The following is a 56,194-nucleotide window of genomic DNA, read 5'->3' on the forward strand; positions in this document are numbered from 1 at the left end:
TACCCGGTGGTCGCCGCCGCCGCACCCCCCGCCGCACCCCCCGCCGCGCTCCCGCCCCCGCGACCGCCGGTCGACCGGACCCCGGCCCGCGCCTGGCCGGCGCCACATCCGGAACCGAGCCCAGCGGCATACAGCCATCCTGACGACGAGGAGGGCTGGGAGGACGACTACGACGACGACTCCTACCTCCCTCCGCGCGAAGGGGATCCGCGCATCGGCCTGGCCAAGCGGACTGGCACGCTGGCTGCTGCCGCGCTGGCGTGGCTCGGCTGCCTCGCGCTGTGGCCGGGCGCCGCACTCGTGGCGCTCATCGTGTGGTCCGTGGTGGCGCGGGCAGTCGACCGGGCCATGACGGGACTGGTGCTACGGCGGTTCGAGTACGGCCGGCGGCCGAGCGACGTGCCGTGGGCCGTCGTGACGGGTCCGTGGCATCTCGTCGTGGGCCTCGTGGCGAGCTTCGTGACGCTGCTGCTGCCGATGGCGGTGGCGGTGGCCGGCGTCTTCTCCGCCGCGCTGCTCCTCGGCGGTCTCACGGGCAGCGACCTCGACCCGGGTGCACCGGCGACGCTGGTCGTCGGAGGGGCGCTCGGCCTGGTGATCCTGTGGTGGGGACCGGGGCGCGCCTCGCTCCGACGCGGGACGCGGTCGGTGGCCCGGCGGTTCGTGCCCGCGGGTCCACCCACGCAGGTGGTCACCCTCGCTCTCGCGGGTGTGGGACTGGTCACGGTCATTGTGGGACTCAGCCAGGGGATCGGGTCATGGGCGCCGTTCGGCGGAGGTCCATTCGGTCCCTGACGCGCCGTGTGGGATCAGAGATCGAGTAAAGAGATGGTCAAGTCGACATCACGAAAAGATCTCGGATTGTCTTGTCTTGGCCCGGTCGGTCACGTAGCGTCAAACCTCGATGGCCTCCGCACCACTCCCTTCAGCGGGCGCTCGTCACCACATTGGCTCCACACGGTGTGGCACGAAAACTTCACAATGCCACCCATCAGCGGTCCCTGAAGCGCCGAGCCTCGCCAGCCAGGGACGTCACCCGCCAGTCGGGATCGCGCGAGGACGGGGGACCCATGTGCGCCGGCGCTCTGCCGGCTTGGGGTGAAGTCGCGAACGCGACAGGGCCAACCTGACGGCCCCAACCCGACAGCTAACCCCGCAGGCGCCCGTCAGGAAGGGATCCCCCATGCACTACCAGTCGAAGCATGCTGCCCCGAAGCGCCCGAAGGTCAAGCAGCGCCTGGCCGGCGTCGGCCTGGCCAGCGCCGCGACCGTCCTCGGCGGCATCGCCACCGCCGGCTCCGCGAAGGCCGACGGCTCCGTGTGGGACCGCGTCGCCCAGTGTGAGTCCGGCGGCAACTGGAGCATCAACACCGGCAACGGCTACTACGGCGGGCTGCAGTTCTACCAGCCGACGTGGCGCGGCTACGGCGGTCTCGCCTACGCCCCGCGCGCCGACCTTGCGACGCGCGCCGAGCAGATCGCCGTCGCCCAGCGCGTCCTCGCCTCGCAGGGGCCCGGCGCCTGGCCGGTCTGCTCCGTGCGGGCCGGGCTGACGCGGGCCAACGGCGGCGCCACCAGCGCGCCGGTGCGGGCCAGCCGCAGCGACACGAAGACCTCGCCGACGAAGAAGACGTCGACCAAGAAGACCTACGCGCCCGCGCGCACCAAGAAGGTCAACCGGGCGCCTGCCGTGTCGACCGGGACCGGAGCGAAGGTCACGGTGCGCTCCGGCGACACCCTGTCCGAGCTGGCGGCCAAGCACGACGTGCGCGGTGGCTGGCAGGCCCTCTTCCAGGCCAACCGCGGCACCATCCGCGACGCCGACCTGATCTACGTCGGTCAGGTCATCCGCCTGCCCTGACGGGCACCCAAGGCCGGGCGGCCTCGTGACCACTTCCCCCTGGGTGGTCGCGGGGCCGCCCTTCATTCGGGTGCGACGCGGCCCAAGCGCTTTTCCGTATGCCGCTGGGCTCGGTTACGCTTTCGCCGTTCCCCCGGCTGCCCGGCTGGGGTCCGCTGGCGTGGCGCAATCGGTAGCGCACCTGTCTTGTAAACAGGTGGTTAGGGGTTCGAGTCCCCTCGCCAGCTCCATGCTCAGAGGGTCGCGTAGTGCCCTGACCTGCGGTTTTGCCATCGTGAGGGACCACGGTCAGCCCGAGGAGCTATACCGTCTGCCGCGTTGCGCGCCACTCGGCGAAGCTCAGAGACATTCCACGACAGGAGCAGGCTGTACCTGACAGCTCGGAAACCGAGTTGCTTCCCTACTGATCCGGTAGAGGACGCCGTAGGTTCCGCGGCGCGTCGGATGGATGCCTGACAGTTCCTTGCGGAACTCGGTGGCCACCCTTCGGCACGTTCCCGGCCGTGGCAGCGATCGAGGGCCTGTGGATAGCGCCGGCCATGAGTGGACCGCTTGGCTCTAGGCTCGCGCATTGTGTTTGTGGTGGATCCTGGGGGGACGCGCCTCGTGGCGTCGTCGGTGGTACGCAGCGCCGAGACGGTCAGGGGCTGCGCGGAACGGCTTGGCGGGCAGCGGGCCTCGGCCACGGAGGCGTTGGGGGATGACAGCGCAGGGCTACCGCAGGAGCTGGAGCGTTGCCTGAGCAACTTCCTTGGCGGGGTGAGGGCGTTGGCGGTGGGGCTGGACGCGTTGGCGTTGAACCTGGACGCGGTGTCGAGCGACGCGCGGCTCCTCGAGCAGTCTGTGTCCGCGTCGTACTCGGACGTCAGGTGCGTGTGGTCGGTCGCTGGCGGTGGCCGTGGCGGCTCCTGAGGGCTCCTGGCGGCCGTCTGGTGATCCGGCCAGGCTGCGCGGTGCGGCTGCGCAGCTGGGTCAGTTGGCTGGGTCGGTGATGGGCACCCCTGCGTTGCAGGGGAGCTCGGGTGCCGAGCTCGGGACCGTCTGGTCGGGGGCAGCTGCCGAACGGGCCCAGTCGGATCTGGGGAGGCTGGCGCGTCGGGGCATGGAGATGGCGCGTGGGTTGGAGGCGGCGGCAGCGGTCTTGGGGCGATACGCCGACGCGCTGGACCGAGCGGAGGACGTCGCGGCGAGACTGGGAGGGGAACGCACCGAGGCGCTGGCCGCCCACGGGGTGGCCGTCGCACGGGTCAAAGTGGCACACGTCGCGAGTCCGGCGACCTTGGCGGCGGCGCTGGGCCGCCTGGAGGACATCAGGCGCGAGCGCCTCGCGAGTGTGGACCGGCGGCTGGCTGGTGCCCGGGAGGAGCTGGAGCAGGCCGGTCGTCGATGCGCGGCAGGCTTGGGCGCGGCCCAGGCGCAGGCGGGGATGGTCCAGGGTCCGCTGGTCGCGGCCGGTGACCTGAGGTCGTGGGTGCTGGCCGACCTGCAGACGGTCGCGCACGTCGAGCACCTACAGCGCCTGGCTGCCCACGCGGCGACGGCGCTGACGGCCCCGACCCTGACCGACGTGGGGCGGGTGCAGGTGCTCCGCCGCTATGCGCAGTGGGCCGGCGACCCGGTGTTCGCCACGATGCTGCTCCAGCAGCTGGGCCCCGAGCGCACCCTCGAGATGGCGTTCCCCGTGGCGCTGAGCGGCGCGTCCGACTCGCTCGAGACGCCCGGCGTCGACACCCTCGCGAAGCCGGGTGGCCCGGTCCGCGCGCGACTGCTCTGGGCGCGGCTGCTGCAGGCCGGCCTGTCCGACGCGGCCGTGTCGGTGCCGCCGGAGTGGGCCACCGCGCTCTTGGACAGGTTGAGGTCCAGCCCGGACACCCTCTTCCGGTTCGCGGCGCTCACCCGCGACCACGGGCCGTCCACCAAGGCTTTCGTGCTGCCGTATGCCGAGCTGGTCCTGGCTGCGGACCGGTCCGGCGCGTTCTACGCCACGCCGAAGCAGGTGCGCACCAGTGTGCTGGACGCGATCGACCCGATGGTGTCGGTGATGCGGGCCCTGCAGCGCAGCCCGGACGCCGCGCGGGACTTCTTCCACGCCGATGGTCACGCCGTCACGGCCGGGACCAGCGAGCGCTTGGCCTACCTGTTCCGCGACCGGGTCTGGGGCAGGGGCGCGGTTCAGCACGGGATGCGTGAGACGTTCGCTGCGGTCGCCTCGCTCGTCGAGGTGGCGCCGAGAGAGCCGCGGGCGGTGGCCCTGGCCCCGCTCGTGGTGCGCCTCCTCGGGACCAAGCACCCGCAGACAGGACAGCTGCCGCCGATCCGCGACGAGGTGAAGGAACCCATCGCCAGGATCCTGGCCCCCTACGTCTTCGACCTGGCTTTCTCGGTGCCACCGAAGGTCGGCAGCGAGCTGACCACCCCGGCACCGGGCGCCACCCCGGACGCGCCGGACACCGTGACAGCCCGGTTCGACGCGGTGGCCCGCACGGTGCTGCTCAACTCGCTCGGCCGGTCCCCGCAGGCCTATGAGGTGCTCTTCACGTCGGCGCGGGCGCTGCAGAACGAGCTCTACCTGAACATGATCACCGAGACGGGGACGGTGGCCGGGACCTCGCACGAGCCGATCCGGCTGCTGCAGGCGCTGCGGGTCGGCGCCGACGCCGAGATCGCGGAACGCAGCGACGAGGCCGACGCCGAGTACAACGACGCCATCGATGCCGCCACCGGCGCCGTCGCGTCCCTGCTCGGGACCGGCACCGCGCTCATCCCCGGCGGCAAGACCGCCGCCGACGCGGTCGCCGCCAGCCTGCTGCAGACCGCGCTCGGCGCCGGGATCGACGGCGCCACGGGCGCCGTGGCCGACATCCTGCACCGCGACACCAGCGCCATCGCCGGCCACGAGGCGATGACCAGCCGACAGGCCGAGTTCGAGGCCCTCAAGATGGACGCGCTCAGCATCGAGTGGGCGCTGGCGCAGCACGACCCCCAGGAGATCGAGGACGCCCGTTTCGGGGCGCTCTTCGTCGACGGCGACCCGACCCGACCGCGGCCTCTGGGCTGGATCCTCGACAACGAGCCCAGCGCCTGGGGTCAGTTCCAGTCCTCCAGGTTCGTGCCGCGGTACTCGACCATCCAGCGCGAGCTGGACCAGACCTACAACCGCGACCAGCCCACCCCGGTAGCCCACTGAACACCCCGTCACCCGGTCAGACGAAGGAGCCGCACCCGCCATGCCGGCGCGAACACCTATGAGAACCTCCCGTCTCGTCTCCGCGACCGCCGCGGTCATCGCTGCCGCGGCCACCGTCTCCTGCTCGACCCCAACAGAGCCCGCGCCGCCGCCGAAGCCGGTCGACGGGCGCATCCTGTGCCATGTCGTCCCCGCCGAGGCCGCCGCCAGGAACCTCGGCGCCGACAGCGGGGCCCTGCAGGTCGAGCGCCTCGTCGAGGAGCCCAATGATGTCGCCTGCAACATCTGGGGCCCTGGGAAGTTCCGCGGGCTCTCCATCGTCGTGTCCCTGCGTGGCGAGCTCGAGGGAGACATCGCAGCCACCTGGGGCGACCCCGAGCAGCGCAGTCCCAAACGGCTGCCGGCCCAGATTGGCGACGGCTCCTACGGGCCGCAGGTGTCGAACTACGTCATCACCTGTCCCGGTCACGAGGTCTACGTCACGCTGGCTCTCAAGTCGCCGGACGAGGCCCTGCTCCTCGACCTCGCCGTGAACACCACCGCCTGGGCCAAGCGGTCCATGCAGGCCTGCGTCGATCAGAAGCGCTAGCAGCCCGGTCGGTGGGCCTCAGGCATGCCCGCTCAGCTGCGCCATGCGAGCGGCGAGCGCGTCGAGCATGGCGTTGGCCCGCTTGGGCGGCATCGCAGACTTGCGGTCCCCGCTCTGGCTCGACACGGGCAGCACGTCGATGGAGAGCTTGGCACCGCCGGCCAGTGCACGCAGTGCGTCCACCTTGTCGCCGAACGGCGTGCCGCTGCCCGGCGAGTAGTAGTGCACCGCCTCCTCGACGTCGTCCGGGAAGAGGTCGGCCTTCGTCACGGCGATGACGAGCCAGATCGGCTTCTGCCGGCGCACGGCCATCGACGCGATCCGGTGCGACGTGATCGTCCAGTCCTCGAGCTCGGCGGCGAGCTGCTCCTCGCGCGTCGCGGTGGCGGCACCGGTCGTGCCCGCGGTGCGCCGTGGTGTGGCGTAGCCGTTGGCCACGACGTGGATCACGCCGTCGACCGGCTCGTCGTGGAACACCTCGTCGAGCGCGCCGAGCCGGGTGGCGGCGTTGTCGCCGGGGACGACGAGGAAGCGGAAGCCGTGCAGCCGGGCAGACCGGCGGGTGCGCCGCTCCATCACTGCGGAGCCGACCTCCATGACCCCGTCGGCGGAGGTCCGACGGGTCAGCCGGTCGACGAGCTGGCTCTTGCCGACGCCGGTCATGCCCGTCACGGCCACCATCGGGAAGCGCCGCCGCAGCAGCCGGTGCAGCCGCTCGGGCGCTGACGCGATCCCGGTCAGGAGCCCGCCGGCGACGGTCGCACCAAGGGCAGTGCGTCCGGAGGTCGGCAGGATCGTACGGATGCGCGAAGGTGGGTGGGACACGCAGTCTCCTCGGCGGGGGCAGGGGTCGGTGCTACTCCGAGCCTACGGTCCGCGGGCCGGGGATCGTGCACCCGGGCGCTACGGGCGGAGCCTCTCGTGATCCGGTCCCAGCCGGCGGTGGGCATCGACGACCCCATGTCTGACCGCGAGCCGGATCACCCAGTAGGCGATGAGGATCGGAAGGATCCACAGCAGAAGAAAGAAGAACTCGGCCCCCGTCACGTTCATCATGGGAGCCACCGTAGTCCCCATGCCGTATGCCGCTGAGCTCGCTCCCACAGGACCGCGCGGCCCCGCGGGAGCGAGCTGGGCGGCATACGGCTCAAGCGTTCTGGACGGGCGCGGGCGCGCGCGCGGGCGACGGGGCAGGCTGCGCGCCTTCGAGCTTGCGCGGCCACGCGCTGTGGCGACCGAGGAGCGCGAGCACGGCCGGGACGAGGATCGACCGGACGAGGATCGCGTCGATGAGGACGCCGAGGGCCATCACGAACGCCAGCTCGCGGAACTGGCGCAGCGGCACGAGGGCGAGCATCCCGAACGTCGCCGCGAGGGTGATCCCGGCGGCGGTGATCGCACCGGAGGTCTCCGGCATCCGCTCCTTGATCGCCTGACGCAGCGTCGTGTGCTTGGCCCGGGTCCAGATGTGGCCGACGCCGTAGATGTTGTAGTCCGAGCCGAGCGAGAGCAGCAGGACGGACGCTGCGAACGGCACGTAGAAGGTGATTCCGTCATGGCCCAGCCAGCCCTGGAAGACCATCGTCAGCGCGCCGAGCGAGGCAGTCAGGGCCAGGACGCTGCACGCCAGCAGGAGCACCGGCGCGGCGATGGCGCGGAGGAACACCATGAGCAGGACGAGGTTGACGACGAGCACGGCGATTGCGATGCGGCGCAGGTCGCCGGTCGTCGCCGCGACGAGCTCGCTCGCCACCGCGGTGTCACCCGCGACCCCCGCGGTGACGCCGTCCAGCCCCACCTTCTGCAGCAGGCCCGGCAGCGCCGCCGACAGCTGGTCGAGGTCACGGATGGCGACCGCGCCCAAGGGGTCGTGGTCGAGGATCACGACGAGCCGGGCAGCCTGGCCGCTCTCGCTGACCAGGGCCCCGCTGACGGCCTCCTGGGGCAGGCCACCGGGGCCCACGACACCGGCGACGCCGGGCTGCTGCTCGAGCTCGCGGGCCAGCTGGGTCAGCTTGTCCTGCTCCGTCGTGAAGTTGCCGCCCTGGAGCAGCACCTCCGTGGGGGAGATGATGCCGGCCGCAAAGCCCTGAGCCGCAGCGTCGGCGGCCCGTTGGGCCTCGGTGTCATCGGGAAGCGCCTCGACGAACGACACGCCGAGCCGCAGCTGCCCCATGCCGGCGCTCAGATACGCGAGGCCGGCGATGCTGGCCGCGCCGAGGAGCAGGGCCACGGCCTTGACCGTCACCACGCGGGCCGTGACCCGCGCGAGCCTGCGCGGGCGGGTGCGCGGCCGCCGGCTCGGCCAGAAGAGGCCGCGACCGAAGATCGCGAGCAGCGCGGGCAGCAGCGTGAGCGAGACGACCATCGCCGTGAGGACGGAGATCGAGAGGACGGGGCCGAACGCTCGGAAGAAGGGCGACTCGGCGACGAGCATGGCGGCGCTGCCCGCAGCGACCGCAATCCCGGCGACGAGCACGATCCGGTTGGTCTGCGCCGCCGCGGTCTGCGCGGCAGTGAGGCGGTCCATGCCGCCGCCGAGGGCGGTCCGCATGCTCGACAGGTAGAAGATCGCGTAGTCCGTCACGATGCCGAGGACGAGCGCGAGGACAAGGGGCTTGAGCTCCTCGGGCACGCCGCCCTGGATGTACTCGCCGATGTAGTTGGTGACCCGGACGGCGAGGAAGTACGAGGCGCCGGCCGTCACCAGGGCCACGAGCGGGGCGATGACGGAGCGGAACTTCAGGGCGACGATGACGATGACGACGACCAGCGTGGCGATCTCGAGCAGCGGCAGCCGGTCGTAGAGGATGTCGGTCTGCGTGAGCTGGGCCGGAATGGTCCCGGTCACCCCGACGAGATGGTCGTCCGGCTGGTTGATGTGCTTCTGTCCGAACGCTTCTGCAGCAGCGAGCTCCTCGCCAAAGCTGGTGCCCGGCTTGGTCATCACGTAGTTGAGCGCGGTGGTGTCCGGCTCGGTCGACGCCGGGAAGACGCCGCGGGCGTTGGCGATCGGCACGACGGCAGCGATCGGCCCGACATCACCGAGGGTGCCCTTGGCCACGCCGACCGCCCGCTGCACCATGCGCTCCTGCGCAGCCTGGGACAGCCCGGCCTCGTTGCGTTGCACGATCACGGTGCGGGAGAGCATCGGGTAGCCGAAGGCCTTGGCCGACGCCGTCTCGGTCGCGATCGCGCGGCTGTTGGGCGGCGCGAACCCGGTGAGGTCGCTGTTCGGCCTCGTGTCGGGCAGCGTCAGGGCCGCAGCAACAGTGGCTGCCGCCCATCCCACGACGATGACCCACCGCAGCTTGACAACCAACCAGGCATACGACCTGGCGAGGGAGCCCACCTCGGACTTGCGCCACGACCTCATTGACCGGCCTTCCTGAGTGAGGACGCAAGGTCCTGCTTCGCTGACACCCGTGACATACCCCGACAGCCGGGGCGCCACTCTCCGGGTGAGCTAGCCGGCCGCAGCAGCCACGGCCAAGCGGTCCACGAGGTCGTTCATCTGGTCGCCGGAGTGGCCCTTGACCCAGTGGAACGCCACATCGCCGCGCTCGTTCACCGCGTGGACCAGCGGCTCCCACAGGTCGCGGTTCGCGACGGGCTTCCGCTGGGAGTTGGTCCAGCCGCGCTGGAGCCAGCCCGCCCACCACCGGTCCCGGAAGCAGTTGACGACGTAGGTCGAGTCGCTCACCACGACGAGGGGGCCCTGCAGCGCCGTGACCGCCTCGAGGGCGGCGCGGATCTCCATCCGCTGGTTGGTGCTCGGCGCCTCTGCGCCGGAGGCGAAGGTGCGCTCGTCGATGGCCCAGGCCCACCCGCCCGGTCCCGGGTTGCCGGAGCAGGCACCGTCCGTGTAGACGCGGACCGCGCCGTCCGGGGCGGCCATGGGGGCCTTCGTGATCCGCGGCCTGGTGGTCGGCCTCCGTCGCGGTGCTGCACCTGGCACGGCACTCCTGTCGTCGATGTGTCTGGTGGTCCCGGCGTCACGCCTGAGGCGCGGGTGGACGTCTGGCGTCGTGGCCCCGCGCGCCGCCGGCGAAGGACGATATCTCACCGAGGAGCGGCAGGATGGCCGCTTGGTAGGCGTGGTAGACGTCGGGCTTGCCCTGCCACACGGTGGCCGAGGGTCGGTTCGACGGATCGAGCTCGTGCCGCCACGACCCCCGCTCGTGGTCGATGAAGAACCGGTCTGCGTGGTCCCACCAGGTGGCGGCCCACGCGGAGTACTGCGGGTCGTCGGTGGCCTGGGCGAGCGCCGTCGCGCCGTTCAGGGCTTCGGCGAGGACCCAGTGCATCCGGTGCCGGACGACGGGACGACCGGTGAAGTCGGTCGTGTAGACGAAGCCGGGAGCGCCGTCGACGGACCAGCCGTCTTCCACCGCGCGGTGGAAGAGCGCGGCTGCGTCCTCGAGCAGCCAGCGCGGGGCGGCCTGGCCGAGGGCGGTGCGGAGGTTGAGGGCGAGCCGGGACCACTCGAGCAGGTGCCCGATCGTCACGCCGTAGGGCCGGAACGGGTGCCCGGGGTCGTCGCGGTTGTAGTCGGGGCGGACCGACCAGTCGGCCGAGAAGTGCTCCGGCAGCCGCCAGTCGTGGTCGCGGGCGAAGCCGTGCACGACGCGCGTCGCGATCTGCAGGGCGCGTTCGAGCCAGCGGCCGTCACCGGTGATGTCGTGCACCGCGAGAAACGCCTCGAGCGTGTGCATGTTGGCGTTGACGCCTCGGTAGTCCTCGAGGTCGTGCCACGAGCGGTCCCAGACGTCCACGGCCAAGCCGTCCCCGGTCCGCCAGAAGCGCTCCTCGAAGACGGTGGCGGCATCGGCGAGCAGCCCGGGACCGTCCGGGTGTCCCGCCATCGTGGCCGTTGCGGCCGCGAGGAGGACGAAGGCGTGGGCGTAGGCGTGCTTGGAGTCGTCGACCGGACCATCGGGGCCGACCGACGCGAACCAGCCACCGTGGACGTCGTCGTGCAGCCAGCCCCCCAGCGCGCGGACGCCATGGTCGAGCAGGTCCGCCGCGTCTCGCCGGCCCAGGGTCGCGGACAGTCCGAAGACATGGGTCATCCGGCAGGTGATCCAGAGCTCGACGGGCCGGTCCAGCAGCGGCTTCCCGGCGTCGTCGAGCCAGGCGAAGCCGCCCTGCGGGTGCCGGGATCCGGTGGCGAAGTCGACGAGGGCGTCAGCGTGACGGGCGAACCAGTCGGAAGCCTTGGGCTGCATGGCTCCCATCATGGCGCCGACCGGCTCATTCAGCGGCCTGCGAGCAGCCGCTGGAGCCGGGCGGCCTCAGCGGCGACGGCGTCACGAGCAGCGCCGAGGTACTTCCGTGTGTCGACCGTGGGCGACTCCTGCAGCCGCCTCGTCAGGGCCTCGGTGAAGACGTGGTTGAGGTGGGTCGCGATGTTGACCTTGACCATGCCGGCGCGGACCGCGGCGACGATCCCGTCGTCGGGGACCCCCGAGGAGCCGTGCAGGACGAGCGGCACGGGCACCGCCGCACGGAGCCGCGCGATGAGGTCGGTGTCAAGGGACGCGGTCCGCTCGGTCATCGCGTGCGAGCTGCCGACCGCGACGGCGAGGGCGTCGACGCCGGTGTCGGCGACGAAGCGAGCGGCATCAGCCGGATCGGTCCGCACCCCCGGGGCGTGCACACCGTCCTTGCCGCCGACCTCGCCGAGCTCGGCCTCGACGCTGATGCCGGCGGCGTGGCACAGGGCCACGACCTGCTGCGTCGTCGAGCGGTTGGCGTCATCGGGCAGATGGGACCCGTCGTACATGACCGACGTCAGGCCGAGGCGCACCGCCTCGGCCACGAGGTCCGTGTCCTCGGCGTGGTCGAGGTGCACGACGACCGGCTGGGTGCAGGACTCCGCGATGGCCAGCGTGGCTGTGGCGATCGGTCGCAGGCTCCCGTGGTAGCGGACGCAGTTCTCGGAGATCTGCATGACGACGGGCAGCCCGGTCTCCTCGGCGGCCGCGGCGTAGGCCTCGGCGTGCTCGATCTGGATGACGTTGAAGGCCGCGACGGCGTGGCCTGCGGCGCGGGCCGCGGCAAGGACGGGGGCCAGGGCGGCGAGGGTCATGCTGTGGTCTCCTGGATCTGGACAGCGGGGAGCAGGCGGTCGACGTCGGTCGGGTCGATGGAACCGGCAACGGGCTGGAGCACGGCGGCTGCCGACCAAGCGACGGCCCGCGCGAGGGCCTCTCGCCAGGCGGTGGCGTCGGGCGCCGTCGTGCTCAAGGCGCCGCCTGAGTCCAGGTCGGCAGCGAGCGCAGCCGTCGCCGCGTCGCCAGCGCCCGTCGCGTTGCCCTGCAATGGACGTTCCAGCCACGCTCGGAGCGCGAGCGGGCCGGTGGCGAGTGCCAGCCCCGCGGCGCCGTCCGACACGATCGCGGCGCGGGCCCCGGAAGAGGCCAGGGCCCGGGCCAGGGCTGCGGCCGGCAGGTCGTCACCCTCGCCTCGGCCCAGGGTCGCCGCTGCCTCGGAGCGATTGGGCTTGACGATCTCGGGCCCGGCCTCGAGCGCCGAGAGCAGCTGGGGACCCGAGACGTCGAGCACGACCGCGAGCCCTGCACGGTGGGCCTCGGCGACGACGGTCCGCACGATGTCCGGCGGGGCCTGTGGGGGAAGGCTTCCCGAGACGGTGAGAACCCGAGCGAACGGTGCGGCCGCCGCGCCGCGGACGGCGGTGAGCAGGTCCGTCCAGACGTCGTCGGGCAGGGGTGAGCCGACCTCGTTGAGGAGCGTGGCCGCCCCGGAGTCGTCCACGACAGCGACGGACCGGCGAGTCGGTGTGCGAGTCGGCACGAGGACGTGCTCGATTCCCCGGGCTGAGAGGTCGGCCCCGAAGGCCTCGAGCGCCGGCGATCCCACCGGGGCGACTGCCAGCGCGGCGTGTCCCATGGTGGTGAGGACGCCAGCCGTGTTGAGACCCTTGCCACCGGCCCGCTCCACCACCTCGGTGATCCGGTGTGATTCGCCACGAACGAGGCCCGCCACCCGGTAGGTGATGTCGAGGGCCGGGTTGGGGGTGACCGTGACGATCATCGCGTCGGGTTGGTGTGGTGGAGGAGGTCCAGCGCCAGCGCAGCCGCGCCGAGTGCCCCTGCACGGTCGCCGAGCGCGGCCGCAGCGACGGACACCCCGTCACAGACCCCGAGCCGATCCGCCAGCTGAGCTCGCAGTGGAGCGAGGAGCAGGTCACCCGAACGCACCAGCCCGCCCCCGATGAGGACCAGCTCGGTGCCCGTGGCCGCCACGACGGGGGCGAGGGCGCCGGCCAGGGCGCTGACTGCTTCCTGCCACACGCCGGCTGCGACGAGATCACCAGCGGCGGTGAGGCGGGCGACCTCGGCTGCATCTCCCGACTCGCCGGACCGGGCCCGCCAGCGACGACCGATGCTGCCCGCACTGGCCACCGTCTCGAGACAGCCGCGCGCACCGCACCCGCAGACTTCCCCGTCAGGCTCGACGACGACATGGCCGATCTCCCCGGCCCAGTGTGTGCCGGCCACGGGTCGGCCGCCGATGATCAGGGCGCTCGCCAGACCGGTGCCGAGCGGGACGAAGAGGACGTTGTCCACGCCTCGCGCCGAGCCGAAGCGGTATTCACCCTGGAGGCCGGCGCGAACGTCCTGGCCCACGGCGACCGGACAGTCGAGGTGGCGGCGGACGTCGTTGCGCAGATCGAGGTCGCGCCACCCGAGGTTCGCGGACCAGCGACCCCGGCCGCTCGCCTCGTCGACCCAACCGGGGACGGCGATGCCGACGGCGCTCACCGTGGGGACACCGGCCTTCGCACCGGCCTCGCGGACCATGGTGGTCAGCTCGCTCACGATCTCGGCCACGACCGCCCCGATCTGGGAAGCGATGTCACGCGGGGTCGCTCGTGTCGTCTCGGCGAGCACCTCGGCCTCGGCCGACATGAGGGCCGCCTTGATGCGGGTGCCCCCGACATCGATCCCGACCACGGCCGTGTGCCCCACGGCCGCAAGTCTATTCACTGGGTCGCTGACAGCGGTCCGTCGAGGACGATGCTGCGCGTCAGGTGGCGCGGCTCGTCTGGGTCGAGGCCGGCGCGGCGGGCCTTCGCGAGGCAGAGGCGGTGCACCCGCACCAGCTCCGCGAGCGCGTCGCCTTCCCGATGCTCGAAGTGCGCCCCGGTCGCGCGGACCTGGTCGGCCAGGCCGTCCGGGACGTCACCGAGCGCCCAGACGGCGCGGCCGGGCGCGGCGATGCTGATCGGGCCGTGCCGGTACTCCATCGCGGGATAGCTCTCCGACCAGAACTGGGCGGACTCGCGGAGCTTCAGCGCGGCCTCGGTCGCGATGCCGTTGCTCCAGTCGCGTCCCAGGAAGGTGACCTGCTCGGCATCGGCGAGGCCGGCGAGAGCGGCCGTCTCGTCCTCGGCGAGGACGGCTCGGGCCTGTGCGATCGCGGGTGCGAGGTCCTCCCCGAGAGAGGCCCGCAGGAGCGCGAGGGTCGTCGTCGCGAAGCGGGTCTGCACGACGGACTGCTCGTCGACGTCCTCCATGAGCACCGTCGCGTGCGAGCGCTCGGCGATCGAGGTGCCGGCGGTCGCCACGAAGGAGACGTGGGGCGTGCCGGCGGCGAGGAGTCCCTCGAGGACCTCGACCACCTCGGTCGTCGTCCCGGAGCGGCTGATGAGCACAACGCGGTCGTAGCCGCGGGCCAGGCGATGCTCGGACGCGGCGAAGGCGTCGGTGGCTCCGAGACCGAGCGACTCGCGCCGCGCCGCGTAGGCCTGTCCCATGAACCACGAGGTGCCACACCCGATGGTGGCGACGCGCTCGCCCGGCTGGGGGAGCAGGTGGGCGACCTCGCCGGCGCGCTCGACGGCGCGCTGCCAGTCATCCGGTTGGGTGGCGATCTCGCGCTCGAGATGGCTGGCGGCCATGCACAACTCCTTGTGATTGTCTTTGCTCGAACCAAAGACTAAATGAGCAGAGTCATGCATGTCTAGCGGCGCCCGATGGCGGTAGGGTCAGGTCGTGAGCGCAGACAGCAAAGACCCCGTGCGCAATCGCGCAAGCCGTTGGTCCGTCATGCTGGACCGGCTGGCCACCACGGAGCGACTGGGCGTGACCGAGGCGGCCGAGCTGCTCGGGGTCAGCGAGGCGACGGTCCGCCGGGACTTCGCCGAGCTCGCCAAGCGCCAGCTCGTTGCGCGTAACCACGGCGGGGTCGTGGCGACCTCGGTCGCCTACGAGCTGCCCTACCGCTACCGCAGCAGCAAGGGGGACGACGGGCGCAGTCGGGTCGCGGCCGCGGCCGCCCAGCTCGTCCGGCCGGGCCAGGTCGTCGGGCTCAACGGGGGCACGACCACCACCGCGACCTCTCGCGCCATCACCGCCCGGGAGGACCTCGTCGACGGGGGTGGCATCACCATCGTCACGAATGCCCTCAACATCGCGGCCGAGGCGGTGCTGCGCCCGCACGTGCAGTGTGTGTCGCTCGGCGGGGTCGCCCGCCCCGAGTCCTACGAGGTCAGTGGACCCCTTGCAGCGCTCGTCCTCAACCAGCTCTGGCTCGACGTGGCGATCGTCGGGGTCAACGGGCTCACGGCCAAGGAGGGAGCAACCTGCCGCCATGAGGACGAGGCGGCGATCATCCGCACGATGATCGAGCGTTCGCGGGAGGTCCTCTGTGTGACGACCGGGGAGAAGCTCGGCCGCCGCGCCTTCGCCGCGATCTGCCCCCCTGAACGTCTCACCCACCTGGTGACGACGACGGACGCCGACCCTGACGAGGTCGACGCGCTGCGTGAGCTCGGGGTGGACGTCCACCTGGTCTGATCATGTTGCGCGATTGTGATCAGGTGAGTTGGTCGTCGCGCAAAACCGCTCTTGAACTCGGTCACCATGCGGCCTAGGTTGGGCGATGTCAGCGGCCGGCAGGGGCGGTGCGCCCGCAGGGAGCCGGCACCGAAGCAAGGAGTGACATGAGGTCGATGAAGACGTCAGGCATGATCGCCGGGATGGCGGTGGCCGCCATCGTGCTCGCCGCATGCGGTGGAGGGACCGGCGCCGGCAACGCAGGGGACGGCGGCACCCAAGGCGGCGCCGGGGGCGAGGCGAAGACGATCAAGCTCGTGGCCGCCGAGTACTCCAAGGACAACACCAAGGCGTTCTGGGACGCCTTCGCCAAGACCTACAAGGACAAGACGGGCTACACGCTCGAGGTCCAGATCATCAGCTGGGACAACCTGGACCAGCAGAGCTCGACGATGATCCAGAACAACCAGGCGCCGGACATCCTCAACCTCAACGCCTACGCGAGCTACGCCAAGGACGGGCTGCTCTACAACTCCGACGAGGTGCTCCCCGCGAGCGTCAAGAGCGACATCCTGCCCACCTTCGTCAAGTACGGCACCTACGACGGCAAGTTCTACGGCTTCCCCGACCTCAGCTCGGCGCGCGCCTTCTTCTACAACACGGACCTGTTCAAGGAGGCCGGCGTCGCGAGCCCGCCGAAGACGTGGGCCGAGCTGGAGGATGCGGCACGCAAGATCAGCGCGCTCGGCGACGGCAACGTCGGCTACGCCCTCCCGCTGGGCCCGGAGGAGGCCCAGGGCGAGTTCTCCATGTGGCTGTTCAACAACGGCGGCACCTGGAAGGACCAGGGCAAGTGGACGATCAACTCGGCGCAGAACGTCGAGACCCTGACCTTCCTCAAGAAGCTCACCGACGAGAAGCTGACCCAGAACAACCCGGCGCGGACCAACCGCGCTGACGCGTTCGACCTGTTCAAGTCGGGCAAGGCCGGCATGATCATCGGCTTCAGCCCGCTCGCCGCCGCCCTCGACGAGGACGGCAAGGTCAAGTACGCCGTCGCGCCGTTCCCGACGAACGACGGCTCCGAGAGCAAGACCTTCGGCGTCACCGACTACCTCATGGCGTTCAAGAAGCCGGGCAACAGCAACCAGGCCGCGGTCAAGGCCTTCTACGAGCTGTACTACCAGAAGGACCAGATCAACACCTGGATCAAGTCCGAGGGCTTCCTGCCGGTGACCCAGAGTGGCATCGAGGAGTTCCGCGGCGACGAGAAGCTCAAGGTCTACCTCGACACCCTGCCCAACGCCCAGCTGACGCCGACCGACGACCCGACGTGGGACCGCGTCAAGCTGGCGGTCCAGCAGAACCTCGGCCGGGCGCTGACCGGTGACCCCAAGGCGGTCCTCGACGAGCTGCAGCAGACCGCCGAGTCGGCGAGCTGAGCGACGGGCCGTTGGCACCCGCACGGAAGCTGCGCGGCGGGCGGGTGGGCTCGGTCCACCCGCTCGTCGCGCTGCTCTGGCTCGCACCGGCGCTCCTGCTCATCCTCGGCGTCGTGCTCTATCCGGCCATCAAGCTGTTCGACGCCTCCCGGAGCGAGTTCTCCATCACCGGGCTGCGCCGCGGCGACGCCGGCTGGGAGAACTACGCCAAGGTCCTCGATCACCCTTCGCTCGGCACCGTCCTCGTCAACACGCTGATCTGGGTCGTCGCGGTCGTCGCGGTCACGATCGTGCTCGGGCTCGCCCTCGCCCAGTTCCTCGTCAAGCAGTTCCCGGGCCGCCGCTACGTCCGCTGGGCGGTCATCGTCCCGTGGGCCGCGAGCCTCATCATCACGAGCCAGCTCTTCGTGCTCCTCTACGACTACAACTACGGGATCGTCAACCACCTGCTGCTCGGCGCAGGGGTCATCGACGCGCCGATCGACTTCCTCGGCGACGACAGCTGGACGATGTTCTCGATGGTCGTCGTCGGCGTCTTCGTCTCGTTGCCCTTCACGATCTTCGTCTTCATCGCCGGGCTCAACGCGATCCCCGACGACGTCCTCGAGGCCGCGACGGTCGACGGCGCGAGACCGCGGCAGCGCTACCGGAGCATCGTCCTGCCGCTGCTGCGGCCCGCCCTGATGATCGCCACGGTGCTCAACGTCATCTACGTCTTCAACAGCTTCCCGATCATCTACACCCTCAACGACCGGAACCCCGGCTACCTCCACGACACGACGATCACCTTCATGTACAAGCTGGCCTTCAAGAGCCAGGAGAAGGACGTCGGCATGTCCGCGGCAGCGGGGATCTTCAACGTCCTGCTCATCCTCGCGGTGGTCCTCATCTACCTCAAGATCATCAACTGGCGAGAGGAGACGAGTCGATGACGACAGGTGCAGCGCAAGCCGGCCCAGCGGCATACGGCCCCTCCTCCCGGCGGCGCAAGCGCGCCCTGATGGGTCTGGGTGGTGCCCTCGTCGCGTTCGCCTTCCTCGCGCCCTACCTGGTCATGGTGCTCGACTCCCTGCGGACGAGCAGCGACGTCAAGTCCACGCCGCCGTCGATCCTGCCGCGCGTCTGGCAGTGGGACACCTATGCCCAGGTGCTCGGCGACGAGCGGTTCCTCAACTGGTTGAAGACCTCCCTCATCGTGGCGAGCGGCTCCACCGTCATCGTCGTGCTCGTCGCCATCCCGGCGGCCTTCATGACGGCCCGGCACCGCTTCCCCGGCCGCGGCCTCTTCCTGCTTCTCGTCCTGGTGACGCAGATGTTCGCGCCGACCGCCCTGGTCGTCGGGCTCTACCGCCAGTTCTTCGAGCTCAACATGGTCAACACCTACGGGGCGCTCATCATCACCAACGCGGCGTTCAACCTCGCCTTCGCGATCTGGATCCTGCACGGCTTCTTCGCGTCGATCCCGCTCGAGGTCGAGGAGGCGGCCGCCCTCGATGGGGCGACGCGCTTCCAGGTGCTGCGGCGGGTGATGTTGCCGCTGACGCTCCCGGGCCTCGTGACGGCCACGATCTTCACCTTCATCGCGGCGTGGAACGAGTACGTCGTCGCCCTGACGCTGATGATCGACGACGACCGCAAGCCGCTCACCGTCGGGATGCGGGCCTACGTCACCGGCTACGAGCAGCACTGGGACCAGCTCTTCGCGGCCTCCGTCATCGCGGTCGTGCCGGTTGTCATCCTCTTCGCCGTCATCGAGAAGCATCTCGTCGGCGGCCTCACCGCCGGCAGCGTCAAGTAGTCCGCAGGGCGGGCGTCAGGCGGCGTCCGGGACGGCCTGCTCGGGCTCCCGGGGCGGGGCCGGCTGGGCAGCCACGGCGGTAGGCGCGGAGGACGCTCCGACGGGGGGTGCGGCGGCCGGCTCGGGGCGCGCTGCGGTCGCAGGAACGGCGGGGCGTGGCACGGGGACGGGGTCCCGGCTCGGCCGGGCCGCGATGCGCACGCTGAGCGCGACGGCGGTCGCGAAACCGAGCCCGAGCGGCACGACGACGGCCGTCACGGCCGTGACCGTGGCGACGGCGGTCGCCACTGCGGTGCCGACGAGCACCGCGCGGGCCACCATGGCGATGGCGCGCAGGCTGACGACGGTGCCGAAGACGGCCGTGGCCACGGTGACGACGAGGGCCGAGACGGTGAGCACGAGGACGAAGGCCGTGACCGCCACGGCCGTGATCAGCGTCAGGGCGATGAGGAAGGCGACGAGGGGCGGCGGTGTCGCCATGGCGTCGGCGAACGGGTCCGCGGAGGACGCGGGCAGCCCGAGGAGGTGGAGGGGGGAGGTGCTGGCTCCGAGTCGGGTCACTGCCTCATTCAAACGTGAACGACCTGCCGGTGGGGCCTTGGGGTGTCTCAAAAGTGGCTGAGGCATCCCACCTCTGTCGCTGTAGGCGGAGAACGCAGCTCCCCCAACAGGGGACGTTCGGGGACAAAGGTGCCCTCGAAGATCGGATGTTGTTGCCGCAGGCGGCCACTGGTTCGACCTCCACGAGCAGTCCCGATCACACCCCCATTCCTCCATCCATCGGAGGTCTGCTCCGCCGCGGGGCTCGCTCCCGGGGACCGCGCCCTCAGACCCCGACTTATCCTGAGGCGAGCACCCACCGAAAGGGAACCCACGATGGCCGTCACCGACGAGGCGATCATGAAGATCAAGGACATGATCGTCTCGGGGGACCTGGGCCCGGGTGACCGGCTGCCGCGCGAGGCGGATCTCGCGGAGCGGCTCGGCTTGTCTCGCAACAGCCTCAGGGAGGCGGTCAAGGCCCTCTCGCTCATCCACGTGCTCGACGTGCGGCAGGGCGACGGCACCTACGTGACGAGCCTCGAGCCGTCCCTGCTCATGGGGGCCATGGAGTTCGTCGTCGACCTGCACCGCGACGACACGGTGCTGCAGTTCGTCGAGGTGCGGCGCATCCTGGAGCCGGCGGCGACGGCCATGGCGGCGACCCGGATGAGTGAGGCCGACATCGCCGACCTGCGCGAGCACCTGCGGACGCTGGACGCGGCGCCGAGCGTCGACGATCTCGTCGCGACGGACCTGGAGTTCCACCGCAAGATCGCCCACGGCTCCGGCAACCCGGTGATCGGGTCGCTCCTCGACAGCCTGAGCGCCCCGACGCAGTGGGCGCGGGTCTGGCGCGGCCTGACGCAGACCAACGCGGTCGAGCGCACCATGGCCGAGCACCGTGCCATCGTCGACGCGATCGAGGCACGCCAGCCCGACGTCGCCCAGTCCTGGTCGACGATCCACATCGCGGGGATCGAGCTCTGGCTGCGCGAAGCCCTGTCCTGACGTCAGGCCGTGGGGCGCCCGAGGTCCGGGGCGTCCCGCAGCTCGACGAGCGACCCGGCGTGCTCCAGCTCGAGCACGACGACCTCGTTCGCCCCCGACCGCCACAGCGGCGCCGGGGCGTAGAGGGTCACCTGCGGCCCGACCTCCCAGTAGCGGCCCAGGAGCACGCCGTTGAGCCAGACGAACCCCTTGCCCCAGCCGGGCAGGGCCAGGAACCCGTCAGCTGCCGCCTCGACCTCGAGCACCGCCCGCCCGAAGACCGGCCCGGCCGACGCCGCGGCGACCCCGAAGGAGAGCCGGTCGGTCACCCCGTCATCGTCGAGCCGGATCGCGACCGACTCCCAGCCGTGCACGAACCGGTGTGCGATGCGGACCCCTGAGACCCCCTTGCGCTCGCCGATCGCCGGCCCGAAGTTGATCCGGCCCTGGTTCTCGACGAGCACGTCGATCCGGCTGGCACGACCGTCCGCCCGCGGCACCAACGGCAGCGCGTGCGGTGCCGAGTCATTGCGGTCGAGCACCCCGAGCACCGACCCGTCGACGAGCACGGTCGCTCGGTCGGCCAGCCCCTCGAGCACCAGCTCCCGTCCGTCCGGTGGCACGAGGGCGGCGCCCCGGTAGAGGACGAGGCCGTGGTCCTGGTCGAGCGCCTCCATCGGCAGCGGCAGCGGTGCCCGCCGCGGTGCATCGAACGTGTCGAGCGAGTCGAGCAGCGCGACCCAGCCCTCCATGGAAGCCGTCTGTGGAGCCAGCCGGGCCGGGAGGTCAGGGACGTCTGGAGCGGGCTCAGCGGCATACCTCCTGATGACCTCTCGGTAGGCGTGGAACTTCGCCCTCAGCTCGCCCGCCTCCCCGATGGGGGCGTCGTAGTCATAGCTGGTCACGGTCGGCTGGAGCGTGCCGTCGGCGAAGTTCGCGCCGTTCCACAGGCCGAAGTTCGTGCCGCCGTGGGCCATGTAGAAGTTGACGCTGGCCCCGGCGCGGAGCATCTCCTCGAGCACCCCGGCGGCGTCGTCGGCGTCGCGGACGTGGTGGCCCTCGCCCCAGTGGTCGAACCAGCCGTTCCAGAACTCCATGCACATGTCCGGGCCCTCCGGCTGGACCTTGCGCAGCTCGCCGAAGCCCTCGGCCACCCGCGACCCGAAGTTCACCGTCGCCAGCACCCCGGGGATGGTCCCCGAGGCGAGCCAGTCCGGTCCGGGCCCGTCGGACGTCAGCAGGAGGACGTCGATCCCCCTGTCCACCAGTGCAGCCCGGCAGTGCGAGAGGTAGGCTGCGTCGTCGCCGAAGGAGCCGTACTCGTTCTCCACCTGGACGGCCACGACCGGCCCGCCGTGAGTGGACAGCAGGGGCACGAGCACCGGGCACACCGCGTCGAACCACGCATCGAGCGCCTCGAGGAAGCGAGGGGCGCTCGTGCGCAGCGCCATCGCCTCGCCCTTCATGAGCCACGCGGGCAGCCCGCCGAAGTCCCACTCGGCGCAGATGTACGGGCCCGGCCGGACGATGACGTCGAGCCCGACGTCACCGGCCAGCCGGACGAACCGCGCCAGGTCGCGCGGCCCCGTGAAGTCCACCTCACCGCGACGACGCTCGTGGAAGTTCCACGCGACATACGTCTCGACCGTGTTGAGCCCCATGGCGGCCAACCGCCGCAACCGGTCCTCCCAGAGGTCCGGGTGGACTCGGAAGTAGTGGATCGCCCCGCTGATGATCTGGTGGGGGCGGCCGTCCCGGAGGAAGGTTCCGTCCGCCACGGTGAGGCGGGGAGCGGTGCTGGTCGTCACGAGGTTCCTGTCGGCGATGGGGTGCGGTGAGGGGGAGAGGCGCTACGTCACGGGGTCGGGACGAAGAACTGGAGCTCGGCGATCGCGGCGAAGGGTTGGCCGTTGATCGCGTTGAGCCCGACGACCTTGACGTAGCGGGCCGTCGTCGGCTGGGCGAAGCGCACGAGCTGCGGCGCCGTCGTCTCGGTGAAGACTCCGGTCGCCGCCGGCTGGCCCCACGCGGTGCCGTCGGTCGAGACGTAGACCTCGTAGTCCTTGATCCGGCCGTTGCTGCCGGTCGGGCGGCCCTGGACGGAGACGGCAGTGAGCTCGTGGCTCGCGCCGAGGTCGACCGCGATGTGGTGCGGGTAGTCGGTGACCTGCGCCAGCCACTCGGTGTGCCAGATCGTCGACGGGTCGTCGTCGATGGCGTTGCTGGCGCGCCCGTCCTCACCCTCGAGCTCCTGCGAGTCGAAGGAGTGGATGGTCATGCCGGCCTTGGGCAGCGCGGTCGGGGCCTCGTTGACTCGCGCGCCCCAGACGTTGAGCTCGCTCGCCCCGCCGAAGACGGCGCCGTTGATGGAGCTCAGCCCGACGAGCTTGACGTAACGTCCCCGCTTGGCGGCGAACTCGAGGTGCTGGACGTCGGCCGTGCTCGTGAACGCGCCCTTGGCGACCGGGTCGCCCCAGGTGCTGTTGTCGGCGCTGACGTAGACCTCGTAGTCCTTCATCGCGCCGTTGCCGACGCGCACTTGGTAGTCGAACCCGTCGACGTCGTAGTCCTCACCGAGGTCGAGCGTGATCCAGTGCGGGTAGGGCGTTGCGGGGCTGACCTGCGACCATGCGGAGTGCCACATCGTCGCCGCGTTGCCGTCGATGGCTGCCTGGGGCGAGCCGTCGCCCGAGCCGGGCTCGGTGTCGCTGACGCCGGCGATGGCGAGGCGCGACTGGGGGATCTTGCCGGCCGGGAGGGTGGCGAAGCTGCCCACGGCCTGTGCCGTCCGCGTGCCGCCGTCGATGCCGTATGCCGCTGAGCTCGTCAGCGTGTAGCTGCCGGGGGCCGTCGTGGCCGGGACCACGACCCGCCACGTCGTCTTGACCGTCGCGCCGGCGGCGACACTGGCGAACGTGGCAGCGGTCGTGGGGGAGACCGTCCAGCCGTCCGGTGCGGTCAGCGTGACGGTGACGTCGGACGCGGCGCCCCGCTCGTGGTTGGTGAAGGCGGTGGTGAAGGTGTTGGCCTCGCCCGGGACGAGACCGCTGGAGGGACCGGTGAGCTCGAGCCGGGCGCAGGCGCCGGGCTCGGCCGCTGCGCCGAGGTCGGTGACTCGCAGGTTGTCGAGGATGAAGTCGGCCTGGGAGCCGCCGACGGGGTGGCGGCGCAGTCCGATGAACGGGTCGCCGCAGGCCCCGGTGGTGATCTCCTGGGCGAAGTGCTGCGTCGTGCGCTGCTGGCCGAACGTCGTCGTACGCAGCTCGACGGCCTTGGACGTGCCTCCCGCGACCTGGTCGACGCCGGTGACGAAGGAGTAGGCGCCGGCCTGCGCATTCTGGTGGTCGAACTCCACCCGGTAGCGGCGGCCGGGCTCGAACGGGACGGTGCCGGCCCAGGTCCGGTAGACGAGGCCGCTCGCCTCCTCGTGCGCCTTGAGCGACCACTCGCCGTCGAGGACGTCGTCGACGAGCTTGCCGTTCCAGCCGCCCTGCGTGTACGGCGCGTTGATCCGGGCGAGGTGGGTGCGGGCGTCACCGCCGGCCTGGGCCGGACCGGAGACGAAGGGCAGCCACGCCTGGTCGACGCCCTCGAAGTCCTGCTGGGCGATGACGGTGCCGGTCGGCGGCGCCTCGGTGGTGGGGACGACGCGGACGTCGTCGACGCGCACGGGAGCGGTCCCGTCGGCCGCGGCCACCCGGAGCGTCGCACGTCCGTCGGCCGGGGCGGTGAAGATGACGCGGACCCGCTGGAAGCTCGTCGTCCGCAGCTCGTTGGAGGCCTCACTGTTGACCACGGTCGAGCGCTCGACGGTGTTGGCGGCCGTGACACCCGTGCCGGTGACCGACAGGGTCGTGGGGCGCGACTGGCCGGGCGCGACCTCGACCCAGGCCGACGCGGCATACCGCTGCCCCGGAGTTAGGCCGGTGAGCTGCTGGGAGATCGCTGCCGTGCCCGAGCCGAGGCCCAAGCCGAGCTGGGCGACGCGCTGCCCGCCGGTCGTGAGGCGCTGCTGGGTCACGGGGCCGGTGGGGTTCCACGGGGCGAGGGTCGGCGCGTTGAAGCCGGGGTCGTCGACGAGGGTGCCCTGGCCGTAGGCGGGGTCGACGGCGGCGGGCGCGGCGTCCGGGTAGAGGACGTAGGCCGTGCCGGCCTTGGCGGTGAGGGTGACCGAGCCCTTGCGCGGGGTCACGGTGCCGACCCTGGTCCGGCCGCTCTCGCCGAGCTCGTAGAGGGTGAAGGACGGGACGCCACGGAGTGCGGGCGTGAGGCGCCACGTGGTGCGGCCGCCGGCCTTGTTGTAGTGGTAGGCCTTGCTCGGGGTGAGCGGGGACTTCTCGCCCCAGGGCAGGAGATAGGCGTCGCCGTCGAGCACCGTGGAGTCGGCGATGAAGAGCTTGCGCGTGCCGCTCGTCGTCGTGCCGCGCACGGCCCCCTCGAAGGTGAGGTCGAAGGTGATGTCGGAGCCGGACTTCGTATCCGTCCACTTGGTGATCTCGAAGTGCTGGAGGAACTTCGTCGGCAGCTGGCCCTCCCAGACGTTCCTCATCAGGGCGTCCCAGTCGCGGTGACCGGTCCAGCCCTCGGCCTCGACGATCGTGGAGCCGCCGAGGACGGGGTGTGGGTTCCACACGTCCTTCTGGGTGTTGCGGATGAAGCGGACGATGGTGCTGTTGACGCCCTTGTTCGTCACGCCCCCGTAGTTGCGGTCGGTCGCCCAGTGCGACCAGATGTTGTCACGCTCGAGGGAGTAGGCCCACTCGGACCCCATCTGCCAACCCTGTTCGCGCAGTGCCCGGTTCATCGAGTCGGGGATCCAGCCGAAGCCGTAGTAGACGTCCCAGTAGAGGACATCGAGGTTGCCCTTGGTCTCGTCGCGCAGCTGCTGGGTGCGCCGGAGCAGGTCGCCGGAGTTCAGGTCCCGGCGCTGGTTGATGTAGTAGCTCTGGTTGAGCCAGTTCCAGCCGCGGGCGTTCTTGTCGACGAGGGTCTCGCTGAAGGCGCGCGCCTCCGGATAGGACTCGGTCGCGTTGACGTGGACGCCGAAGTCGGCGCCCCACTTCTCCCCCTCGACGAGGAGGGTGTTGAGGTCCTTCAGGCCGCCGGCCCGCTCGTTGTAGTTGCCGCCGTAGTCGGGGTGGGCGCTGTCATGGCCCTCGGCGCCGTAGCCCTTGAGCAGGGCGAACTGACCGAGTCCGTCGGTGGCGACAGAGATGCGCTTCGTGTCGTCGAGGGTGCGCAGGAAGGGGTGGGTGGCCAGGCTGCTGAAGTTGAACGGGATGCGCTGGACGACGCGGTCGCGGACCTGGTCGGCGCCCGCGGGCACGTAGGCGATGTCGCGGAAGGCGATCGCGCCGTCCTGCCAGTCGACCCTGGCGTCCTCGTTGCGGTCCACGGTGACGACGACCTTGGCCCAGGGCAGCTCGCTCTGCGCGGGGGCGCCCTCGCCGCGGACGGTCCACTGGCCGGGGGCGATCCCGACGCGCTTGGTGCCGCCGGTGCCGGCGCGGACCTGGTGCCACAGGCGACCGTTGTCCATCCGGGTGCCGCCGACCGGTTTGTCGTAGGTGCCGTTCGTCTCGACGCTCGCGGCGAGCTGCGCGGTGTTGACGATGCCGTAGGCCGCGCCCACGGGCGCCGACTCGACGACGTCCGCGGCGGTGACAGCGGCGAAGACGTCCGCGTTGCGCGTGGAGTTGGTGTCGATCGTCGTGAACGCGGTGCTCGCTCCGGACTGGTCGCTCGCGACGGAGACGAGGTCGAGACCGGGGACGTCGAAGGTCCCGACCGTGACGGTGGGGGAGTCGGTGACCTTGGTGACGCGCCAGGTGAGGACGTTGCCCTCGACCGAGACGGTGAGCTCGACGGCGACGCCCGGCAGGTCGGAGAAGGTGAGTCCGTATGCTGCTGAGCTCGCTCCCGGGGTCACCGTGACCGTCGCGGTGTGCGGGGTGCCGTTGATCGTGACGGACCGGACGGGATCCGGCTGGCCGCCGAGCGTCGCCCCGGAGGGCAGGGCACGGTAGCCGAGGACCTGGGGGAACTGGGGGTCGAGGGTGGCCTCGAGGGAGCCGGAGGCGATGACGAGCGGGGTGTTCGCCGCGGCGTGGAGGGCCGCGGGAACCGGGATGGGACTGGCGTGTGCAGCGGGTGCGAGCGCGGTGCCGGCGAGTCCGACGACGCCCGCCCCGAGAGCTGCAACGACCCGCCACGACAGTGTGGTGCTGGATCCGTGCATGAGGAGATGCCTTCCAGTCAAATATATTCGTACAGTGAACGAAGTATTTGAGTGGAGGGAGGCGAGTGTCAACCCCTAGTGGGTGTCGATGAGCGTGGGGTTGTCGAAGACGTCCTCGAGAGCGACGATCGCCCCGCCTCGCGCCGTGGAGCTGATGCCCAGGCGGGAGACGACGAGCCGCGCGCCGCTGCCCTCGTCCATGCGGCGCTCGGCGAGGGCTGCGCCGAGGGGCTCGAGGAGGTAGTCGCCGAAGAAGGCGAAGTAGCCCCCCAGGACGATGACCTCCGGGTTGAGGACGTCCACCAGGACCGACAGGCCGCGGGCGAGGTCGTCGGTGATCTGCCGCAGGGCTGCCAGGGTGCGCTCGTCGCCGGCGTCGGCGCGCGTGTGCAGGGTGTGCAGGCGGTCCTCGAGCGGGCGCGTCGGGTCCTGCACCTCGTCGTCCTCGGGTGCTGCCAGCCGCAGCAGGGCCGACAGGCCGACGATGGTCTCCCAGCACCCGGTGCGACCACAGCCGCACTGGCGGCCCTCGGGGTCGAGCGGCAGGTGGCCCACCTCGCCCGAGAAGCCGGACCATCCGCGGATGAGCCGGCCTTCGGCGATGATGCCGGCCCCGACGCCGACGTCGCCCGAGAGATAGAGCAGGTCGCTGACGCCCTCAGGGGCCCAGGCTGCGTACTCGGCGACGGCGCCCAGCTTTGCGTCGTTCTCGAGGTGGATCGGTGGCACGTCCGGGCCGATCCGATCGGCCAGCTCGGCGACGATCGGCACGTTGCGCCAGCCGAGGTTCGGGGCGAAGCGCACCGACCCCGCTGCGTAGTCGATGACTCCGGGTGGGGAGACCGTCAGCCCGGCGACGATCAGGCCGGCTTCGCGGATCGAGTCGAGCATCCGGTTGACGAGAGTTGCGACGCGGTCGAGGACGGCGTCGACAGGCAGCCGTGGGACGTCCACCGGCGTGGACGACTCCCGGATCACGGTCCCCGAGAGGTCGACCGCTGCGAGGGCGACGTAGTCGACGTTGATCTCGATGCCGAGCCCGCAGACGCGTCGGCCGTCGAGCTCGACGGTCAGCCCGGGGCGGCCGACCGTGCCGGCGCGGTGGAGCTGGCCCTCCCGGACCAGCCCCCGCTCGGCCAGATCGCTGATCAGGCTCGACATCGTCGCCTTGGAGAGGCCGGTCTCCGCGGCCAGACGCGCTCGCGACCGGCCGCCGTGGGCGCGCAGGTGCCGGAGGATGAGGGCCATGTTGGCGGCACGCATCTGGGCCTGGTCGACCCGGCCGGCCGCTGCGGACGGGCGGCGCGGGGTGTGGCTCGTCGATGTCATCGTTCTCCCTCCTGGCCGGATCCTCCCACGGGGCTCGGAATCCCGGTCCGATGACGATGACATTGGGGCATTGACTTTGGCAAACTTAGTTAGGACACTGGCCGAACGAATCGGGATCAGTGCCGTCCCGCCAGGGCCGGCGTCGCAGAAAGCAGAGTCGCTCATGTCCTCACGCACGGCTCGGACCACGGGTTCCCTCGCCGCCGCCGTCTCGCTCTCCCTCGTCGCAGCGTGCTCGTCCGGGACCCCGGCCGGCCCCAGCTCGGCACCGGCGAGCTCGGCGGCCCCGGCCACCCCGGTCTCCATCGAGTACCTCCACCGGCTGCCCGACGGGGAGGGGATGACCAAGGTCGCCGACATCGTCGCGAAGTGGAACGCCGAACACCCCGACGTCCAGGTCACCGCGACGAAGTTCGACGGCAAGGCGGCCGAGATGGTCACCAAGCTCGAGGCCGACATCAAGGCGGGGACCGCTCCCTGCCTGGCCCAGGCCGGCTACGCCGAGGTGCCGTCCCTGTTCACCAGGGGCCTGCTCGAAGATGTCACGACCGACGCCGAGAAGTACCGGTCGAACTTCTCCGAGGGTGCCTTCACGCTCATGACCGTGGGTGGCACGGCCGTCGGCCTGCCGCAGGACGGTGGGCCCCTCGTCTACTACTACAACAAGGCAGAGTTCGATCAGCTCGGCCTGCAGGTGCCCACCACGGCGGAGGAGTTCACTGCTGCGGCGGCCAAGGCAGCCGAGAAGGGCAAGTACATCGCCGCCTTCCAGCCCGACGAGGCGCAGTACTCCTTGTCCGCCCAGGCCGCGGCGGCCGGGGCGACCTGGTACTCGGCAGACAACGACCAGTGGAAGGTCGATGCCTCCGGAGCCGCGACCCAGAAGGTCGCTGCGTTCTGGCAGACGCTGCTCGACTCGAAGTCGGCCATCGTCGAGAACCGGTGGGGCGACGGGTTCAAGAAGGCACTGACCGACCAGAAGCTCATCGGCACGATCGGTGCGGCCTGGGAGGCCCCGCTCCTTGCCGGAGACATGGCAGGCAGCCCCAACGAGGGCCAGTGGGCCGTCGCCCAGCTCCCGCAGCTCGGTGACGCACCGATGTCCGGCCCCGACGGTGGCTCCGGCGTCGTCGTCCTCAAGGGCTGCCCGGCGCCGGCCCAGGCGATGGAGTTCAACAACTGGTTCAACACCCAGATCGACGGGCTCGTCTCACAGGGCCTCGTCGTCGCGGCGAAGGGCGCGATGACGACACCGGAGCCGGTCAAGGCCTTCTACGGCGGGCAGGATGTCTTCGCCGAGCTGGCCAAGGCCAACGAGGCGCTCAATCCGAACTTCCCCTACATCCCGACCTTCCCGGCGATCGGCGCCGACATGGCGCAGGCCGCGGACCGGGCCGGCAAGGGCGAGGGCAAGGTCGCCGACATCTTCACGGCCGCGCAGCAGGCCTCGGTGGCGTCGCTCAAGGACGCCGGCCTGCCCGTGGCGGGATGACGATCACTCACGAGGGGCACAACCGTGCCCGGCGGCGGCGCGAGGCCAGGACCGGCCTCGCGTTCGTCGCGCCCTTCGCCCTGCTCTTCCTCGTCACCTTCGTCATCCCCATCGCCGTCAGCATCCGCTCCTCCTTCTACCGGGCCAAGCCCTCGGGGGGCGGCCTCTACGGCGGTGGGGAGCTCGTCGACACCTTCGTCGGCGCGGAGAACTACGCCCAGGTCCTCGGCAACCGGCTCTTCTGGGACGGGATGGGCCGCGTGCTGCTCTTCGGGGCGGTCCAGATCCCCGTCATGATCGGCGCGGCGCTCGCCCTCGCGCTGCTCCTCGACTCGCTCCTCGTGCGGCGGGTCACGATCTTCCGGCTCGGCTACTTCCTGCCCTATGCGATCCCCGGGGTCGTTGCGGCGCTGGTGTGGACCTACATCTACAGCCCGCGGATGTCACCCATCAACCAGGCGCTCGAGGCCGTCGGCGGGGGGATCGACTTCTTCGCCCCCGGCACGATCCTCGGCTCGATGGCCAACATGACGACGTGGACCTTCACCGGCTACAACATGCTCATCTTCCTGGCGGCGCTGCAGGCCATCCCGGGAGACCTCTACGAGGCCGCCCGCATCGACGGAGCCAGCGAGTGGGCGGTCGTGCGGCGCATCAAGGTGCCGCTCGTCGGCCGCGCCGCGATGCTCGCCGTCCTGCTGTCGATCATCGGCACCATCCAGCTCTTCAACGAGCCGACCGTGCTCGCGGCCGTCAACCCGTGGATGGGCAAGGCGTACACGCCGATGATGATGGCCTACAACTCGATGACCGGCGGGGTCTCGCCGTCAGGCGCCGGCCCGGCCTCGGCCATCTCGATCGTCATGGCGATCGGCGCTGGTCTCCTCGCCGCCGGCTACGCCTTCCTCCAGCGAAAGACCGTCTGACATGTCGAACCGCGCGGACGTCCCGCCGTCGTTGCAGCCCTCCCGGGCGGCTCGCGTCCTGACCTGGCTCGTGCTCGCCCTCGCGCTGGCCTACTTCCTCGGCCCGGTCTACTGGCTCGTCGTCTCGTCGACGAAGAGCAATGCCGACCTCTTCTCGACGAGCGGCCTGCTGCCGGCGGCCAACAATGCCGCGGCGAACTACTCCGCGCTGATGTCGTGGACGCAGGGCAACTTCTGGCGGTGGGTGGCCAACTCGATCCTCTACTCCACCATCGCCGGCGCGCTGGGCACGCTCCTGTCCGTCAGCGCCGGCTACGGGCTCGCCAAGTTCCGCATCCCCGGCAAGGGGGCCATGCAGGTCGCCCTGCTCGCCGGCCTGCTCCTGCCGATCTCCCTGCTCACCGTGCCGCTCTATCTCGTCTTCCACGGGGTGGGTCTCGTCAACACCCCGTGGGCCGTCATCATCCCGTCGTGCGTCAGCCCGTTCGGGGTGTTCCTCGGCCGGATCTACGTCGAGTCGTCGGTGCCGGACGAGATCATCGAGGCGGCCCGGCTCGATGGCGCGAGCGAGGCCCGGACCTTCTTCACGGTCGTGCTCCGGCTCCTCGCGCCGGCCATGGTGACGATCTTCCTCTTCATCTTCGTCGCGACGTGGAACAACTTCCTCCTCCCGCTGATGATGATCACCTCGCCTGAGCTGAAGCCGGTCACCCTCGGCCTCTACGGGATGATGAGCTACTTCAACCCGCAGTACGGCGCGGTCCTGCAAGGCGCCCTGCTCGGCGTCCTGCCGCTCGTCGCGCTCTTCCTCGGCCTCCAGCGCTACTGGCGAGCCGGCCTCGCCAGCGGCTCCGTCAAGTAGCGCCTCCCGGACCGCACGTCAGATCTCGCCGCCCTTGAGGTAGGCCGGGAGCGGGACGAAACCGCTGGCGCAGCCGGACTCGTCGAGCAGGCGTCCCATCAGCTTGACCGTCCGCAGCACCAGCGAGCGGTCCGCGATGTGCACACCGGGCATGCGCTCCTCGATGGTCGCCTCGAGCCGCTGCACGTCGTCGAGCGTGCGGGTCCACACGTCGACGGCGAGGTCGTACTGGCCGACCATCGCGACCACGGCGCGGGCCTGCTGCAGCGCTGCGATCCGGGAGGCCACGTTGGCGCGCTGGGAGGCGGGCGTCTTGAGGAAGTACCACGTACAGAGCGGGTAGCCCGAGTAGCGCCGGGCCAGCTCCGTGCGAAACCGTAGACGACGCGTGCCGACGACATCGGCGATGAGGTCCCGGGCCCGGCGCGGGCGCAGGTCCAGACGCTCGGCGAGCTCGGCGGCGGAGATCCGCCCGTCCCGGGCCAGCTCGCGGGCCACCGCCTCGAAGAGCGGCGAGATGCGGGCCCGGTTCGGTGGTGCGAGGTGCGGAGTGAGGCGGTTGCGCTCGCCCTCGGCGAGCCCGGGCAGACGCCAGCTGCTCCCGTCGACGTAGGTGCGCGTCACGGGGTGGGAGTGGACCGAGAGCACGAGGCCGAGCGGATGGAGCCGCTCCAGGAGGAGCTGCGCGAGGGCGTCCTCGTCGCCGGCGATGATCGTCAGGACGAGCTCCCGACCACCCGCCGTGAGGTCGATGGTGGCCACCTCCGGCACCGTCGCCAGCTCGTCCGCGATGGCCAGGACCTGGCCCGGTGGGACCCGGAGCTCGACGAGGGCCACGCCGAGTCCGAGGGTGCCCGTGCCCGGCCCGAGGTTGGGGGCGACGGTGATCCATGCGGCGCCCGCCTCGGAGAGCCGGGCCCACCGCCGCGCGAGCGTCACGGCGCTCGGCCCGAGGATGGCCGCGAGCTCGGTCCACGACGCACGCGGCCGCACCTGCAGGGCGGCGATCAGGCGCCGATCGTCGGTGTCGAGGTCCAGATCCGTCATGACAGGCCTGACTTTCAGCCATCTTCTTCGTCGGTCGCCGCGATCGTAGCGCCGTTTCTAGCCTTCAAGAGCCGGGATCACCCAGATCCGTCGCGGCGCAGCCCGGTGAGATCCGCCGCCCTTCGAAAGGAAACCGCATGTCAGTGGTCGAACAGGTGCTGGGACACCTGCCCGCGACCCGGGACTGGCAGGAGGAGCTGTACCGCGACCTGCACGCCCATCCCGAGCTCAGTCTGCACGAGACCCGGACCCGCTCGATCATCGCCGAGAGGCTCTGCGCCCTGGGGTGCGAGGTGATCGAGGTCGGCGGTGGCGTCGTCGGCGTCCTGTCGAACGGCCCCGGCCCGGTCGTCCTCCACCGCGCCGACATGGACGGCCTTCCCGTGACCGAGGAGACCGGGCTGCCCTATGCCTCGACCGACACCACCGTCGACGACAGCGGCGCCACGGTCGGCCTCATGCACGCGTGTGGCCACGACGCCCACATCACCTGTCTCCTCGGCGCCGTCGAGCTGCTCGCCTCCGAGCCCGGCCCCTGGGCCGGCACGTTCATCGCGGTGTTCCAGCCGGCCGAGGAGAACGCCGAGGGCGCGCAGGCGATGGTCGACGCCGGACTGACCTCGCTCGTCCCCCGCCCGGACGTCGCCTTCGGCCAGCACGTCCTCGCGCACGAGGCGGGGGTCATCGGGACCCAGTCCGGCCCGGTCCTCTCCGCGGGCGACAGCATCCGGATCACCGTCTTCGGCAAGGGCTCACACGGCTCGATGCCCCACCTCGGCGTCGACCCGGTCGTGCTCGCGGCCTCGATCGTCCTGCGGCTCCAGACCGTGGTGGCGCGCGAGGTCGCCCCGACCGACTTCGCCGTCCTCACCGTCGGGTCGAGCATCGCGGGCTCGAAGAGCAACGTCATCCCCGACCGAGCGACCCTGCTCGTCAACCTGCGCGCCTACGACACCGAGGTGCGCGCGAAGGTCATCGAGGCGGTCGAGCGCATCGTCCGCGGGGAGTGCGCCGCGGCCGGGTCCCCCGAACCGCCCACCTTCGAGTACTACGACCAGTTCCCCCTGACGGACAACCACGCCGACGTCACCTCGACCGTCACCACCGCCTTCCGGGAGCACTTCGGCCCCGAGCGGGTCGTGCCGCTCGGCCGGATCCCCGCGAGCGAGGACTTCAGCCGGCTGCCCGACGCGTTCGGCACGCCCTACACCTACTGGGGCGTGGGTGGCTTCCCATCCGGCCAGGGCGTCCCGAACCACTCCCCGTTCTTCGCACCCCTCATTCAACCCACGCTCGACACAGGCACCGAGGCGATCGTCGTCGCGGCGCTCTCGTACCTTGGAAAGGACCACCAGTGAGCACGACCCAGGCTGTGGCAGCCCCCGCAGCGAAACGCACGTTCCAGGGCAACGACAAGCTCCTCACCGGCATCGTCCTGGGGGTGCTCACCTTCTGGCTCTTCGCCGGGACGGTCGGCACCATCGCCCGGGCGATCCTCACGGACATCAACGGCGGCCCGATCGACGACATCGCGACACCGCTCGTCAGTCTCAACCAGATGAACCTCGCCGTGTCCATCACGGCCCTCTTCTCCGGCCTGTTCATCGTCGTGTTCGGCGGTCTCGCCGACCGGATCGGCCGGGTCAAGATCGCCATGGCCGGCAACGTCCTCAACATCGTCGGCTCCCTGCTCCTTGCCCTGGCCAGCGGGTCGGCCGCGCTGCCCATGCTCCTCACCGGTCGCGCGCTGCAGGGTCTCTCGGCCGCCTGCATCATGCCCGCGACGATGGCGCTGGTGAAGACCTACTGGGACGGGCCCCAGCGGCAGCGCGCCGTCTCGATGTGGTCGATCGGGTCCTGGGGCGGTTCGGGGATCGCGGCGCTCTTCGGCGGCTTCGTCGCCTCTGCCTACGACTGGCGCGTCATCTTCTACGTGTCGATCGTGGTCTCGCTCGTCGCGATCTGGCTGATGCGCGGCACGCCGGAGAGCAAGGCGGACGCCGGCTCGCACCGACGCCTCGACCTGCCCGGCCTCGCCGTCTTCATGGTCACCGTGCTCGCCCTGATGATCGTGCTCATCTTCGGCCGGCAGATCGGCTGGGGCAGCCCGTTGACGCTCGCCCTGGGAATCGTGGCCGTGGTCGGGGCCGTCGTCTTCGTCCGGATCGAGCGGTCTCGTGAGGTCCCCTTCATCGACTTCGCCCTCTTCAAGAACACCACCTTCACGGGTGCCACGCTCTCGAACTTCCTGCTCAACGGGACGATCGGCCTGCTCATCGTGAGCCAGCAGATGCTCCAGATCGCTCGGCCCGAGATGTTCGACCCGTGGCGAGCCGGCCTGCTCACCATCGGTTACGCGGTGGCGATCATCGCCTTCATCCGGGTCGGCGAGAAGCTGCTGCGCCGCTTCGGCCCCCGCAAGCCGATGCTCTGGGGCTCCGGCATCGTCGGCCTCGCCTGCCTCGCCCTGATCCCGACGAACGTCCTGGTCGGTCAGTACCAGGTCCTCGCGATCGTCTCGTACACCCTCTTCGGGATCGGCCTGGCCTTCTACGCGACGCCGTCCACCGACGCGGCCCTGTCGAACCTGCCGCCGGCCCAGGCCGGTGCCGGTGCCGGCATCTACAAGATGGCCTCCTCGCTCGGTGGCGCGATCGGCGCCGCCATCTCCCTGACGATCTTCACGTCGTTCCTCGGCCCGGGCGTCTCCATCGTCGGCGACCTCCTCGTCACGCAGGGCATCCACACCAACGAGGCCGTCCGTCAGGCCGGCGCCGTCACCTTCCTGTTCAACCTCGTGATCGTCGTCGTCTCGATCGTGTCGATCCTCGTCACCGTGCCCAAGGGCCGGAAGTACAACGAGGACTGAGCGCGCGACGCGCGATCCTGCGCGCTGGGTGGGAGGGGGTCGTGGCCGGATCAGGGCATGATCAGGCCATGACCCCCTCTCTCACTGATGCGGAGAGCCGACCGGACCTCCACCGTGAGCCGTTCGTCCACCTCGTCGACGTGGCGCACGACCGCGCCCTCGTGGCCTGGGGGGCGTTCTTCTTCGAGCGGACGCCGCAGGGCCGCTGGGACATCATCGACGACGAGGAGCTGCCGGGCCGGGTGGGCCGGCACACCTGCATCGGCGCCAGCGCAGAACCGTTCGGCCGCAGCACCGTCCAGGTGCTGTCGACCGACGGAGACGTCGTCGCCGAGGCCTCGACGCAGGACCGGGCCTGGGTGTGGGTCGAGGGCCTGGAGCCGGACACGGACTACCGCTACCGGGTCGTCGTTGACGATCAGGAGTGGGCCGCGGGGGAGCTGTGGGACTGGGTCCCGGTGAGCCGGGGTGGCTATGACCTCGCACCGGCGGGCCGCCGTTACGACCTGCGCTTCCGCACCTGGCCGGCGCCTGACGCCCCGACACCGTCGCTGCGGTTCGTCGCCATGGGTGACTACGGCGTGGGCATGCGCGCCGACGCCGAGTCGAGCCGGCGACAGCAGCGCATCGCCGATGTCCTGGACCGGCTGGTCACCGAGCACGACGTGCGCTTCGCTCTCTCCCTCGGCGACAACGTCTACCAGGGCGAGCAGGGACGCGTGGACCAGGAGGGCGGCGGGGAGGACGACGACTGGTACTCGAGCTTCTTCCAGCCGTACCGCCTGGCCATCGCCAGGATCCCGATCTTCCCCGCGATCGGCAACCACGACAGCGCCGACTCCGAGAGCAGCGACGACCGGGCCCAGATGGAGGACAACTTCCACATCGTCGAGCGGTTCCACCACGGGCTGGAAACGGCCTCGGTGCAACCCGGGCTGTTCTACCGCCTGCGCTACGGCGCCGACCTGGAGCTGGTGTGCCTCGACACCTCGCTCGACAGCGAGGACGAGGAGGTCCACCGCTACTTCCAAGCTCCCCAGCATCAGGAGTGGCTGCGAGAGACCTTCCGAGAGGGACGGCGGCGGTGGGTCATCCCCTTCTCGCACCACCCGGTCTACACGGCCGGCCCCGACCACGAGAACGACGAGGAGATGCGTGCGGCCTTCGAGCCCCTCTTCGATGCTGCGGGGGTGCGGCTCGTGCTGGCGGGACACGAGCACAACTTCCAGGTCAGCGAGGTGCACGGTCGCACCTACGTCGTCTCCGGGGCCTCGGGGCAGCTCGACGAGCGGGTCCCGGAGGGCTTCGAGCGGGCTCACACGGCTGCCTGGTCTGGTCAGGCCCACCTGCTCCTCGTCGATCTCGACGAGCGGGAGGCGCGGGTGACGCCGGTCGCCGGCCTCCTCGGCGAGGGGCTGCACCCGATGACCGCACTGTCGCCGTCGAACGATCTCGTGGAGCCGCCGTTCGTGATCCGCAGCGCCAACAGCTGAGAAGTGTGCAGAGAAAGTTCTGGATTCAACCGGATTTCGTGTCATGATGAGCGCCACTACTCGTCTTACGAGTAGTGGCCGTCTCTTCGGAGACGGTTGCCAGGGCGTCGACGCGCATTCGTGGAGGGGTGCGCGCCGAGGCCCGACCCGGTGGAAGCGGGGCGACCTGCACCACTCGGGAGGCCCGGGGCCAGCCCTCGGAGCCAATGGTGCCGCCCCGTCGGTTCCGGCGTTCCCCCCTGTCGCCGGCTGACGGGGCGGCCCTCGCTCTTTCCGGGCCCGCCCGCCGACTTGGGCGAGTGCTCAGGGGAGGATCTGCCAGACCGGCGAGCTCACTCCCGACGCGGTCTTCGTGTCGAGGGGCTCCGGTGCGCCGACGACTGTGCACCCGGAGCCGTCGAGGGCGCATTCGACCAGCCCCTCCTCGAGGTCGGCGTTCTGAGCCACGACCGTGATGGACTCGTCCCGGTCGCTGACCGCCCGGCCGTTGAGCATCAGGCCGCTGGGGTTGCCGTCGACCCGGAGGACCCGTTTGCCGTCGCTCGACCGCATCACCCAGAGGTCGTAGGGCGCCCCGCCGTCGATCCGGAGGCCGCCGACGAGGAACCCACCTGAGGAGGAGAAGGCGTCGGGAGAGAAGTCGCCGCAGCCCGTCCAGCGAACGGCCAGCTGGGCCGTGGCGTCGAGGATGCGGAAGCACGCGTCGTCCCCGGCGTCGGTGGGCCGGAAGACGACGAGGCCCGCCCCCGAGTGAGCCGGCCCGAACCGTCCGTCGAACCGCTTGAGCGCGCCGGTCGCCAGGTTCCACGTGTAGCCCTGTCGCTGCTCGCTGCGGATGTCGTTGGCGAAGACGACGTCGCCGATGATGCCCGAGGCCAGCAGGCCTGCCCGGGGGGCCGTGGCCACGACGTCGCCGGTCGAGTCGATGACGTGGAGTCGCTCGGAGCTGTCGGAGTAGGCGGCCCTGGTGCGGTCCGAGTCGAACGCGAGGACCGTGCCGGTGGACAGGCGAGTTCGTTCGGCGCCGGTCACCCCGTCCCAGATGACCACCGCCCAGTCCCCATCGGACAGGACCGTGCCCAGCACGGAGCCGTCTGCGAAGAGCCCGTTGACTGCGCCGATCTGCGAGTCCGCGGGGACCTCCAGCGTGGCCTGGTGGTCCCGCAGGACGTCGTGCACCGTCGTGCCGTGCGCGTAGGAGACCGCGGGGGAGCGGGCAGCGGCACCGAAGCTCGGACGAACCGTGGCGAGCGGTGCGGCGTCGGCGTCGACGGTGGGCGCCGGAGTCGTCGGCGGCACCGAGGTCGTGGAGGGCGCGGGCGTGGTCGTGGAGGGCGCGGGCGTGGTCGTGCCGGAGGAGCTCAGCGCCGCGATCGTCGAGCGTGCGGGTCCCGGGCCGGTGAGGCCGCTCTCGCGCAGCCCGTTGACGACGAACGGCGCAGCCACGACGAGCGCCGCCACGGCGGACGCGGCGCCGGCCAGCCGCGCGCGGTTGCGTCGCAGGCGTCGGGAGCGCTTGATGGCGGGCGCGGTGAGGTCCGAGCTGGCGTTGAGTCCGTCGAGCTGGCCGTGGAGCGTCTCGGCGAGTCGCCGCTCGACCTCGTCGCGCCCGCCCTGCTGGTCCGGAGATCTCTCGGTCATGCCGGCACCTCGGCAAGGCGGCTGCGCAGGGTGGCCAGGGCTCGATGGGTCTGGGACTTCACGGTGCCGATGGAGCAGCCGAGGACCTCGGCGGTCTGGGCCTCGGACAGGTCTTCGTAGTAGCGCAGCGCGACCGCGGCTCGTTGCCTGGGCGGCAGCCTGAGGACGTGCTGCCAGAGGCTGTCGTCCGGGGAGACCGGGCCCGGGTCCGTGGAAGCCGTGCGGTCGGCGAGGTGGGTCGCGTCGAAGTCGACGGTCTCGCGCCGGCGCCACGCGCGGCGCCACCAGGACGTGTGCTCGTTGACCATGACTCTGCGCACCCATGCCTCCATCGCCCCGGCCTGCCGGATCGTGTCCCACTTGAGGTAGAGCCGGGCGAGCGCCGTCTGCGTCAGGTCCTCCGCGGCCATGCGGTCGCCCGTGAGCAGGTAGCCGAAGCGGACCAGGGCGTGCTGTCGTGCGCGGACGAACTCCGCGAACTCCTCCTCGGCGTCACTCCTCATCACACCCCCTGTGGCACCTTTCTCCTCTGGAAGACGCAGGTGGCCCCTTCCATGGTTGCAGCGCTCGCAAGCCAACCTGCAGCCGTATGCCGCTGGGCTCACCACCAATCGAAAGAGCAGTTCGCGACGTGTCGCGAACTGCTCTTTCGATTGGGTGGGTTGTCGCGAACTGCTCTTTCGATTGCGGTCAGTTGAGGGAGAGCATGATCGGGTAGCGCATCATCGCTGAGTCCTCGGAGCTGACCGACACGGCCTCGAGGTCCGTCGAGCAGGTGCCCGTCGACACACTGCACGAGGCGATGGTCTGCTCGGTGTCTCGCTTGCTCACCGGGACCACGACGATCGCGTCGGCGGACCCGGCCCCTCGCCAGCTGGGCGACCAGGCGCCGTCCGGCGCGGCGACCGTCATGAGGATGGCGCCGTCGTCGGCGCTCGCGACCTTGAAGTTGCTCGAGCCGGGGCCGTCTGCAACGTTCGGACCGACCACCATCGAGCCGTCGGCAGTGAAGTGGGTTGGTGCGAACTCCCCGCAGGACCAATGGTTCACCGCCCCGGCCTTGAGGTCGAAGATGCCGTAGCAGGTGTTGCCCGGGTCGTAGTCCTGGTTGGGCCACAGGATGGCCAGCGAACGACCCTCGTGCAGCTCGGCGAAGCTGCCCGCGACGACTGCCGCCGTGGACGTGCCGGTGGTGTCCCACGAGCGGGTTGAGGTGCGGCCCTTCTCGTCGACCGTCACGTAGTAGAGGATGTCGCCCCACTGCCCCGACGGGCGGGCGTTCTCGTCACCGGTTCGCAGGGCGTTGCGCTGGTCACCCTGGGCGTCATAGATCCGGATGGTCCCCTTCGAGTCGGTGGCCGCGACCCGGGAGCCGTCCGCATTCACCGCCAGCCCCTGGGCGGCCGCCCTGGCGACCTCGACACCGGACGCATCGAGGAAGCGCATCGTGGAGACTCCCTCGTCGGTGGCGGTGTGGACGAGGACACCCCCATTGGCGAGTCGGGCCACCCCCCGCAGTCCGGTCGAGACCGGGAGGCGGACTCGCCGGTCCCCGTCGTGGAAGACGCCGTCGAGGACATAGGCCACCCGGGGGGTCCCGGTCACGGGACCGCTCTCGAGGGTGACGGCCACCTGCGGCTCGGCATCCGAGTCGGCAGTGGGTGCCGGCCCGGGCTTGCGCGTGTCGGCCGGAGTCGGTTCGGTCGTCGGCGGGGGAGTGCCGGTGTCGCTGGCCGACGGGGTCGGCGAGACCGGCGCGGTGGACGACGTCGCCGGAGTCGGCGGTGCGTCCGTGCCGAGGTTCGACCACGCGATGGGGGTGGCGACGGCCAGGGCGGTGACGGCGGCAGCGGCAGCCATGGTGTTGCGACGACGGGCGCGACGTCGCTCGAGTCCGATCGCCGCGACGGCGAAGTCGCCGGTCGCGTCGATGCGCTCCGCGTCGTGGTGCAGGGTCCGGCGCAGGTCCAGCTCGTTGGGGCTCATGCCGTGACCTCCTTCATGGTGACGCGCAGGGCGTTGAGCGCCCGGCTGGTGTGGCTCTTGACGGTGCCGACGGAGATCCCGAGGACCTCGGCGGTCTGCGCCTCGGTCAGGTCCTCGTAGTAGCGCAGGATGATCGCTGCGCGCTGCTGCGCCGGCAGGTTGCGGATGTGGTTGCGCAGGTCGTCGTCGGCGTACTGGTCGGCCGGGGCGGCGGGGTCGGCGTAGGTGATCAGGTCGCTGCCCGTGACCTCCTTGTGCCGCCAGGTCCGGCGCCACCAGCTGTGGTGCTCGTTGATCATCGTCTGGCGTACGTACGCATCGGGCGAGCCGTGGATGCTTCCCCACTTGCGGTAGACCTTGGCAAAGGCGCTCTGGACCAGGTCCTCGGCGCTGTGCGGATCACCGGTCAGCAGGTAGGCGAAGCGAACGAAGTGGCGTTGCCTCGCCCGGACGTAGGCCGTGAAGTCGGCCTCGCGATCGGCGGTTTCCATGTGGTTCCCCTGTCGAAGGAGTGGACCTCATCCATACGCTCCCACCGCCACTGATGGTTGTCCGCGGATCCGAGTCGACGTGACCAACCGGGGGAGCGGTGCCCACCGATGTGGTCGTTCGAACCGCTGCAGCGCCGGACGAGACCTACGGGCCGGCAACGGCGGCGGCGACCCTGACGGTCTCCTGAGGTCGCTCACGGCATCGTCGCGTCGGGCTGGGACTTCGAGATGTCCTGGCGACCCCAGTTGTCCGGCAGCGAGAGGCGCTCGGTCGACGGGTCGTCGAGGCCGTCCGAGACGACACGGCACTGCCCGGTGAGGACCGTGCACGAGACGGGCACTGTCCTGCTGTCCGCCTCCGTCATGACCACCACGAGCTCGGTGCCGTCGGCGGTGGGGGCCGGGAACTCACCCGCGAACGTGGTCCCGGCCTCCGCCCGGATCTCGAGCAGCCGGCCACCGTCGTCGGTCCGTTCCACCCAGACGTTCGCGCTGTTGAGGTACTCGCCGTACATCCACGTGCCGTCGGGGGAGAAGCCGAGGGGGTGCCTGTCGTCGCACCAGGACCGCAGCTCCTCGCCGGTGACGTAGTTGACCAGCACCTTGCAGCGGAAGTCCCGAGACGTCGGATGGAACAGGCCCTGGACCACGAGGGAGCGGCCCTCGTGCAGGGCCAGTCCGATGGCCCAGTGCCGGACGTCCGCGACGCGGTACCAGCCGGCGACGAGGGCCGACCGGCCCGTAGTGAGGCTGCCCACCCAGAGGCCGGTCTCGACCCCGGCGAGCCCGGCGACCAGGTCTCCGCCCAGCGAAGCGACCTGCTTGACCGTGGGTTCCTCGACCGGCGCCAGGCGGCGGATCAGGTTTCCGGAGGCGTCGAGGACGAGCCGTTCGCCGTCCGGTTCGACCCCGACGACGACGTTTCCGGGGCCGTCGGTGTCGGTGTGCAGCACGTCGTACTGAGCGATCAGCTGGCCGCGTGCGTCGAGGAAGGTCAGCGGGCCGGCGTCGAACTCGGGTGCCGCCGGGTCCGGGCCGGCGGCCTGGTAGGCCACGCCACCCGTGCTCAACGTGGCGAACATCAGCAGCCGGGCATCCGGGCCGAGCTTTAGCGGCACCGTGGTGCCGTTGAGGTGCAGCTGGCCGGCTTGGACGTAGGGCAGGGGCATCGGCGCGTCCGGCGCACCGCCGTGGACGACCGCCGTGATCAGGGTGGGAGCCGGCAAGGCGGTGGCGGAGACGCGCGGTGAGGACGCCGCGGGGTTCGCGTGCTCTGCGACGGACCCACGCAGGGCCACGCCGAACGGGACGGCCACGGCCAGCGCAGCGGCCACGGTGCCGAGGGCCAGGCGCCGCGTTCGGACTCGGCGCGCCCCGCTGACGGCCGAAGCCGTGAAGTCGCCGTGGACGTGGACGCGTTCGGCCCGGTCGAGGAGCAGCACCTTCACCTCCCTCGGATCCATGGCCGGATCTTCCCGTTCGACGGGGTTCATGCGGTCGCCTCCCTGAGGGTTGATCGGAGTCGGTCCATGGCGCGGCTCGTGTGGGTCTTCACCGAGCCGATCGAGCAGCCGAGGAACTCTGCGGTCTGGGCCTCGGACAGGTCCTCGTAGTAGCGCAGCACGAGGGCAGCACGCTGCATCGGCGGGAGCCGGGCGATGTGCGCCCAGAGCTCTGCGTCGTGGGAGGGCGGGTCGGTGGCGGCCAGGTCGGAGATCTCGACCAGCGGGCTGCTCGTCACCTCGCGCCGGCGCCAGGCCTTGCGCCACCACGAGAGGTGCTCGTTGATGATGATCCGGCGAATGTAGGCGTCGGGCGCCTCGAGCTCGCAGATGCGGTCCCAGCGCAGGTAGGCCTTGGTCAAGGCGATCTGGACCAGGTCCTTGGCGCTCTCGGCGTCGGCCGAGACGAGGTAGGCGAAGCGGGTCAGCCCGTCCTGCCTCGCCCGCACGTAGGCGGTGAAGTCCGTCTCACGCCCGTCCTCGCCCGGGCCTTTCACCTTCCCCATTGTCGGCCTTCCCGGCGTTCCTTCCCCCTGATCCGTCAAACGCGGGCGACACCGTCACGGGTTGACACCGAGCGGGTGGCCGGCATACGGCTGGGTTGCGGGTCCGAAGCGCGGTTACGCGGGGGCCCCGGCAGCGTGGCGGCGGTGCTGGACGCTGTAGGCCAGGCCGACGACGGCGATGAGTGCGACGCTGAGGGCGAGCGCACCCTGCCAGGCCATGCCGAACACCTCGAACGGCACCGGCGTCGGTGGTGCAGGAGGCGGCGCGGCGCCGGAGCCGGCGCCCAGGCCCGGATCCACGGCGGCCAGGGCCCGCGTGGTGCTGAGGATGATGAAGCCGCCGACTGCGGCCAGAGTGGCTGCTACGCGCAGCACGAAGTGCGTGGACATGAAACCTCCCTGTAGTGATCTCCCCGTGGTGAGAGGCCGATCGCCTCTCACCACGTAAAGTCGCTGAGCCGTCCGAAAAGTTGACAGGCGGCGCACTCGGTCAGCGGGCGACGGTGTAGTGGCCGAGCCAGGTCCGGGGCCCCTGCTGCTCGGGTGCGACCTCGTCGCACTGAGCATCGAACGTGCAGCGGGCCAGAGTGTTGTTCGGCACACGCTCGTCGCTGAGGGGTGTCGTTCTCCGGGAGACCAGGAAGGACGTCTCGTCGGCGCTGACCTGCAGCGACCAGCCGAGCAGCTGGTCGTCGCCGGATTCGGCGCCGACCACGACGCTGCCGTCGCTGACCCGCACGACGGCCAGGTTCTTGACACCGTTGCCCAGGCCGCCGCGCCCGTCGTCGAAGGAGCTCCCGCCGATCAGGTACGTGCCCTGCTCCGAGAAGCGCATCGGGAAGAACCAGCCGACGCAGTGCTCGTCGCGGTCCTCGGGGCTCGCGAGCTGGTAGGTGACCCAGCACCCCTTCGCGCCGTCCTTGGTGGGCGGGATCTGGTAGCCCGCTGCCCGCTGTCCGTCCTGTGTGACGGCCCGCAGGCCTGGGGGCAGCTCGCGCACCTCGTCAGTCAGGTAGTTCCACTCGAGCGATGGCTCCGTCGACGATGCGGCAGGGGCCGAGGCGTAGGCGAGTCCGCCCACGATGGCCTGTGCGGCTCGGGCGTCAGGACGGGTGGCGAGCTTGCGACCGTCGGTTGCGTAGATCGTCAGGGATGCCCCGTCGGACACCAGCAGCTTGGCACCGTCTGGCGATGCGGACCACGCGAACCCCGGACCCCGTTCCCACGGCTCGATCGACGTCAGGGTGCGACCGGTGGGGTCGAGGACCTCCAGCTCGGCGGGGCCGTCGACCCCCACCGACGAGTCCAGGATGATGCGACCGCCGTCGACGACCGCGAAGGACGCCACCACGGTCCCGGGCTCGAGCTGGATGGTGCGATCGCCGACGTGCAGCCGGTCGCCTGCAGCCCACGAGCTCGCGGAGCTGGCCTGCTTCTGAGCGGACTTCGTTGACTCGGCGGCCGCGGTGGCGGTGGTCGTCGCGGTGGTCGTCGGTGGGGTCGTGGGCGGGGTCGAGGGGGTGGGGTCCGTCGTCACGCTCCCGGTGGCACCAGACGTGGACGCCGGGAGAACGGGCACCTCGCGGTCGCCGGAGGCGAGGGCCGGCACGGCGAGGGCGAGGACGGCGGTGAAGGCGACGGCCCCGATGGCGCCCTTGGCACGCTGGTCGCGGCGCCGTCGGGCGATGGCCAGGGGTGCGAAGTCACCGGGCGCCGCAACACCGGCGGCGCGGCCCTTCAGGGCTGTGCGGAAGGCGGACTCCAGGTCTGCATCGGACCCGGTCTGGGGGTTGTGGTTCAGGTCGCTCATGCGACGACCTCCTTCATCTTCAGGCGCAGGGAAGCGATGGCACGACTGGTGTGGCTCTTCACGGTTCCGACCGAGCAGCCAAGGATCTCGGCGGTCTGGGCCTCGGAGAGGTCCTCGTAGTAGCGCAGGACGACCGCGGCGCGCTGTCGCGGCGTCAACGTCTGGATGTGGGCCCAGAGGTCACCGTCGTGCTCGGCGCGCACGGCAGCCGCCGGGTCCATCACGGTGATGAGGTCGCTGTCGACCCGCTCGCGGTGGCGCCAGGCTCGCCGCCACCACGAGGTGTGCTCATTGACAATGAGGCGCCGGATGTAGGCCTCAGGCGCCTCGATCTGGCCGATCCGGTCCCATGCGCCGTAGACCTTGGCCAGCGCTGCCTGGACGAGGTCCTCGGCGCTGTGCGGGTCTCCGGTCAGCAGGTAGGCGAAACGGGACAAGGCATGTTGCCGGGCCCGCACGTAGGCGGTGAAGTCGGCGTCGCGATCGGTATCAGCCACGTCTGTGGATTCCCCTTGACTCGAGCGGTGTGGTTTGGTTCACCCCTCCAACGCGGTGACTGCATGGAGAGGTTTACCTGCCTTTGGGAAGATTCTCCGGCCGCGGGCGCCACTGACGCGCGAGCCCCGCGACCTCCACGACGCTGCGGGAGGAGCGGGGCTCGGCGGGCACTGGGAGCGAGCCCAGCGGCATACGGGACAGGTCAGCGCGGCGGCATCCGCAGCGCGCCGTCGAGGCGGATGACCTCGCCGTTGAGCATCGGGTTGTCCACGATGTAGCGCACGAGGGAGGCGTACTCGGTCGGGTTGCCGAGCCGCGACGGGTGCGGGACCTGCTGCTCGAGGACGTGGCGGGTCTCCTCGGGCAGGCCGGCCAGCATCGGCGTCTCGAAGGTGCCGGGGGCGATGGTCATGACGCGGATCGCCTTGTCCGCCAAGTCCCTCGCCGCGGAGAGCGTCAGCCCGACGATGCCGCCCTTGCTCGCGGCGTAGGCGGCCTGCCCGACCTGGCCGTCGAACGCGGCGATGCTCGCCGTGTTGACGATGACGCCGCGGTCCCCGTCGACCGGCTCGTTGTCGAGCATCGCGGCAGCGGCGAGGCGCAGCACGTTGAAGGAGCCGACGAGGTTGATGTCGATGACGGTGCGGAACGTCTCGAGCGCGAGCGGGCCCTTGCGACCGATGACGCGGCCGGGGGTGGCGACCCCCGCGCAGTTGACCGCGACGCGCAGCTCGCCCAGCTCGCGGGCGCGGTCGATCGCGGCCTCCACCTGGGCCTCGTCACGCACGTCCGCTGCGACGAAGGCAGCGTGGTCGGCGCCGAGCTCCGCGACAAGAGCCGGGGCCGTGGACGTCTCCAGGTCGATGATGACGACCTTGGCGCCGTCCGCGACGAAGCGGCGGGCCGTCGCGCCGCCGAGGCCGGAGCCGCCACCCGTGACGACCGCGACCGAGGACGAGTTCAGCTGCATGGGGAGCCTTTCGAAAGGTGGGGAGCTCAGCCGGCCAGGACGTGCCGGGAGATGACGAGCCGCTGGATCTGGTTGGTGCCCTCGAAGATCTGGGTCACCTTGGCCTCGCGCATGTAGCGCTCGAGCGGGAAGTCCTCGGTGTAGCCGGCGCCACCGAGCACCTGGACCGCGTCGGTCGTCACCTGCATCGCCGCGTCGGTGGCGACGAGCTTGGCGACGGCGGCCTCCTTGCTGAAGGCCCGACCCGCGTCCTTCAGGCGCGCCGCGTGCAGGTAGGTGGCCCGGGCCGACGTGACGGCGGCCTCCATGTCGGCGATGAGGAAGGCGAGGCCCTGGTTGCTCGCGATCGGCCGACCGAACTGGTGCCGGTCGGTGGCGTAGGCAGCCGCCCGGTCCAGCGCCGCCTGGGCGAGGCCCGTCGCGGCGGCGGCGATCCCGAGACGCCCGGAGTCGAGCGCGGACAGGGCCATCATCATGCCCTGCCCCTCCTCGCCGATCCGCCGGGCGCCGTCCACGACGACCCCGTCGAACATGACCTGGGCGACGGGGTCGCAGTGCAGCCCCATCTTCTTCTCCGGCTCGGCGAACGTCAGGCCGGCCGCATCGGCGGGGACGATGAACGTGGACAGGCCCTTGCCGCCGGTGTCGGCCGTGCGCGCGAAGGTCGTGTAGTAGTCCGCGTGGCCGGCGTGCGAGATCCAGGCCTTGGTGCCCTTGAGCGAGTACTGGCCGTCGCCCGTGGGGGTCGCCCGGGTCGTCATCGACGCGATGTCCGAACCGGCGAGCGGCTCGGACAGGCAGTAGGCGCCGAGCTGCGCGCCCGAGAGCATGCCGGGGAGCAGTGCCTGCTTCTGCTCGTCCGTGCCGTAGGTCGCCACGGGGTAGGCCGTGAGGCTGTGGACGCTGACGCCGACGGCGACGCTCATCCAGACCGAGGCGATCTCCTCGACGACCTGGAGGTAGACCTCGTAGGGCTGGCCGGCCCCGCCGAACTCCTCGGGGTAGGGCAGCGACAGCAGGCCCGCAGCCCCCAGCGTCCGGAACGTCTCCTCGGGGAAGAGGTGCTGGCGCTCCGCGTCGTCGACCTTCGGGGCGAGCTCCTTGCGGCAGATCTCGCGGGTGAGCTCGAGGAGCTCGGTGGCTTCGTCCGTGGGCATCAGCCTCGTCGCTGGCATGACCCGAATACTAGGACGTCAAACTAAAGTGTCCAAAATGTGGTCGGGCGGCGGGGATCAACGCGGATAGGTGCGCACCTCGGTCGCCTTGACGGCGGCCCACACCGGCAGCCCGACGCGGAGCCCGAGCGCAGCGATGGACTCGAGCGTCACCTCGGCCGTGAGCCGGATCGGCCCGGCCAGTCCGACCCGCGCGGACTGCCCGTGCAGGGTGATGTCGGTGATCCGCAGCTCCCAGCTGTTGCGGGGCGACCCCTCCGGCGGCCGTCGGTGCAGCGACACGGCGCTGGGGGAGAAGGCCACCCAGACCGGGCCCGCCGTGGGGTTCGTGGTGACCAGCACGGTGCCGGTGTCCGTGGTGGCATGACCCCGCGTGTCGCCCTCCGCTGCATAGAGGTTGAGCCCGACCACCGTGGCCGCATAGGGACTGCGTGGCTCGCGGAGCACCTCGCCCGGCGTGCCTGCCTGGGTGACCCGCCCGGCCTCGATGAAGACGAGGCGGTCCGCGAGCGTGAGTGCGTCGAGGGGGTCGTGGGTCACGAGCACGGTGGTCCCGTCGTAGTCGGCGAGCCGGTGCGCCAGGTCGCTCCGGGTGCGCGCGCGGGTATCCGGGTCGAGCGCGGACAGGGGCTCGTCGAGGAGGAGGAGCGCGGGGTCCGGCGCGAGCGCCCGGGCCAGCGCCACGCGGGCGGCCTGCCCGGACGAGAGCTCGCGTGGGCGCGCATCCGCCTGGTCCCCGAGCCCGACCCGGGCCAGCTCGGCGAGGGCCCGCTCCCGGGCGGCCGCCCGCCCCACGCCGCGGCTGCGCAGCCCGAACGCGACGTTGTCGAGGGCCCGCAGGTTCGGGAAGAGCAGCGGGTCCGCCAGCATCAGGCCCACGTGGCGCTGCTCCGGCGGTCGCGCCGTCCCCGGCTCGTCCCAGCTCTCGCCGCCGACCCGGAGCCGCCCGGCGGCGTTGGGGACCACCCCGGCCAGCGCCAGCACGGTCGTCGTCTTGCCGCCCCCGTTGGGCCCGAGCACCCCGACGACCTCACCGGGCTCGGCTGCCAGCTCGACGTCGAGGTCCAGGGAGCCGCGCGTCAGTCGGACGTGCGCCGCCAGGCCGCCTCTCATCGCAGCCACCGGCCCCGGAGCAGGGCGAGCACGAGGACGCTGACGACGAGCAGCACGATGCTGACCGAGATCGCCACGGCAGGGTCCTGCTCGAGGAGCGCATAGACCGCGAGGGGGGCGGTCTGGGTCCGTCCGGGGTAGCTGCCGGCGAAGGTCAGCGTCGCCCCGAACTCCCCGAGCGCCCTCGCCCAGGCCAGCGCCAGCCCACTGGCCACGCCGGGGAGCACGAGCGGCAGGGCGACCGTCCGCAGGTAGCGCAGGTCGGACGCGCCGAGGGTGCGGGCCACGGACTCGAGCCGAGGGTCCAGTCCGCGCATCGCCCCCTCGACCGCGAGGACGTAGAAGGGCATGGCGACGAAGGTCTCGGCCAGCACCACCGCGACCGTCGTGAAGGTGATCTGCACCCCGAACGGCGACAGGTGCTGGCCGATGAGACCCAGCCGGCCCCAGGCCATGAGCAGGGCCACGCCGCCGACCACCGGAGGCAGCACGAGCGGCACGGTGAGCAGTGCCCGCACCCATCGCGTCGCCGCGTGGTCCGAGCGGGCCAGGAACCAGGCGAGCGGCGTCCCGAGCAGGAGGCACAGCACCGCGGTCGTCGACGTCGTGAGCAGCGACAGCCGCAGCGCCGGGAGGACGGTCGGCGTCGCGAGATCCGCCGGCACGCGTGCCCAGTCCGCCCGCGTCAGCAGTGCGACGAGCGGGACGACGAGGAGCAGGAGGGCCAGCCCCGCCGGAATGCCGAGGGTGAGTCGGGAACGGAGCCCAGCGGCATACCTCATGGGGTGCCGAACCCCAGCGATCGGAGGGTGGCCGCGCCGCGGTCGCTCACGACGAACTCGACGAAGGACCGCGCCGTGGGGTCGTCCGAGAGCGTGATGATCGGGTAGCGCAACGTCGTGTTGACCGCCGCGGGGATCGCCACCCCGCGGACCACGTCGCCGGCGGCCACGACGTCCGAGTGGTAGACGACCGCCGCGTCCGCCTCCCCGAGCCGAACCTTCGAGAGGGTCGCCTTGACGTCGACCTCGCGTGAGACGACCGACGGGCTGACCCCGGCGCTCGCGAAGGTCGCGTCGGCCGCTTGGCCGCACGGCACGCTCGGGGCGCACAGGACGACTTTGAGACCCGGACGATCCAGGTCGTCGATGCTCGCCACACCCGCCGGGTTGTCGGGCGGGACCGCGATCTCCAGCACGTTGGTCGCGAACGTCGTCGACGCCTTGACGGCGGCGCGGTCGAGCGGCTTCGCGGCGGACTCACCCGCGAGCGCGATGACCTCCGCCGGCGCGCCCTGGTTGACCTGCTGCACGAGGGTGGCGCTCGACCCGAAGGAGACCTCCACCGACGTGCCCGGGTGCGTCGCCTCGAAGTCAGTGGCCAGCTGCTCGAACGCCTCGGTCAGTGACGCTGCCGCGAGCACCGTCACGTGGTCGCCGGCCGGGGCGGGGGTGGTGCCACAGGCGGCCAGCGCGAGGACGACGAGCCCGTATGCCGCTGAGCTCGCTCCGCGCCCACGCCTCCTCACGCGGGGACCTCCACGACGACATGGGTGGACTTGACCGAGGCGACCGCGACCGAGCCGACCTCGAGACCCAGCTCGTCGACCGAGTCGCGGGAGAGGAGGGAGGTGATGCGGAACGGCCCGCACTGCATCTCCACCTTCGCCATGACGGTGTCCTTGGTGATCGACGTGACGATGCCGCGCATCCGGTTGCGGGCGGAGGCCGCTCCGATCGTGCCGACGGCGGCCGGGTGGGCGACGTCCTGGGCGACGGCGGCGAGCTCGGCTCCGTCGACGGTGCGGCGGCCGGCCTCGTCGATGCCGCCGGAGAGTCGACCCGAGTCGACCATGCGACGGACGGTGTCGTCGCTGACGCCGAGGAGAGCGGCGGCCTCACTGATACGCAGATGCGGCATGAAAAGCAGTCTATCCCCGCATTCGCGGACCCCGCCCAATCGAAAGAGCAGTTCGCGACACCCCACCCCGATCGAAAGAGCACTTCGCGACACGCGCGTTGTCGCAAACTGCTCTTTCGATTGAGGTGGGTTGACGGGCGGCTTCCTCTGGGTTGTAATCAATCAATTGGTTGATCAAGGGGCTGGTTGGACGATGATGGACGGCGGAGCGGCGGAGGAGCGTCTGGACCGTGCGTTCGCGGCCCTGGCCGATCCCGTCCGCCGGGCGATCATCGCTCGGCTCAGTCGCGGCCCGGCCACGGTCAACGAGCTCGCCGAGCCCTTCCAGATCAGCAAGCAGGCCGTCTCGAAGCACATCCAGGTGCTCGAGCACGCCGACCTCGTCACGCGGACCCGCGACGCCCAACGCCGCCCGGTCCACCTCAACCCGGGGCGGCTCGAGGCCATGACGGCCTGGATCGACCGTTACCGGCTCGTCCACGAGCAGCAGTTCCGCAGGCTGGACGCCCTGCTCGGGGACCCGAAGAACGCAGCACCCTCCACCGCCACAGAGGAGCAGACATGAGCAACGAGCTGACCATCAACGCGCCCGCCGGAGTGGCCTGGATCGACTTCACCCGCGAGTTCGACGCACCCGTCGAGGCCGTCTTCAACGCCCACCGGGACCCCGAGCTCGTCAAGCAGTGGCTCGGTCCGCGCGGCTACGAGATGGACGTCGACCGGTGGGACTTCCGCTCGGGTGGCGGCTACCGCTACATCCACAGGACACCCCACGGAGACTTCGGCTTCCACGGCACCTTCCACACCGTGCGAGACAACGAGATCGTCGTGCAGACCTTCGAGTTCGAGGGGGCTCCCGACGAGGTCGCCCTGGAGTTCATGACGTTCGTCGACCTGGGGGGCGGGCGCTGCCGTCTCGAGGGGCACAGCGTCGGGCGCACCGTCGAGGGCCGCGACGCCATGGTGGCGAGCGGCATGGAGAAGGGCATGCGGGAGGGCTACGAGCGCCTCGACGAGCTCGTGACCGCACCGGCCCAGTCCTGAGGGGAGCAGCCATGACGGCGAGCACCCCGATGGACTGGACCCTCGAGGTCGTCATCGTCCCGGTGTCTGACCTGTCGCGGTCGATCGCGTTCTACCGTGACCAGGTCGGCTTCACGCTGGATCACGAGACGCAGCACGGCTCGATGCACTTCGCCCAGCTGACGCCTCGCGGCTCGGGGTGCTCGATCGTCATGGGCAACCTGCCCGCGCAGGTCGAGATGGCCCCGGGCTCGCTCAAGGGCCTCCAGCTCTGCGTGGCCGACGCCGAGACGGCCCGGGCCGAGCTGGTCGGCCCGGACGGCAACAGCTGGGCCGTCCAGCAGCTGAAGGCCCGCGGCGAGGTCCCGCTGATCCCGCACGAGCACCGGAGCAGGTTCGACGCCGGCTGACCGAGCCGACCAACTCGAGTGGCCCCGATGTCCACAGCTCGCACCCGGCTCGGGCTGTGGATCGCGGGGCCACTCGAGCTGACGCGGGGGCGGGAGGGCTGGGGGCCGGCATTCCTCGGGGAGCGAGCCCAGCGGCATACGGGCGGCTCTAGAGTGCCCCCATGACCAACGTCGCTCAGCAGCGTGTCCTCAGGACCGCCATCCCCGGCCCCCGCTCCACCGAGCTGCACGCCCGCAAGGCGGCGGCCGTCTCAGCCGGGGTCGGAGTCGGCCTGCCGGTCTACGTCGAGCGTGCCGAGGGCGGGATCCTCGTCGACGTCGACGGCAACCAGCTCATCGACTTCGGAGCCGGGATCGCCGTCACGTCCGTGGGCCATGCAGCGCCCCGCGTCGTCGAGCGCGTGCAGGCGCAGGTCGCCGACTTCACGCACACCTGCTTCATGGTGACGCCCTACGAGGAGTACCTCGAGGTGTGCGAGGCGCTCGCCGAGGTCACCCCCGGCGACCACGAGAAGCGCTCGGCGCTCTTCAACTCCGGGGCCGAGGCCGTCGAGAACGCCGTCAAGATCGCCCGCAGCTACACCGGCCGCGACGCCGTGATCGCGTTCGACCACGCCTACCACGGGCGCACCAACCTCACCATGGCGCTGACCGCGAAGAACATGCCCTACAAGCACCGGTTCGGGCCGTTCGCCGGTGAGGTCTACCGGGCCCCGATGTCCTACCCCTTCCGCTGGCCAGGTGGGCCGGCCGACTGCGCGAAGGAGTCGTTCGAGGCGTTCACCTCGATGGTCCACGCCCAGGTCGGCGAGGACAACACCGCCGCCGTCATCCTCGAGCCGATCCAGGGCGAGGGCGGCTTCATCGTGCCGGCGCCGGGCTTCGTCAAGCAGGTCGCCGACTGGTGCGCCGAGCACGGCATCCTCTTCATCGCCGACGAGGTGCAGACCGGCTTCTGCCGCACCGGCGACTGGTTCGCGAGCGAGCACGAGGGCGTCGTGCCCGACCTCATCACCACGGCGAAGGGCATGGCCGGCGGGCTGCCGCTCGCCGCGGTCACCGGGCGCGCCGACGTCATGGACTCGATCCACGCCGGCGGGCTCGGCGGAACCTATGGCGGCAATCCCGTGGCCTGCGCCGCGGCTCTCGGTGCCATCGAGACGATGCGCTCGGACGACCTCTGCACTCGCGCGAAGCAGGTGGAGTCGATCTTCCTGCCGCGGCTCCGGGCGCTCGCCGAGCGGTTCCCGCAGATCGGCGACATCCGCGGGCGCGGGGCGATGCTCGCGATCGAGCTCGTCAACGGGGCTGGGGACATCACGCCGAACCCCGCGCTCACCGCCGCGGTCAACAAGGCCTGCCACGCGGAGGGGCTCGTGACGCTGACCTGCGGTACCTACGGCAACGTGTTCCGCTTCCTGCCGCCGCTCGTCGCGTCCGAGGAGCTGCTCTCCGAGGGGCTCGACATCTTCGAGGCGGCCTTCGCCGCAGCCGCCGGCTGACTTGTCGCGACCCCAATCGGGACGGATGACGGAGCTACCGCCAGTAGATCGTGGATGTCGTGCTCAGGCGACGCCGGTGGCAGGCGGAAGGTGCGTCATCTGTCCCGGGGCGGCAGCCCCACCCCGTGCTGCCGAGCGCCGGAGCTGCACCGCGCGGGTGATGACACCGCCAACCCACTCCGGACGGAACATCACCTGCTCCCAGGAGAACCGCAGGACGAGCCAGTTGCGGCACACCAGCTCGTCATAGCGCTCGCAGTCGCGGTCCAGGGCAGCACGCCGCCCGTGGAACTCGAAGCTGTCCGCCTCGAGGACGATCTGGAGTTCCTCGCACGCGAGGTCGACCTTCGCGAAGAAGTCGTTGTCACGGATTCGGTGCTGGGGCTCCCACGTCGTGTCAGGCACGGCGAGGGCGATGGCCCGCAGGACCGACTCGAACGGGTTGTCGGCTCGGCCGCTGGCGACCCGGGCCACCGCCAGCACCTTGGCTCGGTGCCGGGGCCCGAGTGAACCAGCCGCGGCGACGAGAGACCCGTGCCGCATGCCGCCTCGGAGCGCCGAGTCGAAGACCGCGAGCGCCTCGTCGAACGGTAGGTCCAGGCAGCAGTCGACGACGGTGCGCTCGCGTGAGGTCACCCAGCCGTCCGTGATGTCGCGGGCGGCGAGGTCTCGCTGGTGCGTCGTGGACAGCCCGGTCACACTGCTGCGGACCTTGCGCCCGCGGGGGACGGTCACGTCAGGCAGATCCGGCGTCTGCTTGACCTTCCATCCCCAGTGGAGGGCCGCACTCCGGTGCGAGACGACGCCCGTCATCCGCGCGGCAATGACGCGGGCCTCATCCGTCGCCGGCAACGAGTAGACGCGGTTGCTCGACCGGGCGATGAGACCAGCGGCAACGGCCGGGCCGATGTGGCGCCAAGGGACCGCACGGCGCAGCTCGCTCCAGCCGCAGGTGCCGCCGAGGGCGTGCACGGCTGTGACCACATCCTGGCTGGTGCCGCGGCGGCGCCGGGCTGCGCCGGCGGACGGCAGGGGAGAGGGCGGCACCACTCGAGCCTGCCAAGCAGCCGCGTCTGCACCGGCCCGTCATCCACAGCACGGGGACGGATGACGGACCTTCAGTCGTGGGCAGCGCCTGGTCGTGCGGGAACAGGGGCCAGAACCAGTGGAAGGTGCGTCATCTGTCCCGCAGGTGCAGGGCGGTCAGGAGAGGGGGCCGATCTCGGGGCGCTTGGCCGACCGTTCGTCTCCCGACGAGCGACCGGTGAGGCGGCGGTGCACCCAAGGCCCGACGTACTCGCGCGCCCACTGCGCGTTGGCCTGCAGGGCCTCCCGGCGGGAGAGCGGCGGCGCCGGGTCGAGCGGCGTCTCCCAGTCGGCGTCGGCGGGGGCATGTCCCAAAGCCTGCAGTGCCGCCAGGGCGACGCGGCGATGGCCTTCGCTCGTCATGTGAATCCGGTCCTCGGCCCACATCCGCCAGTCCCGCAGCGCATGCAGCCCCCACTGGTCGATGACGTGGGCACCCTGGCGACGGGCGATCGACCAGATGTTGGCCGTGTGGATGGCCGCCCGCGCCCGGGTCGCCTTGACCAGCGGAGCGTCCGCAGGGTCGACCGGCGTGGCCATCAGCACGTCGGCCCCCGTCGAGCGGATCCGGGCCACCGCGGCCTCGAGCCGGGCAGCGAGCGCCTCGAGGTCCGCCCGAGGTCGCAGGATGTCGTTGCCGCCGCCGACGATGCTCACCAGGTCGGGCTCGAGGGCCAGCGCGGCCTCGAGCTGCGGCCCCACTACGTCGGCGAGCTTGCGGCCGCGCACGGCGAGGTTGGCGTAGCCGAACGGCAACCCGGCGTCCTGAGCCATCTCGGACAGGTGCGCGGCCAGCCGGTCCGCCCACCCGGCGAACTCACCGTCCGAGCCGTCGCCCACGAGGAGCGGGTCGTCGTCGCACATGCCCTCGGTGAACGAGTCCCCGATGGCCACGTAACGGCTCCACAGGTGGGGGCCCTGATCGGTCGGCGATGTCATGGCAGCCTCCAGTCGATCGGTGCGGCGCCCTGCTGGGCGAGCAGGTCGTTGGCCCGGCTGAACGGCCGGGACCCGAAGAAGCCGGACCGCGCCGACAAGGGCGACGGGTGGGCGCTCTCGATGCGCGGCACCTGCCCGAGCATCGGTGCGAGCGACTGCGCCTGGCGGCCCCAGAGGATCGCCACGAGCGGCCCACCGCGAGCCACGAGTCCGGAGATCGCCTGCGCGGTCACCGTCTCCCAGCCCTTCCCCTGGTGGCTGGCCGGCCGCCCGGGGCTCACGGTCAGGACCCGGTTGAGCAGCATGACCCCGCGCTCGAACCATGGGCTCAGGTCGCCGTTGGTGGGCAGCGGCAGACCCAGGTCCGACCCGAGCTCCTGATAGATGTTCTGCAGCGAGCGCGGCACGGGGCGCACGTCCGGAGCGACCGAGAAGGACAGCCCGACAGGGTGCCCAGGCGTCGGATAGGGATCCTGACCGACGACGAGGACGCGGACCGAGTCGAGCGGCACGGTGAACGCACGCAGGATCGCAGGCCCCGCCGGCAGGTAGCCACGGCCCGCCGCCACCTCGGCCCGGAGGAAGTCCCCGAGCGAACCGATCGTGTCGGCGACCGGCTCGAGAACCGGCAGCCAGGACGGGTGGACGAGGTCGGTCAGGGGTCGGGCGGGCACGGGCTCACGCTACCCAATGCCTGCACGGCAGAATCGACCCCGATGACCACCACACTGCACGGACCAGCCCTGGTGGACGGCGTCGTCGTCACCGCCGAGATCGCCATCGACGGCGACCGGATCGCCGCCGTCCGACCCGTCCCCCCCGCGGACCCAGCCACCCCGGGAAGCGAGCCGATCCTCGGGACGATGTCAGCGGCATACGTCGACCTGCACTGCCACGGCGGCGGGGGCACGGCCTTCACCGATCTCGACCCCGAGGCGGCGGCGGCTGCCGCCCGGCACCACCACGCCCGCGGTTCCACGAGCCTGCTCGCCAGCCTCGTCACGATGGCCCCGGCCGACCTCCTGCGCGGCGTCGAGATCCTCGCCGACCTCGCGGACGACGGGCTGGTCGACGGCATCCACCTCGAGGGGCCGTGGCTCGCCGAGGCCCGCTGCGGCGCCCACGACCCGCTCCTGCTGCGCGACGCCGACCTCCA

Annotated in this window: 51 protein-coding genes, 1 tRNA gene, 1 pseudogene and 1 riboswitch (1 of these 54 cut by a window edge); of the genes and pseudogenes, 21 read left to right on the forward strand and 32 right to left on the reverse strand. The window is 71.0% G+C overall.

Annotated elements, in window-relative coordinates:
• From OO014_RS07585 to OO014_RS07605, 5 genes and pseudogenes are all read left to right on the forward strand, one after another.
• Positions 1-795, forward strand: a pseudogene (locus OO014_RS07585) (serine/threonine protein kinase); the annotation flags it as partial.
• 232 nt (positions 796-1,027) lie between these two features.
• Positions 1,028-1,178, forward strand: a riboswitch (cyclic di-AMP (ydaO/yuaA leader).
• A 5-nt stretch (positions 1,179-1,183) separates the two neighbouring features.
• The gene (locus OO014_RS07590; protein ID WP_272461689.1) at positions 1,184-1,861 is read left to right on the forward strand and encodes a transglycosylase family protein; all 678 of its coding nucleotides are present in this window, start codon (positions 1,184-1,186) and stop codon (positions 1,859-1,861) included.
• A gap of 154 nt (positions 1,862-2,015) precedes the next feature.
• Positions 2,016-2,091: transfer RNA gene (locus OO014_RS07595), tRNA-Thr, on the forward strand.
• A gap of 758 nt (positions 2,092-2,849) precedes the next feature.
• Positions 2,850-5,048, forward strand: a complete 2,199-nt coding sequence (locus OO014_RS07600; protein ID WP_272461690.1) for a hypothetical protein — start codon at positions 2,850-2,852, stop codon at positions 5,046-5,048.
• A gap of 58 nt (positions 5,049-5,106) precedes the next feature.
• A complete protein-coding gene (locus tag OO014_RS07605; RefSeq protein ID WP_272461691.1) occupies positions 5,107-5,637 on the forward strand; it encodes a hypothetical protein in 531 nt (176 codons plus the stop codon).
• Between the two features lie 18 nt (positions 5,638-5,655).
• Here OO014_RS07605 and OO014_RS07610 read toward each other — a convergent pair whose 3' ends face one another.
• From OO014_RS07610 to OO014_RS07650, 9 genes are all read right to left on the reverse strand, one after another.
• Positions 5,656-6,462, reverse strand: coding sequence for a GTPase (locus OO014_RS07610; RefSeq protein ID WP_272461692.1), 807 nt, complete (start codon positions 6,460-6,462; stop codon positions 5,656-5,658).
• Positions 6,463-6,540: 78 nt separating this feature from the next.
• The gene (locus OO014_RS07615; protein WP_272461693.1) at positions 6,541-6,693 is read right to left on the reverse strand and encodes a hypothetical protein; all 153 of its coding nucleotides are present in this window, start codon (positions 6,691-6,693) and stop codon (positions 6,541-6,543) included.
• A 91-nt stretch (positions 6,694-6,784) separates the two neighbouring features.
• The gene (locus tag OO014_RS07620) at positions 6,785-9,013 is read right to left on the reverse strand and encodes an MMPL family transporter (protein ID WP_272461694.1); all 2,229 of its coding nucleotides are present in this window, start codon (positions 9,011-9,013) and stop codon (positions 6,785-6,787) included.
• 90 nt (positions 9,014-9,103) lie between these two features.
• Positions 9,104-9,535 (reverse strand): ribonuclease H family protein, encoded by a 432-nt coding sequence (locus OO014_RS07625; RefSeq protein WP_272461695.1) that lies wholly within the window; start codon positions 9,533-9,535, stop codon positions 9,104-9,106.
• A 97-nt stretch (positions 9,536-9,632) separates the two neighbouring features.
• A complete protein-coding gene (locus OO014_RS07630; RefSeq protein WP_272461696.1) occupies positions 9,633-10,865 on the reverse strand; it encodes an AGE family epimerase/isomerase in 1,233 nt (410 codons plus the stop codon).
• Positions 10,866-10,894: 29 nt separating this feature from the next.
• Complete coding sequence (locus OO014_RS07635; protein WP_272461697.1) at positions 10,895-11,728, reverse strand: class II fructose-bisphosphate aldolase; 834 nt, start codon at positions 11,726-11,728, stop codon at positions 10,895-10,897.
• The gene (locus OO014_RS07640) at positions 11,725-12,693 is read right to left on the reverse strand and encodes a 1-phosphofructokinase family hexose kinase (RefSeq protein ID WP_272461698.1); all 969 of its coding nucleotides are present in this window, start codon (positions 12,691-12,693) and stop codon (positions 11,725-11,727) included. Before OO014_RS07640 ends, OO014_RS07635 begins: the two co-directional genes overlap by 4 nt.
• Positions 12,690-13,631, reverse strand: a complete 942-nt coding sequence (locus tag OO014_RS07645; RefSeq protein ID WP_272461699.1) for an ROK family protein — start codon at positions 13,629-13,631, stop codon at positions 12,690-12,692. The genes OO014_RS07640 and OO014_RS07645 overlap by 4 nt, the downstream gene beginning before the upstream one ends.
• Before the next feature lie 14 nt (positions 13,632-13,645).
• Positions 13,646-14,563, reverse strand: coding sequence for an SIS domain-containing protein (locus OO014_RS07650; RefSeq protein ID WP_272461700.1), 918 nt, complete (start codon positions 14,561-14,563; stop codon positions 13,646-13,648).
• Positions 14,564-14,657: 94 nt separating this feature from the next.
• On the opposite strand from OO014_RS07650, the gene OO014_RS07655 reads away from it, so the two are divergent.
• The 4 genes from OO014_RS07655 (at position 14,658) to OO014_RS07670 (ending at position 18,680) form a co-directional block, all read left to right on the forward strand.
• Positions 14,658-15,461: a DeoR/GlpR family DNA-binding transcription regulator gene (locus OO014_RS07655; protein ID WP_272461701.1), complete on the forward strand. Its 804-nt coding sequence runs from the start codon at positions 14,658-14,660 to the stop codon at positions 15,459-15,461.
• A 146-nt stretch (positions 15,462-15,607) separates the two neighbouring features.
• Positions 15,608-16,882, forward strand: coding sequence for an extracellular solute-binding protein (locus tag OO014_RS07660; protein WP_272461702.1), 1,275 nt, complete (start codon positions 15,608-15,610; stop codon positions 16,880-16,882).
• A gap of 11 nt (positions 16,883-16,893) precedes the next feature.
• Positions 16,894-17,814, forward strand: a complete 921-nt coding sequence (locus OO014_RS07665) for a carbohydrate ABC transporter permease (protein ID WP_272461703.1) — start codon at positions 16,894-16,896, stop codon at positions 17,812-17,814.
• A complete protein-coding gene (locus OO014_RS07670; RefSeq protein WP_272461704.1) occupies positions 17,811-18,680 on the forward strand; it encodes a carbohydrate ABC transporter permease in 870 nt (289 codons plus the stop codon). Before OO014_RS07665 ends, OO014_RS07670 begins: the two co-directional genes overlap by 4 nt.
• 15 nt (positions 18,681-18,695) lie before the next feature.
• On the opposite strand, the gene OO014_RS07675 is transcribed toward OO014_RS07670, so the two are convergent.
• A complete protein-coding gene (locus OO014_RS07675; protein WP_272461705.1) occupies positions 18,696-19,241 on the reverse strand; it encodes a hypothetical protein in 546 nt (181 codons plus the stop codon).
• 315 nt (positions 19,242-19,556) lie between these two features.
• Here OO014_RS07675 and OO014_RS07680 point away from each other — a divergent pair, with 315 nt between their 5' ends.
• Positions 19,557-20,231, forward strand: a complete 675-nt coding sequence (locus OO014_RS07680; protein WP_272461706.1) for a FadR/GntR family transcriptional regulator — start codon at positions 19,557-19,559, stop codon at positions 20,229-20,231.
• Between the two features lie 2 nt (positions 20,232-20,233).
• Here OO014_RS07680 and OO014_RS07685 read toward each other — a convergent pair whose 3' ends face one another.
• The 3 genes from OO014_RS07685 to OO014_RS07695 form a co-directional block, all read right to left on the reverse strand.
• Positions 20,234-22,018, reverse strand: coding sequence for a glycoside hydrolase family 35 protein (locus OO014_RS07685; RefSeq protein WP_272461707.1), 1,785 nt, complete (start codon positions 22,016-22,018; stop codon positions 20,234-20,236).
• A 47-nt stretch (positions 22,019-22,065) separates the two neighbouring features.
• The gene (locus OO014_RS07690) at positions 22,066-26,448 is read right to left on the reverse strand and encodes an endo-alpha-N-acetylgalactosaminidase family protein (protein ID WP_272461708.1); all 4,383 of its coding nucleotides are present in this window, start codon (positions 26,446-26,448) and stop codon (positions 22,066-22,068) included.
• A 75-nt stretch (positions 26,449-26,523) separates the two neighbouring features.
• Complete coding sequence (locus OO014_RS07695; RefSeq protein WP_272461709.1) at positions 26,524-27,777, reverse strand: ROK family transcriptional regulator; 1,254 nt, start codon at positions 27,775-27,777, stop codon at positions 26,524-26,526.
• A gap of 163 nt (positions 27,778-27,940) precedes the next feature.
• Between OO014_RS07695 and OO014_RS07700 the strand changes: the two genes are divergently transcribed.
• From OO014_RS07700 to OO014_RS07710, 3 genes are read left to right on the forward strand one after another with little or no spacing between them, the layout of a single operon-like run.
• Positions 27,941-29,269 carry an ABC transporter substrate-binding protein gene (locus tag OO014_RS07700; RefSeq protein WP_272461710.1) on the forward strand — a complete coding sequence of 443 codons (1,329 nt, stop codon included), beginning with the start codon at positions 27,941-27,943 and terminating at the stop codon, positions 29,267-29,269.
• Positions 29,266-30,195: a carbohydrate ABC transporter permease gene (locus OO014_RS07705; RefSeq protein ID WP_272461712.1), complete on the forward strand. Its 930-nt coding sequence runs from the start codon at positions 29,266-29,268 to the stop codon at positions 30,193-30,195. Before OO014_RS07700 ends, OO014_RS07705 begins: the two co-directional genes overlap by 4 nt.
• Position 30,196: 1 nt before the next feature.
• Entirely contained in the window at positions 30,197-31,057 is an 861-nt protein-coding gene (locus OO014_RS07710) for a carbohydrate ABC transporter permease (protein ID WP_272461713.1), read from the forward strand.
• Between the two features lie 18 nt (positions 31,058-31,075).
• Here the strand turns inward: OO014_RS07710 and OO014_RS07715 are convergent, their stop codons facing one another.
• On the reverse strand, positions 31,076-32,104 hold the full coding sequence (locus tag OO014_RS07715) for an Lrp/AsnC family transcriptional regulator (protein ID WP_272461714.1): 1,029 nt from the start codon (positions 32,102-32,104) through the stop codon (positions 31,076-31,078).
• A 137-nt stretch (positions 32,105-32,241) separates the two neighbouring features.
• Here OO014_RS07715 and OO014_RS07720 point away from each other — a divergent pair, with 137 nt between their 5' ends.
• The 3 genes from OO014_RS07720 (at position 32,242) to OO014_RS07730 (ending at position 36,466) form a co-directional block, all read left to right on the forward strand.
• The gene (locus OO014_RS07720; RefSeq protein ID WP_272461715.1) at positions 32,242-33,462 is read left to right on the forward strand and encodes an amidohydrolase; all 1,221 of its coding nucleotides are present in this window, start codon (positions 32,242-32,244) and stop codon (positions 33,460-33,462) included.
• On the forward strand, positions 33,459-34,973 hold the full coding sequence (locus tag OO014_RS07725) for an MFS transporter (RefSeq protein WP_272461716.1): 1,515 nt from the start codon (positions 33,459-33,461) through the stop codon (positions 34,971-34,973). Before OO014_RS07720 ends, OO014_RS07725 begins: the two co-directional genes overlap by 4 nt.
• Positions 34,974-35,041: 68 nt before the next feature.
• Positions 35,042-36,466, forward strand: coding sequence for a metallophosphoesterase (locus OO014_RS07730; RefSeq protein WP_272461717.1), 1,425 nt, complete (start codon positions 35,042-35,044; stop codon positions 36,464-36,466).
• A 303-nt stretch (positions 36,467-36,769) separates the two neighbouring features.
• Here OO014_RS07730 and OO014_RS07735 read toward each other — a convergent pair whose 3' ends face one another.
• The 15 genes from OO014_RS07735 to OO014_RS07805 form a co-directional block, all read right to left on the reverse strand.
• Positions 36,770-38,107 (reverse strand): hypothetical protein, encoded by a 1,338-nt coding sequence (locus tag OO014_RS07735; protein ID WP_272461718.1) that lies wholly within the window; start codon positions 38,105-38,107, stop codon positions 36,770-36,772.
• Positions 38,104-38,610: a SigE family RNA polymerase sigma factor gene (locus OO014_RS07740; protein ID WP_272461719.1), complete on the reverse strand. Its 507-nt coding sequence runs from the start codon at positions 38,608-38,610 to the stop codon at positions 38,104-38,106. Before OO014_RS07740 ends, OO014_RS07735 begins: the two co-directional genes overlap by 4 nt.
• Before the next feature lie 187 nt (positions 38,611-38,797).
• Positions 38,798-40,093 carry a hypothetical protein gene (locus OO014_RS07745; protein ID WP_272461720.1) on the reverse strand — a complete coding sequence of 432 codons (1,296 nt, stop codon included), beginning with the start codon at positions 40,091-40,093 and terminating at the stop codon, positions 38,798-38,800.
• Complete coding sequence (locus tag OO014_RS07750; RefSeq protein WP_272461721.1) at positions 40,090-40,584, reverse strand: SigE family RNA polymerase sigma factor; 495 nt, start codon at positions 40,582-40,584, stop codon at positions 40,090-40,092. The genes OO014_RS07745 and OO014_RS07750 overlap by 4 nt, the downstream gene beginning before the upstream one ends.
• Before the next feature lie 194 nt (positions 40,585-40,778).
• Entirely contained in the window at positions 40,779-42,047 is a 1,269-nt protein-coding gene (locus OO014_RS07755; RefSeq protein ID WP_272461722.1) for a hypothetical protein, read from the reverse strand.
• A 26-nt stretch (positions 42,048-42,073) separates the two neighbouring features.
• Complete coding sequence (locus tag OO014_RS07760; protein ID WP_272461723.1) at positions 42,074-42,583, reverse strand: SigE family RNA polymerase sigma factor; 510 nt, start codon at positions 42,581-42,583, stop codon at positions 42,074-42,076.
• A gap of 123 nt (positions 42,584-42,706) precedes the next feature.
• Complete coding sequence (locus OO014_RS07765) at positions 42,707-42,982, reverse strand: hypothetical protein (protein ID WP_272461724.1); 276 nt, start codon at positions 42,980-42,982, stop codon at positions 42,707-42,709.
• 100 nt (positions 42,983-43,082) lie between these two features.
• The gene (locus tag OO014_RS07770; RefSeq protein ID WP_272461725.1) at positions 43,083-44,402 is read right to left on the reverse strand and encodes a hypothetical protein; all 1,320 of its coding nucleotides are present in this window, start codon (positions 44,400-44,402) and stop codon (positions 43,083-43,085) included.
• The gene (locus tag OO014_RS07775; RefSeq protein ID WP_272461726.1) at positions 44,399-44,899 is read right to left on the reverse strand and encodes a SigE family RNA polymerase sigma factor; all 501 of its coding nucleotides are present in this window, start codon (positions 44,897-44,899) and stop codon (positions 44,399-44,401) included. The genes OO014_RS07770 and OO014_RS07775 overlap by 4 nt, the downstream gene beginning before the upstream one ends.
• A gap of 203 nt (positions 44,900-45,102) precedes the next feature.
• On the reverse strand, positions 45,103-45,870 hold the full coding sequence (locus OO014_RS07780) for an SDR family NAD(P)-dependent oxidoreductase (protein WP_272461727.1): 768 nt from the start codon (positions 45,868-45,870) through the stop codon (positions 45,103-45,105).
• 26 nt (positions 45,871-45,896) lie between these two features.
• Positions 45,897-47,045 (reverse strand): acyl-CoA dehydrogenase family protein, encoded by a 1,149-nt coding sequence (locus OO014_RS07785; protein ID WP_272461728.1) that lies wholly within the window; start codon positions 47,043-47,045, stop codon positions 45,897-45,899.
• 57 nt (positions 47,046-47,102) lie between these two features.
• Complete coding sequence (locus tag OO014_RS07790; RefSeq protein WP_272461729.1) at positions 47,103-48,158, reverse strand: ABC transporter ATP-binding protein; 1,056 nt, start codon at positions 48,156-48,158, stop codon at positions 47,103-47,105.
• Positions 48,155-48,940: an ABC transporter permease gene (locus OO014_RS07795; RefSeq protein ID WP_272461730.1), complete on the reverse strand. Its 786-nt coding sequence runs from the start codon at positions 48,938-48,940 to the stop codon at positions 48,155-48,157. Before OO014_RS07795 ends, OO014_RS07790 begins: the two co-directional genes overlap by 4 nt.
• Positions 48,937-49,686: a molybdate ABC transporter substrate-binding protein gene (gene modA, locus OO014_RS07800; protein ID WP_272461732.1), complete on the reverse strand. Its 750-nt coding sequence runs from the start codon at positions 49,684-49,686 to the stop codon at positions 48,937-48,939. The genes OO014_RS07795 and modA overlap by 4 nt, the downstream gene beginning before the upstream one ends.
• On the reverse strand, positions 49,683-50,078 hold the full coding sequence (locus OO014_RS07805; protein WP_272461733.1) for a TOBE domain-containing protein: 396 nt from the start codon (positions 50,076-50,078) through the stop codon (positions 49,683-49,685). Before OO014_RS07805 ends, modA begins: the two co-directional genes overlap by 4 nt.
• A 193-nt stretch (positions 50,079-50,271) precedes the next feature.
• Between OO014_RS07805 and OO014_RS07810 the strand changes: the two genes are divergently transcribed.
• From OO014_RS07810 to gabT, 4 genes are all read left to right on the forward strand, one after another.
• Positions 50,272-50,643 carry an ArsR/SmtB family transcription factor gene (locus OO014_RS07810; RefSeq protein ID WP_272461734.1) on the forward strand — a complete coding sequence of 124 codons (372 nt, stop codon included), beginning with the start codon at positions 50,272-50,274 and terminating at the stop codon, positions 50,641-50,643.
• Positions 50,640-51,122: an SRPBCC family protein gene (locus OO014_RS07815; protein ID WP_272461735.1), complete on the forward strand. Its 483-nt coding sequence runs from the start codon at positions 50,640-50,642 to the stop codon at positions 51,120-51,122. The genes OO014_RS07810 and OO014_RS07815 overlap by 4 nt, the downstream gene beginning before the upstream one ends.
• A gap of 11 nt (positions 51,123-51,133) precedes the next feature.
• Entirely contained in the window at positions 51,134-51,511 is a 378-nt protein-coding gene (locus OO014_RS07820; RefSeq protein WP_272461736.1) for a VOC family protein, read from the forward strand.
• Between the two features lie 161 nt (positions 51,512-51,672).
• On the forward strand, positions 51,673-53,013 hold the full coding sequence (gene gabT / locus OO014_RS07825; RefSeq protein WP_272461737.1) for a 4-aminobutyrate--2-oxoglutarate transaminase: 1,341 nt from the start codon (positions 51,673-51,675) through the stop codon (positions 53,011-53,013).
• A 63-nt stretch (positions 53,014-53,076) separates the two neighbouring features.
• Here gabT and OO014_RS07830 read toward each other — a convergent pair whose 3' ends face one another.
• From OO014_RS07830 to OO014_RS07840, 3 genes are all read right to left on the reverse strand, one after another.
• Positions 53,077-54,060 (reverse strand): DUF559 domain-containing protein, encoded by a 984-nt coding sequence (locus OO014_RS07830; RefSeq protein ID WP_272461738.1) that lies wholly within the window; start codon positions 54,058-54,060, stop codon positions 53,077-53,079.
• Positions 54,061-54,216: 156 nt separating this feature from the next.
• Entirely contained in the window at positions 54,217-55,038 is an 822-nt protein-coding gene (locus OO014_RS07835) for an SGNH/GDSL hydrolase family protein (protein ID WP_272461739.1), read from the reverse strand.
• Positions 55,035-55,712: a uracil-DNA glycosylase gene (locus tag OO014_RS07840; protein WP_272461740.1), complete on the reverse strand. Its 678-nt coding sequence runs from the start codon at positions 55,710-55,712 to the stop codon at positions 55,035-55,037. The genes OO014_RS07835 and OO014_RS07840 overlap by 4 nt, the downstream gene beginning before the upstream one ends.
• 42 nt (positions 55,713-55,754) lie before the next feature.
• On the opposite strand from OO014_RS07840, the gene OO014_RS07845 reads away from it, so the two are divergent.
• Positions 55,755-56,194, forward strand: the 5' portion of a protein-coding gene (locus OO014_RS07845; RefSeq protein ID WP_272461741.1) for an N-acetylglucosamine-6-phosphate deacetylase. The gene runs 718 nt beyond the window's last position; only the first 440 of its 1,158 coding nucleotides appear in the window; it begins with the start codon at positions 55,755-55,757; its stop codon lies off the right edge, out of view.

Origin of the sequence: Intrasporangium calvum, assembly GCF_028446585.1 — a bacterium.
Taxonomy (GTDB): Bacteria; Actinomycetota; Actinomycetes; order Actinomycetales; family Dermatophilaceae; genus Intrasporangium; species Intrasporangium calvum_A.

What these genes read in the sequence shown, in the direction of transcription:
- OO014_RS07590 (WP_272461689.1), top strand. Translation starts at nt 1,184, where the DNA reads ATGCACTACCAGTCGAAGCATGCTGCCCCGAAGCGCCCGAAGGTCAAG.
- OO014_RS07605 (WP_272461691.1), top strand. Translation starts at nt 5,107, where the DNA reads ATGAGAACCTCCCGTCTCGTCTCCGCGACCGCCGCGGTCATCGCTGCC.
- OO014_RS07615 (WP_272461693.1), bottom strand. Translation starts at nt 6,693, where the DNA reads ATGATGAACGTGACGGGGGCCGAGTTCTTCTTTCTTCTGCTGTGGATC.
- OO014_RS07620 (WP_272461694.1), bottom strand. Translation starts at nt 9,013, where the DNA reads ATGAGGTCGTGGCGCAAGTCCGAGGTGGGCTCCCTCGCCAGGTCGTAT.
- OO014_RS07625 (WP_272461695.1), bottom strand. Translation starts at nt 9,535, where the DNA reads ATGGCCGCCCCGGACGGCGCGGTCCGCGTCTACACGGACGGTGCCTGC.
- OO014_RS07630 (WP_272461696.1), bottom strand. Translation starts at nt 10,865, where the DNA reads ATGCAGCCCAAGGCTTCCGACTGGTTCGCCCGTCACGCTGACGCCCTC.
- OO014_RS07635 (WP_272461697.1), bottom strand. Translation starts at nt 11,728, where the DNA reads ATGACCCTCGCCGCCCTGGCCCCCGTCCTTGCCGCGGCCCGCGCCGCA.
- OO014_RS07640 (WP_272461698.1), bottom strand. Translation starts at nt 12,693, where the DNA reads ATGATCGTCACGGTCACCCCCAACCCGGCCCTCGACATCACCTACCGG.
- OO014_RS07650 (WP_272461700.1), bottom strand. Translation starts at nt 14,563, where the DNA reads ATGGCCGCCAGCCATCTCGAGCGCGAGATCGCCACCCAACCGGATGAC.
- OO014_RS07660 (WP_272461702.1), top strand. Translation starts at nt 15,608, where the DNA reads ATGAGGTCGATGAAGACGTCAGGCATGATCGCCGGGATGGCGGTGGCC.
- OO014_RS07670 (WP_272461704.1), top strand. Translation starts at nt 17,811, where the DNA reads ATGACGACAGGTGCAGCGCAAGCCGGCCCAGCGGCATACGGCCCCTCC.
- OO014_RS07680 (WP_272461706.1), top strand. Translation starts at nt 19,557, where the DNA reads ATGGCCGTCACCGACGAGGCGATCATGAAGATCAAGGACATGATCGTC.
- OO014_RS07690 (WP_272461708.1), bottom strand. Translation starts at nt 26,448, where the DNA reads ATGCACGGATCCAGCACCACACTGTCGTGGCGGGTCGTTGCAGCTCTC.
- OO014_RS07695 (WP_272461709.1), bottom strand. Translation starts at nt 27,777, where the DNA reads ATGACATCGACGAGCCACACCCCGCGCCGCCCGTCCGCAGCGGCCGGC.
- OO014_RS07700 (WP_272461710.1), top strand. Translation starts at nt 27,941, where the DNA reads ATGTCCTCACGCACGGCTCGGACCACGGGTTCCCTCGCCGCCGCCGTC.
- OO014_RS07705 (WP_272461712.1), top strand. Translation starts at nt 29,266, where the DNA reads ATGACGATCACTCACGAGGGGCACAACCGTGCCCGGCGGCGGCGCGAG.
- OO014_RS07710 (WP_272461713.1), top strand. Translation starts at nt 30,197, where the DNA reads ATGTCGAACCGCGCGGACGTCCCGCCGTCGTTGCAGCCCTCCCGGGCG.
- OO014_RS07715 (WP_272461714.1), bottom strand. Translation starts at nt 32,104, where the DNA reads ATGACGGATCTGGACCTCGACACCGACGATCGGCGCCTGATCGCCGCC.
- OO014_RS07720 (WP_272461715.1), top strand. Translation starts at nt 32,242, where the DNA reads ATGTCAGTGGTCGAACAGGTGCTGGGACACCTGCCCGCGACCCGGGAC.
- OO014_RS07730 (WP_272461717.1), top strand. Translation starts at nt 35,042, where the DNA reads ATGACCCCCTCTCTCACTGATGCGGAGAGCCGACCGGACCTCCACCGT.
- OO014_RS07735 (WP_272461718.1), bottom strand. Translation starts at nt 38,107, where the DNA reads ATGACCGAGAGATCTCCGGACCAGCAGGGCGGGCGCGACGAGGTCGAG.
- OO014_RS07740 (WP_272461719.1), bottom strand. Translation starts at nt 38,610, where the DNA reads ATGAGGAGTGACGCCGAGGAGGAGTTCGCGGAGTTCGTCCGCGCACGA.
- OO014_RS07745 (WP_272461720.1), bottom strand. Translation starts at nt 40,093, where the DNA reads ATGAGCCCCAACGAGCTGGACCTGCGCCGGACCCTGCACCACGACGCG.
- OO014_RS07750 (WP_272461721.1), bottom strand. Translation starts at nt 40,584, where the DNA reads ATGGAAACCGCCGATCGCGAGGCCGACTTCACGGCCTACGTCCGGGCG.
- OO014_RS07755 (WP_272461722.1), bottom strand. Translation starts at nt 42,047, where the DNA reads ATGGATCCGAGGGAGGTGAAGGTGCTGCTCCTCGACCGGGCCGAACGC.
- OO014_RS07765 (WP_272461724.1), bottom strand. Translation starts at nt 42,982, where the DNA reads ATGTCCACGCACTTCGTGCTGCGCGTAGCAGCCACTCTGGCCGCAGTC.
- OO014_RS07770 (WP_272461725.1), bottom strand. Translation starts at nt 44,402, where the DNA reads ATGAGCGACCTGAACCACAACCCCCAGACCGGGTCCGATGCAGACCTG.
- OO014_RS07780 (WP_272461727.1), bottom strand. Translation starts at nt 45,870, where the DNA reads ATGCAGCTGAACTCGTCCTCGGTCGCGGTCGTCACGGGTGGCGGCTCC.
- OO014_RS07785 (WP_272461728.1), bottom strand. Translation starts at nt 47,045, where the DNA reads ATGCCAGCGACGAGGCTGATGCCCACGGACGAAGCCACCGAGCTCCTC.
- OO014_RS07790 (WP_272461729.1), bottom strand. Translation starts at nt 48,158, where the DNA reads ATGAGAGGCGGCCTGGCGGCGCACGTCCGACTGACGCGCGGCTCCCTG.
- OO014_RS07795 (WP_272461730.1), bottom strand. Translation starts at nt 48,940, where the DNA reads ATGAGGTATGCCGCTGGGCTCCGTTCCCGACTCACCCTCGGCATTCCG.
- OO014_RS07805 (WP_272461733.1), bottom strand. Translation starts at nt 50,078, where the DNA reads ATGCCGCATCTGCGTATCAGTGAGGCCGCCGCTCTCCTCGGCGTCAGC.
- OO014_RS07810 (WP_272461734.1), top strand. Translation starts at nt 50,272, where the DNA reads ATGATGGACGGCGGAGCGGCGGAGGAGCGTCTGGACCGTGCGTTCGCG.
- OO014_RS07815 (WP_272461735.1), top strand. Translation starts at nt 50,640, where the DNA reads ATGAGCAACGAGCTGACCATCAACGCGCCCGCCGGAGTGGCCTGGATC.
- OO014_RS07820 (WP_272461736.1), top strand. Translation starts at nt 51,134, where the DNA reads ATGACGGCGAGCACCCCGATGGACTGGACCCTCGAGGTCGTCATCGTC.
- gabT (WP_272461737.1), top strand. Translation starts at nt 51,673, where the DNA reads ATGACCAACGTCGCTCAGCAGCGTGTCCTCAGGACCGCCATCCCCGGC.
- OO014_RS07835 (WP_272461739.1), bottom strand. Translation starts at nt 55,038, where the DNA reads ATGACATCGCCGACCGATCAGGGCCCCCACCTGTGGAGCCGTTACGTG.